65 protein-coding genes (2 of these 65 running past the window's edge) are annotated in these 55825 nt (G+C 59.4%); 15 read left to right on the top strand and 50 right to left on the bottom strand.

What is annotated here, in order from left to right; genetic code table 11:
• On the top strand, nt 1-1553 hold the 3' portion of the coding sequence (locus HDE76_RS06285; RefSeq protein WP_179480032.1) for a pitrilysin family protein. 1153 nt of this gene lie to the left of the window's left edge; the window shows 1553 of its 2706 coding nt (coding positions 1154-2706); its start codon lies off the left edge, out of view; it ends in the stop codon at nt 1551-1553.
• Nucleotides 1554-1607: 54 nt separating this feature from the next.
• Here HDE76_RS06285 and HDE76_RS06280 read toward each other — a convergent pair whose 3' ends face one another.
• Complete coding sequence (locus HDE76_RS06280) at nt 1608-2867, bottom strand: MFS transporter (protein ID WP_179480034.1); 1260 nt, start codon at nt 2865-2867, stop codon at nt 1608-1610.
• Nucleotides 2868-2966: 99 nt separating this feature from the next.
• Between HDE76_RS06280 and HDE76_RS06275 the strand changes: the two genes are divergently transcribed.
• The 6 genes from HDE76_RS06275 (at nt 2967) to HDE76_RS06250 (ending at nt 12926) form a co-directional block, all read left to right on the top strand.
• A complete protein-coding gene (locus HDE76_RS06275) occupies nt 2967-3806 on the top strand; it encodes a helix-turn-helix transcriptional regulator (RefSeq protein ID WP_255457786.1) in 840 nt (279 codons plus the stop codon).
• 186 nt (nt 3807-3992) lie between these two features.
• Nucleotides 3993-6161, top strand: coding sequence for a polyphosphate kinase 1 (gene ppk1 / locus HDE76_RS06270; RefSeq protein ID WP_179480036.1), 2169 nt, complete (start codon nt 3993-3995; stop codon nt 6159-6161).
• 375 nt (nt 6162-6536) lie between these two features.
• Complete coding sequence (locus tag HDE76_RS06265; protein ID WP_343205666.1) at nt 6537-11267, top strand: DUF6531 domain-containing protein; 4731 nt, start codon at nt 6537-6539, stop codon at nt 11265-11267.
• Nucleotides 11264-11548 (top strand): hypothetical protein, encoded by a 285-nt coding sequence (locus HDE76_RS06260; RefSeq protein WP_184506089.1) that lies wholly within the window; start codon nt 11264-11266, stop codon nt 11546-11548. Before HDE76_RS06265 ends, HDE76_RS06260 begins: the two co-directional genes overlap by 4 nt.
• A gap of 245 nt (nt 11549-11793) precedes the next feature.
• Entirely contained in the window at nt 11794-11988 is a 195-nt protein-coding gene (locus HDE76_RS06255; protein WP_184506087.1) for a transposase, read from the top strand.
• A gap of 530 nt (nt 11989-12518) precedes the next feature.
• Entirely contained in the window at nt 12519-12926 is a 408-nt protein-coding gene (locus HDE76_RS06250) for a hypothetical protein (protein WP_184506085.1), read from the top strand.
• 93 nt (nt 12927-13019) lie between these two features.
• Here the strand turns inward: HDE76_RS06250 and HDE76_RS06245 are convergent, their stop codons facing one another.
• Entirely contained in the window at nt 13020-13175 is a 156-nt protein-coding gene (locus HDE76_RS06245; RefSeq protein ID WP_184506083.1) for a hypothetical protein, read from the bottom strand.
• A 92-nt stretch (nt 13176-13267) separates the two neighbouring features.
• Between HDE76_RS06245 and HDE76_RS06240 the strand changes: the two genes are divergently transcribed.
• On the top strand, nt 13268-14395 hold the full coding sequence (locus HDE76_RS06240; protein WP_184506081.1) for a LacI family DNA-binding transcriptional regulator: 1128 nt from the start codon (nt 13268-13270) through the stop codon (nt 14393-14395).
• Here HDE76_RS06240 and HDE76_RS06235 read toward each other — a convergent pair.
• Nucleotides 14343-15458: a Gfo/Idh/MocA family oxidoreductase gene (locus HDE76_RS06235; RefSeq protein ID WP_184506079.1), complete on the bottom strand. Its 1116-nt coding sequence runs from the start codon at nt 15456-15458 to the stop codon at nt 14343-14345. The two genes, HDE76_RS06240 and HDE76_RS06235, sit on opposite strands and share 53 nt — an antisense overlap.
• A gap of 119 nt (nt 15459-15577) precedes the next feature.
• Between HDE76_RS06235 and HDE76_RS06230 the strand changes: the two genes are divergently transcribed.
• Complete coding sequence (locus HDE76_RS06230) at nt 15578-16462, top strand: phytanoyl-CoA dioxygenase family protein (protein WP_184506077.1); 885 nt, start codon at nt 15578-15580, stop codon at nt 16460-16462.
• 42 nt (nt 16463-16504) lie between these two features.
• Here the strand turns inward: HDE76_RS06230 and HDE76_RS06225 are convergent, their stop codons facing one another.
• Nucleotides 16505-18382 carry a sigma-54-dependent Fis family transcriptional regulator gene (locus HDE76_RS06225; protein ID WP_184506075.1) on the bottom strand — a complete coding sequence of 626 codons (1878 nt, stop codon included), beginning with the start codon at nt 18380-18382 and terminating at the stop codon, nt 16505-16507.
• A 247-nt stretch (nt 18383-18629) separates the two neighbouring features.
• Between HDE76_RS06225 and adh the strand changes: the two genes are divergently transcribed.
• The 6 genes from adh (at nt 18630) to HDE76_RS06195 (ending at nt 26719) form a co-directional block, all read left to right on the top strand.
• Nucleotides 18630-20150 carry an aldehyde dehydrogenase gene (adh, locus tag HDE76_RS06220; protein ID WP_179480055.1) on the top strand — a complete coding sequence of 507 codons (1521 nt, stop codon included), beginning with the start codon at nt 18630-18632 and terminating at the stop codon, nt 20148-20150.
• Nucleotides 20151-20647: 497 nt separating this feature from the next.
• Nucleotides 20648-22345 (top strand): methanol/ethanol family PQQ-dependent dehydrogenase, encoded by a 1698-nt coding sequence (locus HDE76_RS06215; protein WP_184506073.1) that lies wholly within the window; start codon nt 20648-20650, stop codon nt 22343-22345.
• A gap of 12 nt (nt 22346-22357) precedes the next feature.
• Nucleotides 22358-23590: a c-type cytochrome gene (locus tag HDE76_RS06210; RefSeq protein ID WP_184506071.1), complete on the top strand. Its 1233-nt coding sequence runs from the start codon at nt 22358-22360 to the stop codon at nt 23588-23590.
• Between the two features lie 81 nt (nt 23591-23671).
• Nucleotides 23672-25897 (top strand): TonB-dependent receptor, encoded by a 2226-nt coding sequence (locus HDE76_RS06205; protein WP_343205665.1) that lies wholly within the window; start codon nt 23672-23674, stop codon nt 25895-25897.
• Nucleotides 25898-25915: 18 nt separating this feature from the next.
• Complete coding sequence (locus tag HDE76_RS06200; protein ID WP_179480059.1) at nt 25916-26323, top strand: DUF779 domain-containing protein; 408 nt, start codon at nt 25916-25918, stop codon at nt 26321-26323.
• 72 nt (nt 26324-26395) lie between these two features.
• A complete protein-coding gene (locus tag HDE76_RS06195) occupies nt 26396-26719 on the top strand; it encodes an EthD family reductase (protein WP_179480060.1) in 324 nt (107 codons plus the stop codon).
• A 146-nt stretch (nt 26720-26865) separates the two neighbouring features.
• On the opposite strand, the gene HDE76_RS06190 is transcribed toward HDE76_RS06195, so the two are convergent.
• The 46 genes from HDE76_RS06190 to mfd form a co-directional block, all read right to left on the bottom strand.
• Nucleotides 26866-27207 (bottom strand): MmcQ/YjbR family DNA-binding protein, encoded by a 342-nt coding sequence (locus HDE76_RS06190; protein ID WP_184506069.1) that lies wholly within the window; start codon nt 27205-27207, stop codon nt 26866-26868.
• Nucleotides 27208-27293: 86 nt separating this feature from the next.
• Nucleotides 27294-27665, bottom strand: coding sequence for a VOC family protein (locus HDE76_RS06185; RefSeq protein ID WP_184506067.1), 372 nt, complete (start codon nt 27663-27665; stop codon nt 27294-27296).
• Nucleotides 27666-27731: 66 nt separating this feature from the next.
• A complete protein-coding gene (locus HDE76_RS06180) occupies nt 27732-28211 on the bottom strand; it encodes a DUF4188 domain-containing protein (protein ID WP_184506065.1) in 480 nt (159 codons plus the stop codon).
• 97 nt (nt 28212-28308) lie between these two features.
• A complete protein-coding gene (locus tag HDE76_RS06175) occupies nt 28309-28770 on the bottom strand; it encodes a VOC family protein (protein WP_221262317.1) in 462 nt (153 codons plus the stop codon).
• A gap of 114 nt (nt 28771-28884) precedes the next feature.
• On the bottom strand, nt 28885-29334 hold the full coding sequence (locus HDE76_RS06170; protein WP_184506063.1) for an aldehyde-activating protein: 450 nt from the start codon (nt 29332-29334) through the stop codon (nt 28885-28887).
• Nucleotides 29335-29401: 67 nt separating this feature from the next.
• Nucleotides 29402-29767: a hypothetical protein gene (locus tag HDE76_RS06165; protein ID WP_184506061.1), complete on the bottom strand. Its 366-nt coding sequence runs from the start codon at nt 29765-29767 to the stop codon at nt 29402-29404.
• 138 nt (nt 29768-29905) lie between these two features.
• Nucleotides 29906-30352, bottom strand: coding sequence for a hypothetical protein (locus HDE76_RS06160; RefSeq protein WP_184506059.1), 447 nt, complete (start codon nt 30350-30352; stop codon nt 29906-29908).
• A gap of 88 nt (nt 30353-30440) precedes the next feature.
• Nucleotides 30441-30827, bottom strand: a complete 387-nt coding sequence (locus HDE76_RS06155) for a VOC family protein (protein ID WP_184506057.1) — start codon at nt 30825-30827, stop codon at nt 30441-30443.
• 42 nt (nt 30828-30869) lie between these two features.
• A complete protein-coding gene (locus tag HDE76_RS06150; RefSeq protein WP_184506055.1) occupies nt 30870-31259 on the bottom strand; it encodes a nuclear transport factor 2 family protein in 390 nt (129 codons plus the stop codon).
• A gap of 185 nt (nt 31260-31444) precedes the next feature.
• Complete coding sequence (locus HDE76_RS06145; protein ID WP_184506053.1) at nt 31445-32050, bottom strand: hypothetical protein; 606 nt, start codon at nt 32048-32050, stop codon at nt 31445-31447.
• 591 nt (nt 32051-32641) lie between these two features.
• Nucleotides 32642-33268: a hypothetical protein gene (locus HDE76_RS06140; RefSeq protein ID WP_184506051.1), complete on the bottom strand. Its 627-nt coding sequence runs from the start codon at nt 33266-33268 to the stop codon at nt 32642-32644.
• 54 nt (nt 33269-33322) lie between these two features.
• Entirely contained in the window at nt 33323-33532 is a 210-nt protein-coding gene (locus HDE76_RS06135) for a hypothetical protein (RefSeq protein ID WP_184506049.1), read from the bottom strand.
• Between the two features lie 92 nt (nt 33533-33624).
• Nucleotides 33625-34050: a hypothetical protein gene (locus tag HDE76_RS06130; RefSeq protein WP_184506047.1), complete on the bottom strand. Its 426-nt coding sequence runs from the start codon at nt 34048-34050 to the stop codon at nt 33625-33627.
• A 555-nt stretch (nt 34051-34605) separates the two neighbouring features.
• Entirely contained in the window at nt 34606-35061 is a 456-nt protein-coding gene (locus HDE76_RS06125) for a hypothetical protein (RefSeq protein ID WP_184506045.1), read from the bottom strand.
• Between the two features lie 60 nt (nt 35062-35121).
• Complete coding sequence (locus HDE76_RS06120) at nt 35122-35343, bottom strand: hypothetical protein (protein ID WP_184506043.1); 222 nt, start codon at nt 35341-35343, stop codon at nt 35122-35124.
• A gap of 63 nt (nt 35344-35406) precedes the next feature.
• A complete protein-coding gene (locus HDE76_RS06115; protein ID WP_184506041.1) occupies nt 35407-35733 on the bottom strand; it encodes a MazG nucleotide pyrophosphohydrolase domain-containing protein in 327 nt (108 codons plus the stop codon).
• 60 nt (nt 35734-35793) lie between these two features.
• A complete protein-coding gene (locus tag HDE76_RS06110) occupies nt 35794-36189 on the bottom strand; it encodes a hypothetical protein (RefSeq protein WP_184506039.1) in 396 nt (131 codons plus the stop codon).
• A 510-nt stretch (nt 36190-36699) separates the two neighbouring features.
• Nucleotides 36700-37080 carry a hypothetical protein gene (locus tag HDE76_RS06105; RefSeq protein WP_184506037.1) on the bottom strand — a complete coding sequence of 127 codons (381 nt, stop codon included), beginning with the start codon at nt 37078-37080 and terminating at the stop codon, nt 36700-36702.
• Nucleotides 37081-37603: 523 nt separating this feature from the next.
• The gene (locus HDE76_RS06100) at nt 37604-37894 is read right to left on the bottom strand and encodes a hypothetical protein (RefSeq protein ID WP_184506035.1); all 291 of its coding nucleotides are present in this window, start codon (nt 37892-37894) and stop codon (nt 37604-37606) included.
• A 61-nt stretch (nt 37895-37955) separates the two neighbouring features.
• A complete protein-coding gene (locus HDE76_RS06095) occupies nt 37956-38339 on the bottom strand; it encodes a DUF6869 domain-containing protein (protein ID WP_184506033.1) in 384 nt (127 codons plus the stop codon).
• A gap of 57 nt (nt 38340-38396) precedes the next feature.
• Nucleotides 38397-38669 (bottom strand): hypothetical protein, encoded by a 273-nt coding sequence (locus HDE76_RS06090; protein ID WP_184506031.1) that lies wholly within the window; start codon nt 38667-38669, stop codon nt 38397-38399.
• 137 nt (nt 38670-38806) lie between these two features.
• On the bottom strand, nt 38807-39253 hold the full coding sequence (locus tag HDE76_RS06085) for an HIT family protein (RefSeq protein ID WP_184506029.1): 447 nt from the start codon (nt 39251-39253) through the stop codon (nt 38807-38809).
• Nucleotides 39254-39307: 54 nt separating this feature from the next.
• Entirely contained in the window at nt 39308-39523 is a 216-nt protein-coding gene (locus HDE76_RS06080; protein ID WP_184506027.1) for a DUF1737 domain-containing protein, read from the bottom strand.
• A gap of 411 nt (nt 39524-39934) precedes the next feature.
• Nucleotides 39935-40243, bottom strand: a complete 309-nt coding sequence (locus HDE76_RS06075) for a hypothetical protein (RefSeq protein ID WP_184506025.1) — start codon at nt 40241-40243, stop codon at nt 39935-39937.
• Nucleotides 40244-40763: 520 nt separating this feature from the next.
• Nucleotides 40764-41126, bottom strand: a complete 363-nt coding sequence (locus HDE76_RS06070) for a GFA family protein (protein WP_179480116.1) — start codon at nt 41124-41126, stop codon at nt 40764-40766.
• Nucleotides 41127-41160: 34 nt separating this feature from the next.
• On the bottom strand, nt 41161-41565 hold the full coding sequence (locus tag HDE76_RS06065) for a hypothetical protein (RefSeq protein ID WP_184506023.1): 405 nt from the start codon (nt 41563-41565) through the stop codon (nt 41161-41163).
• Between the two features lie 55 nt (nt 41566-41620).
• The gene (locus HDE76_RS06060) at nt 41621-41890 is read right to left on the bottom strand and encodes a hypothetical protein (protein ID WP_179480120.1); all 270 of its coding nucleotides are present in this window, start codon (nt 41888-41890) and stop codon (nt 41621-41623) included.
• A 429-nt stretch (nt 41891-42319) separates the two neighbouring features.
• The gene (locus tag HDE76_RS06055) at nt 42320-42586 is read right to left on the bottom strand and encodes a hypothetical protein (RefSeq protein WP_179480122.1); all 267 of its coding nucleotides are present in this window, start codon (nt 42584-42586) and stop codon (nt 42320-42322) included.
• A 64-nt stretch (nt 42587-42650) separates the two neighbouring features.
• Nucleotides 42651-42965: a hypothetical protein gene (locus tag HDE76_RS06050; RefSeq protein ID WP_179480124.1), complete on the bottom strand. Its 315-nt coding sequence runs from the start codon at nt 42963-42965 to the stop codon at nt 42651-42653.
• A 388-nt stretch (nt 42966-43353) separates the two neighbouring features.
• Nucleotides 43354-43764 carry a hypothetical protein gene (locus HDE76_RS06045; RefSeq protein ID WP_179480126.1) on the bottom strand — a complete coding sequence of 137 codons (411 nt, stop codon included), beginning with the start codon at nt 43762-43764 and terminating at the stop codon, nt 43354-43356.
• Nucleotides 43765-43807: 43 nt separating this feature from the next.
• The gene (locus HDE76_RS06040; RefSeq protein ID WP_179480128.1) at nt 43808-44275 is read right to left on the bottom strand and encodes a hypothetical protein; all 468 of its coding nucleotides are present in this window, start codon (nt 44273-44275) and stop codon (nt 43808-43810) included.
• Between the two features lie 63 nt (nt 44276-44338).
• On the bottom strand, nt 44339-44788 hold the full coding sequence (locus HDE76_RS06035) for a GNAT family N-acetyltransferase (protein ID WP_179480129.1): 450 nt from the start codon (nt 44786-44788) through the stop codon (nt 44339-44341).
• 74 nt (nt 44789-44862) lie between these two features.
• Entirely contained in the window at nt 44863-45123 is a 261-nt protein-coding gene (locus HDE76_RS06030) for a hypothetical protein (RefSeq protein WP_184506021.1), read from the bottom strand.
• Nucleotides 45124-45194: 71 nt separating this feature from the next.
• Nucleotides 45195-45569: a VOC family protein gene (locus tag HDE76_RS06025; protein ID WP_184506019.1), complete on the bottom strand. Its 375-nt coding sequence runs from the start codon at nt 45567-45569 to the stop codon at nt 45195-45197.
• A 67-nt stretch (nt 45570-45636) separates the two neighbouring features.
• Entirely contained in the window at nt 45637-45888 is a 252-nt protein-coding gene (locus HDE76_RS06020; protein ID WP_184506017.1) for a hypothetical protein, read from the bottom strand.
• 90 nt (nt 45889-45978) lie between these two features.
• Nucleotides 45979-46428 (bottom strand): GNAT family N-acetyltransferase, encoded by a 450-nt coding sequence (locus tag HDE76_RS06015; RefSeq protein ID WP_184506015.1) that lies wholly within the window; start codon nt 46426-46428, stop codon nt 45979-45981.
• 74 nt (nt 46429-46502) lie between these two features.
• Nucleotides 46503-46763, bottom strand: a complete 261-nt coding sequence (locus HDE76_RS06010) for a hypothetical protein (protein ID WP_184506013.1) — start codon at nt 46761-46763, stop codon at nt 46503-46505.
• Between the two features lie 71 nt (nt 46764-46834).
• Nucleotides 46835-47209, bottom strand: a complete 375-nt coding sequence (locus HDE76_RS06005) for a VOC family protein (RefSeq protein ID WP_179480133.1) — start codon at nt 47207-47209, stop codon at nt 46835-46837.
• 522 nt (nt 47210-47731) lie between these two features.
• Nucleotides 47732-48301, bottom strand: a complete 570-nt coding sequence (locus HDE76_RS06000) for a hypothetical protein (protein WP_184506011.1) — start codon at nt 48299-48301, stop codon at nt 47732-47734.
• A 482-nt stretch (nt 48302-48783) separates the two neighbouring features.
• Entirely contained in the window at nt 48784-49038 is a 255-nt protein-coding gene (locus HDE76_RS05995; RefSeq protein ID WP_184506009.1) for a hypothetical protein, read from the bottom strand.
• Between the two features lie 67 nt (nt 49039-49105).
• Complete coding sequence (locus HDE76_RS05990) at nt 49106-49708, bottom strand: hypothetical protein (RefSeq protein ID WP_184506007.1); 603 nt, start codon at nt 49706-49708, stop codon at nt 49106-49108.
• Nucleotides 49709-50673: 965 nt separating this feature from the next.
• Nucleotides 50674-51069 carry a hypothetical protein gene (locus HDE76_RS05985; protein ID WP_184506005.1) on the bottom strand — a complete coding sequence of 132 codons (396 nt, stop codon included), beginning with the start codon at nt 51067-51069 and terminating at the stop codon, nt 50674-50676.
• A 58-nt stretch (nt 51070-51127) separates the two neighbouring features.
• Nucleotides 51128-51502: a VOC family protein gene (locus HDE76_RS05980; RefSeq protein ID WP_184506003.1), complete on the bottom strand. Its 375-nt coding sequence runs from the start codon at nt 51500-51502 to the stop codon at nt 51128-51130.
• 88 nt (nt 51503-51590) lie between these two features.
• Complete coding sequence (locus HDE76_RS05975; protein WP_184506001.1) at nt 51591-51881, bottom strand: hypothetical protein; 291 nt, start codon at nt 51879-51881, stop codon at nt 51591-51593.
• Between the two features lie 376 nt (nt 51882-52257).
• Nucleotides 52258-52683, bottom strand: coding sequence for a hypothetical protein (locus HDE76_RS05970; protein WP_184505999.1), 426 nt, complete (start codon nt 52681-52683; stop codon nt 52258-52260).
• A 260-nt stretch (nt 52684-52943) separates the two neighbouring features.
• Nucleotides 52944-55825: the 3' portion of a transcription-repair coupling factor gene (gene mfd, locus HDE76_RS05965; protein ID WP_184505997.1), read on the bottom strand. The gene runs 580 nt beyond the window's last position; the window shows 2882 of its 3462 coding nt (coding positions 581-3462); its start codon lies beyond the right edge, outside the window — the gene reads right to left on this strand; the stop codon is at nt 52944-52946.

Genomic DNA, 55825 nt, shown 5'->3' with positions numbered 1-55825 from the left:
ACAAAAACAGCGCCGTGACCCTCGCCAGCGCGTGGTCGCAGGCGCTGGCCTGGCAGGGCGTGGATTCGCCTGAGGCCGCCGAAAAGCTGATTGCCGCCGTCACCGTCGACGACGTCAACCGGGTGGCGCGCGAGTATCTGAAATCGCACCAGCGCATCACCGTGGTGCTCACGCCCAGCAATGACGGCAAGCGTCCGCCTGACAGCAGCGGCTTCGGCGGCACCGAATCGTTCGGCGGCGACGACAAGCTCGACGCGCCGCTGCCGGCGTGGGCCGAGAAGGCGCTGGGCACGCTGCAGATGCCGCACTGGACGCTGGCACCCACCGATATGAAGCTGGCCAACGGCCTGCGTCTGATCGTGCAGCCGGAAAGCATCAGCAAGACGGTGACCGTCGTCGGTCATGTCGATCACGACGCCGGCCTGCAGGAGCCGAAGGGGCAGGAGGGCGTCGGTCGCCTGCTCGCCTCGCTGTTCGATTACGGTACCACCAGCCTGGACCGCAGCGCGTTCCACAAGGCGCTGGACGATATCTCCGCCTCCGCGTCCGGCGGCAGCGACTTCACTCTCGCCGTGCCCAGCGGCGCATTCGACAAGGGCATGCAGCTGCTGGCCGACAACGAGCTGCATCCGGCGCTGCCGGCGCAGGCGTTCCAGGTGCAGCAAAGCACGCTGGCACGCACGCTGGCCGGTGAAATCGAATCGCCCGAATACAAGATGTTCCACGCGCTGACCAAGGGCATGCTGCCGGCCGGCGACTCGGGCCTGCGCGAGGCCCTGCCGAGCACGGTGAATGCGGTGACCCTGGCGGATGTCAAAAGCTACTTCGATGCGACCTATCGTCCGGACCTCACCACCCTAGTCGTGGTCGGCGACGTGACGCCGGCGCAGGCCAAGGCCACCGTGGAGAAGTACTTCGGCGACTGGAAAGCCACCGGACCCAAGCCCAACGTGATCCCGAAGCCGGTACCGCTGCATCCGGCCGCTTACACCGTGGTCAACAATGCGTTTGCTTCGCAGGACCAGGTGCTGATGGGGCAGATGCTCGATCTGAACCTGACCGACCCGAATCGTTACGCGCTGAAGCTCGGCAACGACGTGCTCGGCGGCAACGGTTTCGCCTCGCGCCTGATGGTCGACGTGCGCGTGAAGCACGGCTTCGCCTACGGCGCCAGCTCGGGCATGCGCTTCGATCGTTCGCGCTCGATCTTCTTCGTGCAGTACGGTAGCGACCCGAGCAAGGTCGGTCCGGTCGATGGGCTGATCCGGCAGAACCTGGCCGACATGCAGAACACGCCGGTGAAGCCCGACGAGCTGACCAACGCGCGCCAGTTCGAAATCCGCTCGATTCCACTGGGTGTCTCCAGCGTCAACGACATCGCGCATTCGCTGGTCGCCTGGGGCTACAAGGGCCAGCCGCTGGACGAGCCGATGGTCGCCGCCAAGTATTACCTCACCCTCACCGCGCCGCAGGTGCAGGAAGCCTTCAAGAAATACCTGCAGCCGGCGCACCTGGTCCAGGTCGTGCAGGGGCCGCTGCCAGCGGCGCATTGACGTCGCCGCGCGCCGCGCGCCGGCCCCGGCTTTCGCCGTGGGCCGGCGCGCATCTCAGGCGGCGCGCGGCTGGTCGTGCCGTGGACTGTCCAGGTTCGGCAGAAATACGGTAATCAGGCCCATCAGCGGCAGGTATGCGCATATCTGGTAGACGTACTCGATGCCGTGGCTGTCCGCGACGTGGCCCAGTACCGCCGCACCGATGCCGCCCATGCCGAAGGCGAAGCCGAAAAACAGCCCGGAAACCATGCCGACGCGACCGGGAATAAGCTCCTGCGCGTAGACCAGAATGGCCGAGAACGCCGAGGACAGGATCAGTCCGATGATCACGGTCAGCACGCCGGTCCAGAACAGGTCGACGTGGGGCAGCAGCAGGGTGAATGGCGCCACGCCGAGGATCGAGGCCCAGATCACCCACTTGCGTCCGATGCGATCGCCGACCGGGCCGCCGATCAGCGACCCGGCCGCGACCGCGAACAGAAACACGAACAGATGGACCTGAGCGCTCTGCACCGACGCGCCGAACCGGTGGATCAGATAAAACGTGTAATAGCTGCTGAGGCTGGCCAGATAGAAATACTTCGAGAAGATCAGCAGGCCGAGGATGCCCATCGCCAGCGTTACCTTGCGCAGAGGGAGCGAGTGCGTCGTTGCCGGCGCCCGCCGCCCGACCTGCTGCAGATGCTGCTGCCGATACCAGCGGCTGACCTGCAGCAGCACTACGATCGCCAGCAAGGCCGCCAGCGAAAACCACGCCACGCTGCCGCGCCCGTGCGGCACGATGATCCAGGCCGCTAGCAGCGGCCCCAGCGATGCGCCCGTATTGCCGCCGACCTGAAACAGCGACTGGGCCAGGCCGTGACGTCCGCCCGAGGCCATCCGCGCTACCCGCGAGGATTCCGGGTGGAACACCGACGAGCCCGTACCGACCAGCGCGGCGGCCAGCAGCAGCACGGAAAAATGCGGTGCCAGGGCCAGCAAGATCAAGCCGCACAGGGTAAACCCCATGCCCAGCGGCAATGAATACGGCATCGGGCGGCGGTCGGTGAACAGGCCTACCAAGGGCTGCAGCAGCGACGCGGTGATCTGGTAGGTGAGGGTGATCAGCCCGATCTGGCCGAAATCGAGCGCGAAATCGTGCTTGAGAATCGGATAGATGGCCAGGATCAACGACTGGATCATGTCGTTGAGCAAGTGCGAAAAACTGATCGCGCCAAGAATGCCGAAATCGGTACGGTCGCGGGTTGCCGCCGCGGTCGGTGCCGCCGTCACGGGCAAGGGCGACAGGGGGAAAGGATCAACGCGTGTCTGCATGGTCAACTCGATCAATGGGAGCCGGAGAGCCGGCGGCGCCGGTCGTTGCGCCGGCGACTGCGTCACCATAGAGTGCCGCGTGGCGGCCCGCATTCATGCATGGGCCAACAATCATCGAATCCGGGCCAGACCATGCGCAATACCCGTATCGACGCCTACGAAGACACGCCGCGCGACGTGCTCGCTACCGCCAACGACTATCCTACACAGGCCTTGCTGCCGCCGCACGCGCACCGGCGCGGCCAGTTGCTGCATGCCGTCGCCGGCGTGGTCACCGTGCACACGGCGGCGGGCAGTTGGGTGATGCCGCCGCGGCGCGCGCTGTGGATTCCCCCCGGCGTCGTGCACGAGGTGCAGCTGCGCGGTTCGGTGTCGATCATGAGCGTTTACGTGCACCATGCGGCGGCCGCTGCGGCGGGCTTGTCCACGACATGCCGGGTTATCGAGGTATCGCCGTTGCTGCACGCGCTGCTGCTGGAGGCGGTCGACCTGCCCGCCGAATACGCCCTGGATGGGCGCGATGGGCGGCTGATGGCCTTGCTGCTGGACGAGATCGGCAACATGCCGGAGCTGCCGCTGAGCACGCCGCTGCCGCGCGAGCGCCGGCTGGCGGCGCTGTGCCGCGCGCTGATCGACGCGCCTTCGCTGGAGATCGGCATCGACCAGATAGCGGCACGCGCCGGTATGAGTCGACGCAGTTTCACCCGGGCGTTCCGCGCACAGACCGGCATGAGCTTCGCCGCCTGGCGCCAGCAGGCCTGCCTGCTGGCCGCGCTGACCCGGCTCGATCGCGGCGAATCGATCACGCAGGTAGCCATGGATCTGGGCTACGGTAGCGCCAGCGCGTTCACCGCGGCGTTCCATCGCGTGCTGGGCGCCGCCCCAAGCCGCTATCTGGCATCCCACGAACGCGCCGCTCGCAGCGGCGCGGGCAGCTGAACCGGGGATTCGCTCGTCGGCTAGCACGCCGCGGGTTCATCGGTTTGTCAAAGTCCTGCGGCAAGCTGGTGAAGCCATCACCCGCTGCGGTATACCGCACTTGCACGCGACCGCGGGTTACCATCCCCCCAGCTGCACCCACGGGCCGGACACACGACCTGCCCGACGGACTATTGGACTGTACCGATGAACACCCGCATTATCCGCGAGGCCTTGCCGACCGATGCCTCCGTGCCGGCGGCCAACGATGCCGAGCCGTCCGTACCGACGCCGGTCGATCTGGCCGACAAGCGGCTCTACATCCACCGCGAGCTGTCCCAGCTGCAGTTCAATATCCGCGTGCTCGACCAGGCGCTGGACGAGCGCACGCCGCTGCTCGAACGGCTGAAGTTTCTGCTGATCTTCTCCAGCAACATGGACGAGTTTTTCGAGATCCGCGTGGCCGGGCTGAAGGGTCAGATTGCGCTGGATCACGAGATGATCGGCCCGGACGGCATCGCGCCGCGCCAGGCGCTGGCCGAGATCAGCAAAATCGCCCATCAGCAGATCGAGCGGCAGTACGGCATCCTCAACGAACGCATTCTGCCGGCGCTGGTCGACAAGGGCATCCGCATCGTTCGGCGACTGCAGTGGTCGCACAAGCAGAAGCTGTGGGTGCGCCGCTATTTCCGCGATGAGGTCGCGCCGCTGATCACGCCGATCGGGCTCGATCCCACCCATCCGTTTCCGCTGCTGGTCAACAAGAGCCTCAACTTCATCGTGCGGCTGGAGGGCATCGATGCGTTCGGCCGAGACTCCGGCCTGGCCATCGTGCCGGCGCCGCGTGTGCTGCCGCGCCTGATCCGCGTGCCCGAGGCGATCTGCGAGGGCGGCGACAAATATGTGCTGCTGTCGTCGATCATCCACGCCCACGTCGATGAGCTGTTCCCCGGCATGAAGGTGCTGGGCTGCTACCAGTTCCGCCTGACCCGCAACGCCGACCTCAGCCTCGATTCCGAAGACATCGAAGATCTCGCGCTGGCCTTGCGTGGCGAGTTGTACTCACGCCGCTTCGGCGACGCGGTGCGGCTGGAAGTGGCCGACAACTGCCCGAAGGAGCTGATCGACTACCTGCTCAAGCAGTATGGCCTGGCCGAGTCGGAGCTGTATGAAGTCAACGGCCCGGTCAACCTGGCGCGGCTGTTCCGCATCGCCAGCGAGGCCGGCTACCCCGAACTGCAGTACCCGGCATTTACGCCGACGCTGCCCAAGACACTCAAGCACGCCGAAGATCTGTTTCAGGTAATCGGCAAGCAGGACGTGCTGCTGCTGCATCCGTACGAATCGTTTGCGCCGGTGGTCGACCTGCTGCGGCAGGCGGCCAAGGATCCGCAGGTGCTGGCGATCAAGCAGACGCTGTATCGCACCGGGGCCAAATCCGAAATCGTCGACGCCCTGGTCGACGCCGCGCGCGCCGGCAAGGAAGTCACCGCCGTGGTCGAGTTGCGCGCGCGCTTCGACGAGGAATCGAATCTCTCGCTGGCTTCGCGTCTGCAGCAGGCGGGCGCGATGGTGATCTACGGCGTCGTCGGCGTAAAGACACATGCCAAGCTGATGCTGATCCAGCGCCGCGAAGGCAGCGAGCTGGTGCGCTACGCGCATCTGGGCACCGGCAATTACCACACCGGCAACGCGCGGCTGTACACCGACTACAGCCTGCTCACCTCCGACCAGGTGCTGTGCGACGACGTGCACAAACTCTTCAGTCAGCTCACCGGCATGGGCAAGGTGCTGCGCATGAAAAAGCTGCTGCATGCGCCGTTCACGCTGAAAAAGACCCTGCTCGAACTGATCGCGCGTGAAACCGCGAACGCCGAGGCCGGCAAGCCTGCACACATCATCATCAAGGTCAACGCGCTGACCGAGCCCAAACTGATACGCGCTTTCTACAAGGCCAGCATCGCCGGCGTGCAGATCGACCTGATCGTGCGCGGCGTCTGCTGCCTGCGACCGGGCGTGGAAGGCGTGTCGCAGAATATCCGCGTGCGATCGGTCATCGGCCGCTTTCTCGAGCACAGCCGCGTCTACTGGTTCGCCAACGACGGCGAACCGCTGCTCTATCTGGCCAGCGCCGACCTGATGGAGCGCAACCTCGATCGCCGCGTCGAAACCGCGTTCCCGATCCAGGGCAAAAAACTCCAGCAGCGCGTACGCAGCGCGCTCGATCTCTACCTCGCCGACAACACCAGCGCGATGCTGTTGCAGCCCGACGGGCAGTACGTTCGGGCGCCGTTAGCCGAGGGCGATACGCCGCGCAATGTGCAGGTTCAGCTGCTGGAAAAACTCTGCAACGTGGGTGCGCCTGTTGTCCATTGACGCATGCGGTGCTGGACGTTTATGGCGTGGCTTTCATCATCATTTGACGATGAAAAGATCGCAGATGCTCTGCACCGAGCTAAACATTTTTGCAGCAGGCATTTGAACTAACGCGTTTGCATGCGTAGATGCAAACGCGCGAAAAGATTCGCTTGCAAGTTGGAATGGCCCATGCAGCACCGGATGTGTCGGCATAATCTTACGCGACGACGCGCAACATCCTTACGTTGAGCGTTTGCTATAAAGCACGACGAGTGGTTCGATAGCTTCCTTGCAGACAGCCGTCTTGCAACGCTGCTATAAATTTTTCGAAAGGGGCGCTCGCGGAATCAGTGAGCCAATAGCCAACCGCCGCAACGGCGATCAGGGAGCCACATGTCAGGGATGAACATCCATATCTGGAAAAATATCGGCGCACGCCGAGCACTGCTTTTATGGCTTGCTCTGGTCCTGCAGATCGGATGGACTTTGCCAGGTTATGCCAATGACTACTGGGGGCCGCCCTATGCTTCATATTCAGGAAACAATACCCCTTATCCGACTATACAGGCGGCCGTCAATGCGGCGGCGGGGCCTTTATATGCGGATATTGGACAAAATCCCCCGTTTGGCACGGATTGTGTCCACGTCACTTGCACTGTCGTCATCCAGTATCTCGATCCCACCGCATCTGGAACAAAGGGCCTGGTGGCAGAAGTAGGACTCTCCGTTGGCGGCGCCGCGCCGAATGGAGTTGCTATACATGCAACCGATAACTCTGACAGCCCGCGCAAAAATATGGGCGGATGCAACATCTGCACTGGCAGCATTGGTACTTCTGGAGGCGATGCCAACCCGCATGGAGGCGTCGGAGATGGCGCAAAAAAGAGCGCTGGCGTAAATGTCGGCACAACCCTGGAAGGCGACCCGATCAATGCCGCCAACGGCAATGAATTCCGACAGGACACGGACTTTCAAATTTCCCCATGGCTGACCTTTCGGCGCTTTTATAACAGCGCAACTTACGTGCCATCGGCGGAATTGGGCATGCAGTGGCGCCACTCGTTCGATCGCTCGTTGGAAGTACTTCAGTCCAGCGCTGGTAGCGGCGGCATCAATACGCTGGTTCTCGACCGACCCGACGGCAGCGGCGAGCAGTTCAAACAGAGCAATGGCCTTTGGGTGGCCGACGCCGATACGCCGGACACGCTCACCCAACAGAACGATGCGAGCGGTAATCCCCTCAGCTACTCCGTTTTCATCGCGGCACTGCGCCAGACCGAAACCTACAGTGCGGCTGGCCTGCTACAAAGCGTCACCGATGAAACCGGGCAAGGCATTACGCTGACCTACAGCAACGCCTCGACTCCCGCCAAGGTAGCACCGAGCGCTAACTTGTTGCTGACCGTTACGGACCCGAACGGTCGTACCATCGCCTTTACTTACGATAGTAGTGCGCGCGCCAGCACCGTCACCTTGCCTGACGGCGGCGTACTGACATATGGCTACGACACCAATAATCGCCTTGTGTCCGTGCAATATCCGGATGGCAAGACTCGTCAGTATGTCTACAACGAATCATCGCTGAACGGAAATTATAGCCAGCCGAGGTTGTTGACTGGCGTTATCGATGAAGCGGGAATTCGTTACGAAAGCACCGGCTATGACAATCAAGGTCACGCTATCTCTTCTAGCTTCGCCGGAGGCGTCGATAACACTGCCTTCAGTTACAACTACGGTTACAACGGTGCCGGCAATCTTGTGGTCAACTCAGCCACGTTGACCACACCTTTAGGGACGTCAACTACCATAAGCAAGCAGGACGATGGCTTTGGCGCCTTGAAAGGCAATGGCAGTTCATCGCCATGCGGTACGCAATGCAATCAGTTATGGAAGGCGCGGACTTACGACGCCAACGGTTATCCGGCGTCCTATACCGACTTCAACAACGTCCTCACCAAAACCACCTACGACGCCAACGGCCTACTCGATCAACAGATCGATGCGTCCGGTACGACCAGCCAGCGCACCACGACGACCACCTGGAATATCCCGCTGCGCGTGCCACTGACCCGCACTGTGGTCGACAACAACGGCAACACCGTGGCGCAGATGGCGTGGGTCTACAACGCGGCCGGCCAGCCCACGGCGCAGTGTCAGATGGACCCGATGATCGCCGCTGCCTCGTCCTACACCTGCGCCACCACCGGCACGCCGCCCAGCGGCGTACGCCGTTCGACGGCCACCTATTGCACCGCCGTCGACACGGTGCAGTGTCCGATTGTCGGCCTGCTGTTGACCACCACCGGCCCGCGCACGGATCTGACCGACGTCACCACCTACGCCTATTACCTGACCGACAGCGCCACGTCGAAACACGGCGACCTGCAGTCGATCACCAATGCGCTGGGTCACGTGACGACGTACGCCAGCTACGACGGCGCTGGCCGTGTCACCCGCACGATCGATCCCAACGGGGTGATCACCGATGTGACCTATACCCCCCGTGGCTGGCTGCAGACGAAAACTGTGCGCGCACTGGCCAGCGGCGCCGCCTCGTCGGCGGACGCCACGACGACGATCGCCTACACGGCTTACGGCGCCGTCTCGTCGGTCACCGACGCCGATGGCGTGATCACGACCTACGGCTACGACGCGGCCCATCGCCTCACCAGCATCACCGATGCCTTGGGCAACACCATCCAGTACACGCTGGATGCGTCGGGCAACCGCACCAAGGAACAGACCTTCACCGCCGCCGGCGTCGCCACGCGCACGCTCAGCCGCAAGTTCAACACCCTGGGCCAGCTCACCGCGATCACCGATGGCCTGAACCAGACCGTGTTCAATGCCGGCACCAGCGGCAACTACGACGCCAACGGCAATCTGGTGCAGTCCGCCGATGCGCTGGGCTATCAACGCAAGCGCGGCTACGACGCGTTGAACCGATTGATCAGCACCATCGATAACTACAACGGCACCGATACGGCGACCAAAAACACCACCAGCAGCATGACCTACGATGCGCTGGATCGACTCACCGGCGTCACCGATCCGAGCAGCCTCACGACGACTTACACCTACGACGGCCTGGGCAACGGCAAGACGCTGCAAAGCCCGGACACCGGCACCAGCACCGATACCTTCGATGCGGCCGGCAATCGTCTGACCCATACCGACGCCAAAGGCGTGGTCAGCACCTCGACCTACGATGCGCTCGATCGTCCGACCAGTACCGGCTATACCGACACCACGCTCAACGTCGCCTACCATTACGACGAGGCCAACAGCGTCACCGGCTGTACGGTGTCGAGCCCGGTGGGCCGCCTCACGCGTGTGATCGAGAACGCCGTCACCACCACCTACTGCTACGACATCCGCGGCAACGTCATTCAAAAGCGCCAGCAGCTGGGTACCACGCTGGACACCACCAGCTACAGCTACACCCTGGCGGATCGTCTGCAGACGACGGTTAATCCCGACAGCACGGCGACCACGTACAGTCGCGATGCGGATGGCCGCGTGACCAGCATCGCGGTATCGCCGCCGATGGGCGCGGCGGTCACGGCCGTCAACGCCATCGCCTATCGCCCGTTCGGGCCGGTCAGCAGCTACACGCTGGGCAATGGCCAGGTGATTACCCGCGCCTACGACGCGAACGACGCGTTGACCGACCTCACCAGTCCGGCGCTGAACCTGCACTTCGCGCGCGATGCGATGGGCGATATCACTGCCGAAGGTGCTGCTGCGGGCGCCAACCCTGCGACCGAAACCTACAGCTACGATCCGCTGTACCGACTCACCGCCATCGCCGATGGCACGACCGCCGTCGAAGGCTTGACCTACAACCCGACCGGCGATCGTCTGAGCAAGACCGGCAGCGGTCTTGCCGTCGGCAGTTACACGTACACCAGCGGCACCCACCAGCTCAGTGGCATCGGCACGGCGGCCCGCACATCCGACGCCAACGGCAACACCACGGCCAGCGCCAGCGCCGGCCAAACCTGGGGCTACGGCTACAACGGCCGCAACCGCCTCACCGTGGTGCAGGCCAACGGCTCGACCGTGGGTACCTACACCTACAACGCCATGGGCCAGCGCATCCAGAAAGTCGCCACGTCGCCCGTCGCGATCACCCAGCGCTACGCCTACGACGAGCAGGGCAACTTGATCGGCGAGTACATCAGCGCCAACAGCCGCGACACGATCTGGCTGGGGAACATCCCAGTCGCCACGGTGGATACGGCGGGAGCAACGAGTACGGTCAGCTACGTCATCGCCGATCACATGGGCACGCCGCGTGCGGTGAGTAACGGCAGTGGCACGACGATCTGGTCTTTGCCCTATGTAGGGAATGCGTTCGAGGAGCTGTCGCCCACCTCAACGAACGGGTACGTGCTCAATCTTCGATCCGCCGGCGAGTACTACGATGCCGAGTCGGGATTGAATAGCAACGGCTATCGCACTCGCGAGCAGGCCAGCTGGCGCTTCTTGCAGAGTGATCCAAAAGGACTGGTCGCTGGCATGAGCACGTATGCGGTGGTGGGCAACAATCCGCTCGGTTACGTCGATTCCCTGGGATTGGACCAGCAGAGCTCACCCTACCTGCTGGCGCTGGTGCCGGGACAAGGCGCATGGGATGCGGCAGTGACATCGTGGCAGCACGGCAGCTACGGCATGTCAGCGCTATACGCCGCCGATATGCTTGGGGAACAGGCGCTTTACGTTGCTACGCTTGGACGGTCGCAATCGATTCAAGCTAGTGCTAGGTGTTTATCAGCTGTGGCATCGAAGAGTGTCGCGCCAGCCAGAGTATTCTGGTCAGGAGGAAAAGCAGCACAAGATGCTGCAGAACAGTGGGCTGCGGCAAATGGAGGCAATACTCTTGAGATGACAGCTGAGGGGCAAGCTACGGAGGCAGCCACCACCGGGCTGGATTGGTTGACTCAAGCTCGGCCGATGTGGGTGAATGCATCGCAGAACTTCGCAAAATCAGCGTCTGGTGAAATTAACGTTTTCCAAGGTAGTTACATATCCACCCAAAGTGTTTGGGCTACCACTGAATATCCTGCACTGATGGCAAATCCCAACGTTACAGGAATCGTCTATCACGGAGTCGGCTGGTGACATTTTCTATTCCTCGAACCAACGTTATCCAATCTGATGAAGGCTATTCCGTGGAGGTGCTTGGTCCGGCTGGACTTCGTTACTCTGACGCGAATCGCGTACTTTTTATCGATTCCGAGATGCTGGCAGGTTCCGATGGAGTGATTGTTTACTCTAGGTCGGTGAAGGTCGAATCTTCAATCAACGCTTCGTCATCAGTGGATGCTGCGGACCTGAAACAAGTCATTGAAAACATTCGTGAGGCCTTCAGGTTCAGAGGATTTGAAATTCAAGTTGCCTAATCTAAAAGTGGTTTGAGGCGACCGTAGACGTTAAAGGTTCGCTACGCGCCGGCCAAGCGCCGGCCGAAGGTTCTTTGGCATCTAGTCACCAGCTATTGCCGCTGCAATCAATTGCAGAGCCAGCCTTTAGCCTTCAATGCGACGGATGATGGAAGTCTTTTCGGCAAACATCACAGCTATTGATGAAGCGTCCTCGATAATCCGAGCCAGTCAGAAGTAGAGTTTTCCCATCGAAGGAGCTCTGCATGAAGAAGTCGAAGTTCAGCGAGGAACAGATCGTCCGGATACTCAAGAAAGTGGAGGCCGGGGCAAAGGTCGGCGAGACATGCCGCAAACACGGCATCATCGAGCCGACGTATTACCTCTGGAAGAACACCGCAAAAAGGGACCACCAAAAGGGACCAAAAGGGACCACCGCAAAAAGGGACGGAGGGAATTAATTTGGGTTAATTCCCTCCGTCCCTTTTTAGGCCTTTTTATGCCGGCTTGACGATCTCAACTTGTTCCCTGATGGATCACCTCAAAGTAATTGGGCCAGCAGCGTGCAGTCACCACCGGTCGTATACGCCGTGGGCGCACATGGAAATCCTTTCGTAGTCGAAGATTAAAATGGAAATCCACTTACACCAATTCAACTGGCGTCCAGGATCCAAGCGGATCCGAACTGCCATAAGGGCGAATCTATAAGGTTGCATGCATGCAACACAGGTACAGATTCAGGGAATGGAAAATTATCTTTTGCTCAGCTCCTGGCATTTCAGTTGAACGCTGATGTTTCTGCACCCAATAATTTTGGGTGGACAAGCGGAGGCCAGACGATGACTATCGCCCTTTATGCAAATCAACCTGGCATTAATTGGCAAACTGTAACCCAGTTCACGCCGAACACGGGGCCTGACATGAGCAATCAGGGGAGCTACATCACATATTATCCGCCGACCATACCAACTGGGCCGAACGTAACCGAACCATGAAAGATAAACTTAAATTCGCTGCCACGGCCGCCATTTGCATGATTGCAGTTGTAAATACCGTTTTAGCGCAAGAAGTGCAGCTGCATATTGATTGGAGTCGGCAGCGCTGGAATGGCTATCCCGAGACCGTAGGCAAGATAACTTCTGAGTGGAAAGATCATCAACTGCACGTTCATACCGTAGTTGATTGGGATTCAAGTTTTCAAATAAGTGAAAAAAATCCTCGTTCTATTTTGCATGGAGATAAACTTTTACTTTGTTATGAAAAGGAATCTTTAGGCTCTGACATAAAGAAGCCATCTGCGCCTGCAGTTGTAGCGCCGGTAATTTTGGAATTCACAATCAAAGGAATTCCGGAGCATAACTATTTAGTTGATGTTTCTAACCAATGCCCATTATTGTAAGTATGAGTGAGGTGCTGATACGAATCAGGCATCACATTGATCGTGACTGACAGATATCTACTTGGGTTAGATAAACTGAATGGCATATCTGCGCTAGCTGGTTGCGGCCGTTCCATTGACAGCAGAGCCGGTAACTTCGTAGTCGTCGAACATCACCACTGCCTGACCCATCCATTCGTTGAGTTGCTGGAAGCGCGTCTGCAGCGGTTGCAGTTCGTTGACCGCAAACACCTGAGCCGCCGGAGTCACCGATCCGAATCCCGTCCTACCCGTCGGCACGAGGCCGAGCAGTTGCCGCGACCAGGATGACGACAAGATATGCAGACAGGCCGCGGCCTCTCATGCATGATTCACCGGTCGTTTTCACTCAGGGCCAGGCATTGAACAAGCGCGGTTCCCGTTCGGCTTTCCCGACGCGCGTGAGTGCGCAGGATGTCGCCGACAAGGCGGGCGTGTCGATCTCGGCGGTGTCGCGGACCTTTACCGAGGGCGCCAGCGTGTCGGCGAGCATGCGTGCGCGGGTCGAGGCGGCGGCGGAAGCGCTGGGCTTTCGGCCCAATCACGCCGCGCGCAGTCTGGTCACGGGCCGCACCGAGTTGATCGGGCTGGTGTCCAATCATTTTGCGAATCCGGCGTTTCTCGATGTGTTCGATCACTTTACCCGGCAATTGCAGGCGCGCGGCCTGCGGCCGCTGCTGGCCAATCTCGCCGAGCGCGGCGGCGCGGATGCGGCGCTGGAGATGATGCTGAAATACAACGTCGATGCGGTGCTGATCGCCACTTCGGCGCCGCCGGCCGGCTTTGCCGAACGCTGCGTGGAAGCAGGGCTGCCGGTGATGCATCTGTTCGGGCGCGGCGGCGGTCCGGTGTCGGTGCCGGTGGTGACGGTGGACAACGCGGCTGCCGGGGCCGCCGTGGGCGACCTGATGGTTTCGCGCGGGCTGCTAAGGCTGGCGTTTCTCGGCGCGTCGCGCACCGACGTGGCGTCGCGCGACCGCTGTCGCGGCTTCGACCGCGCGCTGAAAAAACGGGGTGTCACGCTGGTGGCCAAACACTTCACCGGCGACTACTCGCACGAACACGGCCGGCTCGGTCTGCATGCGCTGCTCGATGCGTCGCCGGATATCGACGGCGTATTTTGTGCCGACGACATCATCGCGCTCGGCGCGATGGATGCGTGTCGTGAGCGCGGCGTGGCGGTGCCGACGTCCGTCAGCATCGTCGGCTTCGACGATATGCCGCTCGCGGCGTGGGCGTCTTATCGACTCACCACGGTGCGCCAGCCGATCGCCGCGATGATCGAGCAGGCCATCGCACAGATGGCGGCGTGGCTGCTCGAACCGGATCGGGTGCCTGCGTCAAACATTTTCACCAGCGAGATCGTCGAGCGCGACAGCCTGCGCGCCGACACGCCCGTCAAAGGTCGATCCAGCGCCGCTCGGCCGCCGACTGCAGCGCGGCGGCGATAACGCAGTCCACTTCATGTCCCGCGCGGAAATCCGGCCACACGGATTGGCCGCTGCCGATCGCGCGGATGAAATCGCGCGCCTCGATCACGATCTGTTCGTTGTAACCGGTGCCGTGGCCGGGGCCTTGATTGAACGACGCATAGTCGGGATGGCCGGGCCGCATCAGAATCTTCTGAAAGCCCTGCCGTTCCAGCGGGCGACTCGCATCGAAAAGCCACAGCGCGTTCTGATCCTCCTGGTCGAAGGCGAGGGCGCCGCGCGTGCCGGTAATGCGATAGGTGTAGCCCATCTTGCGGCCGGCGGCGACGCGGCTGAAGCCGAGCGTGCCGCTGGCGCCGCTGGCAAAGCGCAGCAGCAGCTGGCCGAGGTCGTCGTTGCCCACGGCCTCGTCGCCGTGAGGCCCGGCGCGTCGCGCGTGGACGATATGCGTATCGGCGACTAGTGACTGGATCGGGCCGGCCATTCGCAGGCAGGCGTTGATCGCATGTGCGCCCACGTCGGCGAGCGCGCCGGCGGCCGTGGCCGTGCTCTCGCGCGTGCGCCAGCTGGCCGGCAGCTGCGCCGAATGCAGATAGTCCTCCACATGCTCGGCCGCGATATGGATGACGTCGCCGATTTCGCCGGAGGCGATGATCTCGCGCGCCAACTGGCTGGCCGGCGTGCGGATGTAGTTGAAGCCGACCATATGCGCGACACCGGCCCGCTCGGCGGCTTCGGCCATCTGCAGCGATTCTTGCGGCGTGCAGCCCAGGGGCTTTTCGCAGAACACTTGCTTGCCTTGCGCGATGGCCGCCAGCACCATCGGCAGATGCGTGCGCGGCGGGGTGGCGATCACCACGGCATCGATGTCGGGATCGTTCACCAGGGTCTGCCAGTCGCCGGTCGAACGCCGCCAGCCCCAGGCCTGCGCGTGCTCGCGCGCACCGGCCTCGGTAGAGGTGGCCAGCATCTCGCATACCGGTGACAGCGGGGTATCGAACACGGTTCGCACCGACTGCCATGCCAGCGTGTGCGCCTTGCCCATGTAGCCGGCACCGATCAGGCCGATTCGCAGCTGTGTCATCGCCATTCCTCGTAGGTGATTTGTCGACTCTACGCATGCTGCAGTGCACTTTGCAAGCGCTTGCAAAACGGCGTAGCGTTCGCGTCGACCCTCCACTTTTCCCGGCCTGAGGAATGCCCATGTCCGCACTCACTGCTCGCGCACCTGCTGTCGTTACCGGCTCGACCATCGTCGATGCCGCACATCTCGATGTCGACGCCATCGTGCGCGAGCTGTTCGACGGCTCCGGCGCGGTGACCGTGCGCGGCCTGTTTTCGGCGGCGGACATCGCGCAGGCGCGCGAGGTGGTGATGCGCGAGTCCGAATCGTCCGCGCCCAAGGTCACGCATTTTCAGGGCGCCGCGGGCAAGGCCGGCACCATCGATCTGCAGCGGCGCGTGTGGAATTTGTTGGCCAAGGGCGAGGTGTTCTCGCGCATGGCCGCGCACCCGCAGCTGATGCAGGTGATGCGCGCTTTTCTCGGCAGCGGTTTCACCATGGGGTCGATCGCTGCCAACCGCATTTTGCCCGGCGGGCCAGGGCAGGAGCCGCATATCGATTATCCGTATTGGGACTACCACTCGCCGCTGACGCATCCGGCCCGGCTCAACGCGAGCTTTCCGCTAAATGCGCAGGCCACGATCATGCTCGATCCCTTTACGGTGGAAACCGGGGCGACGGCTTACGTGCCGGGTTCGCAGCGCGAGCTGCATTATCCGGTGGAAAGCGACCGTTTCTACGATCGCTGCGAACGCATGCTGGGCGAGCCCGGCGACACGGTGATCTTCTTCGGCGCGGTATGGCATTGCGCCATGCCCAATCTGTCGTCGAAGGATCGCTCGGCGATCCTGATCCAGTACCTGCCGAAGTGGGTCAAGCCGATGGAAAACCTGCCGGCGGCGCTACCGGCCGAGTTCATCGCGCAGGCGAGCCCGGATATGCGCCAGCTATTGGGGCTGGAATTTCCTTATCCGGAAATACTCGACAGCGCCAGGGCCGGCAATGCCGAGGGCCGCATGCGCTAAACCTGTGCAGCTGGCGCGGCCGATGCGCTATCGAGCGCTGCCTCAATCCGCGCCGTGCTGGGCCAGCCGCCGGTAAATCGTGCTGCGGCTGACGCCGAGCTTGCGCGCCGCGGCCGCCACGTTGCCGTCGCAGGTCGCGATGGCCTCGTCGATCGCGTGCAGCTCGATCGATTCCAGGCTGCCGGACAAGTTGCCGTGCGGCAGCGTGCGCGCAGAAGTGCCGCTCTGCATCTGCAGGTCGTCCGGCAGATCGTGCCGGGTCAGCACCGATCCGACGTTGCCCAGCGCCATCAGGCTGCGCAGCAGTCCCACCAGCTGTCGCAAATTGCCCGGCCAGCGTCGGCCGGCCAGATCCTGGACCAGTTCCGGGTGCAGATGCATCGGAATCTGGTCGCCACCCAGCGCCCGCCACAGCTGCTCGATCACCGACGCAAGATCCACATGTTCGCGCAGCGCCGGCAGGCGCAAGGTCGACTGTGCGATGCGGTAATACAGATCGGAGCGAAATTCACCGCGCTCGGCCGCTGCGGCGAGGTCGCGATGCGTGGCCGCGATCACGGTCACATCGATGGGATGCGCGCGGCTGCCGCCGAGCGGCGTGACCTCGCGCTCCTGCAGCACGCGCAGCAGGCGGCTCTGCATCGCCAGCGGCATATCGCCGAGCTCGTCGAGAAACAGCGTGCCGCCATCGGCTTCGCGCAGCAGGCCGGGCGAACCATCGCGCCGGGCGCCGGTAAAGGCGCCGGGCAGATAGCCGAACAGCTCCGACTCGATCAGGCTTTCGGGCAGGGCGGCGCAATTCACCGCAATGAACGGCGCACCGGCGCGCGCGCTGCGCCGGTGCAGTTCGCGCGCCACCACTTCCTTGCCGGTGCCGGTTTCGCCTTGCAAAAGCAGCGGAATATCCGCGTCGAGCAGGCGTACGCTGCGATCGATCGCTTCGTTCATCGTCACCGAGAAAACCGGTGCCGGCGAACGCAGCGGCTTGACGTGCGTACTGCGCGTAGCGCGCGATGGAGCGCTGGTTTGCCGAGGCACGTCGCGACGCGCGTGCACCATTTCGCCGCTCTGGCAGCGCATGCCGGCCACGCTGCCGGGGCGCGGCAATGCCGAGGCGAACAGCTCGTCGTAGCGGCGCTTGCCCAGTTCGCTCCAGTCCATGCCGAGCAGTCGCAGAGCGTGCCGATTGGCCGCCACCAGCTTGTGCGCCTCGAACACCAGCATGCCTTCGCGCGCCGTGCCGAGCAGCGCCGCGTCCGGCTGAATGCGCACGATGTCGGCGCCGTCGAAATCGCTTTCGAACAATCGATGCTCGATCTGCTCCACCGCCAGCTGCACCATGCCCAGCGCATGCAGATGATGCGAGGACGACTCGCCGGACAGATCGAGTACGCCGACCACTTCGCCATGCGGATCGAAAATCGGCGAAGCCGAGCAGCTCAGCACCTTGTGCGGCGCGTAATAGTGTTCGCCGCCGCGCACTTCGATGGCGCGACGTTCGATCAGCGCGGTGCCGATCGCATTGGTGCCGGTGGCCGCTTCGCTCCACGGCGCACCCGGCCGCAGCGACACGCGCGCGGCCTTGTCCAGAAAGTCGGCGTTGCCCAGCGCGTCGAGAATGAAACCATCCGGTGCGGTAAGCACCACGATGCTGCCCGCGTGGTTGGCGCTGGCGTACAGCGCTTCCAGTTCGGGCCGGCACAGGCGTCGCAACACGTCGTACTGTTCCTGCATCTCGCCCAGCTGATGTCGCTCGACCAGCGCAAGGTTGGGTTGCGCATCCGCCACCAAGCCTTGCATGCGGCAGCGACGCCACGAGGCGAGGATGGTGTCGGACACCAGCCCTCGCGGTTCCGAGCCGCCGTCGAAGAAGCTGCGTCGCGCCGTGTTGATCGATTCGGTGGATGCCGGGTGCCGCATGGGTGATCTCGTGTGTCGCAAGATGCGACACCTCCATAAGTGGTGTTTCGATACAAAACATACGCCGCACGAAAGTGCAACAGGCGCGCCGCCAGGTTGGTTGTTGCGTTGCAGCGATCGGGAAATTTTTCCCGGACATGGGGCGAGCCCGTCGGTTGGCACAGTGCAGCATCCTAAATTTTTCTCGCCTGCTGGCACGGCTCCTGCTCTGGCGTCTGTACCTTTCCCAGACGCGGAGTGCCCATCCATGACCAAGCTCGAACAACAGCATCTCGCCGTGCAGGTTCCCTTCAAGCCGCGCTACGGCAACTTCATCGGTGGCCAGTGGGTGGCGCCGAAAGGCGGCAAGTATTTCGACAACATCACCCCGATCACCGGCCATCCGTTCTGCGAAATCCCCCGCTCCGACAAGGACGATGTGGAAGCCGCGCTCGACGCCGCGCACGCCGCCAAGGATGCCTGGGGCAAGACCTCGGTCACCGAGCGCGCGCGCATCCTCAACCTGATCGCCGATCGCATGGAGCAGAACCTCGAGGTCATCGCCTACGCGGAGACCTGGGACAACGGCAAACCGATTCGCGAAACGCTCAACGCCGACGTACCGCTGGCGATCGACCACTTCCGTTATTTCGCCAGCTGCATTCGTGCGCAGGAAGGCTCGATGGGCGAGATCGACAACGACACGGTGTCCTATCAGTTCCACGAGCCGCTCGGCGTCGTCGGTCAAATCATTCCGTGGAACTTCCCGCTGCTGATGGCGTGCTGGAAGCTGGCGCCGGCGCTGGCCGCCGGCAACTGCGTGGTATTGAAGCCCGCCGAACAGACGCCGGTGAGCATCCTGATATGGGCCGAGATCGTCGGCGACCTATTGCCGCCGGGCGTGCTGAACATCGTCAACGGCTTCGGCCTGGAAGCGGGCAAGCCGCTGGCCTCGAGCAGCCGTATCGCCAAGATCGCCTTCACCGGCGAAACGACCACCGGCCGTCTGATCAGCCAGTACGCCAGCCAGAACCTGATTCCGGTGACGCTGGAGCTGGGCGGCAAGTCGCCGAACATCTTCTTCGCCGACGTCATGGACGAGGACGACGATTTCCTCGACAAAGCGATCGAAGGTTTCGTGCTGTTCGCCTTCAACCAGGGCGAGGTCTGCACCTGTCCGAGCCGCGCGCTGATCCATGAGTCGATCTACGATAAATTCATGGAGCGCGCGCTTAAGCGCGTGGCCGCGATCAAACAGGGCAATCCGCTCGATCCGAACACCATGGTCGGCGCACAGGCATCGGGCGAGCAGCTGGAGAAGATTCTTTCCTACTTCGACATCGGCAGGCAGGAAGGCGCCAAGGTGCTGATCGGCGGCGAGCGCAACGTGATCGACGGCGAGTTCAAGGACGGCTACTACGTCAAGCCGACGGTGTTCTTCGGCCACAACAAGATGCGCGTGTTCCAGGAAGAAATCTTCGGGCCGGTGGTGTCGGTCACCACCTTCAAAGACGACGCCGAAGCGCTGGCAATCGCCAACGACACGCTGTACGGCCTCGGCGCGGGCGTGTGGACGCGCAACGGCACGCGGGCGTATCGCTTCGGCCGCGGCATCCAGGCCGGCCGCGTGTGGACCAACTGCTATCACGCCTATCCGGCACACGCCGCGTTCGGTGGCTACAAGCAGTCGGGTATCGGTCGCGAGAATCACAAGATGATGCTCGACCACTACCAGCAGACCAAGAATCTGCTGGTCAGCTACTCGCCGAAAAAGCTCGGCTTTTTCTGATCGCGCCAGGGCGCACGGCCGGCCGGGAGAAGCCGGCCGTGTGCTCACGGCCGAGACAGCCGCAGGCGAGGCGTCCTATCGGTGCTGGCCGACGTTCACGCCCGCCCACGCGCAAGGGTGCAAGGCACAAAGTCGTATTCGCTGCCGTTTTGTCGATGGCGGCCATGCCCATGCCCTTATCGGCGAGCTGTTCAAACGAAGCATGAGTAAGCGCAGCAACGACAGTAGTCGTGACGGCGCTTACTTCAAAAATCGCGGGTCGACGAGGGGATGATCATGTAAACAGCCAAGTCACGCGACCGATACGCCGCAGCTGACAGCGGCGCGTCAGCGCGAACCGCAGCCATCAGATCATCGATGCGATGCCACCACGTCCGCGTTACCGCCGGCGCATGCCGAGCGCTCACCGGCCGGCCGATCGCCGTCGTTGTCCTCTTCCGATCGCCATGCACTCATCAGCTTTCTATACCTAACGAATCACCACGAGGAAGATGCACATGAAACGTCTGACTATCTTGCGCAAGACCGCCTTGATCGTTGCGCTGCTGGCGGTTGTCGGCGGTGCGCTGGCCGCCGACTACGCGCCGGTCACCGATGCGCGTTTGAAGGCGGCGGCCAGTGACGACGGCTGGCTGATGTATCGCCACGACTACACCAGCTCCGGCTACTCGCCGTTCGACACCATCAACGCCGGTAACGTCGGCGGTTTGAAGCAGGTGTGGGATTACAAGACCGCCTTCGAGCAGGGCCACGAATCGCCGGCCATCGTCAACGGCGACTATCTCTACATCACCACGCCCAAGGATGAGCTGGTCGCTTTTCAGGCCAGCACCGGCAAGCAGCTGTGGCGCTACCAACACGATCTGTCGCAGGTCGGCCTGAAGACGGTGTGCTGCGACGTGGTCAATCGCGGCGTCGCTCTGTACGGCAACGACGTCTATATGGCCACGTTGGACAACTACGTCGTCGCGCTCGACGCCGTCACCGGCAAGCTGCAGTGGAAGAAGCAGTTGCTCGCCGCCGACGAGGGCGCGGCCATGACGCTGGCGCCGCTGATCGTCAAGGGCAAGGTCATCGTCGGCCTGTCCGGTGGCGAATACGGCGCGCGCGGTTTCATCACCGCCTTGGATGCCAAAACCGGCAAGCAGCTATGGAAGCAATACACCATTCCGGCACCCACCGAGCCGGGTGGCAAGACCTGGCCCAAGGGTGCCTACAAGACCGGTGGCGGTGGCGCCTGGCTCACCGGCACCTACGATGCCGAAAGCGACACGCTGTTCTGGGGCGTGGGCAACCCGGGCCCGTGGCTGGCCACGCTGCGTCCGGGCGACAACCTCTACACCGACTCGGTCATCGCGATGAACCAGGCCACCGGCAAGATCAAGTGGAACTACCAGTACACGCCCAACGACACCTGGGATTACGACGGCACCAACGAAACCGTGCTGACCGACATCGACTATCAGGGCGTGCAGCACAAGGCCATCGTCAGCGCGAGCCGCAACGGTTGGTTCTATGCGATCGACCGCACCGACGGCAAGCTGATCTACGCCCAGAAGTTCGTGACGGCCACGTCGGTCAGCGGTTTCAAGGACGGCAAGCCGGTCACCGATCCGGCCATGCGTCCGACCATCGACAAGGAAGTGTTTACCTGCCCCAGCTTCCTCGGCGGCAAGAACTGGTGGCCGATCTCGGTCGATCCGAAAACCCACATGGCCTACATCCCCGCCATGCATACCTGCATGACGATCAAGGGCGCCACGGTGAGCTACAAGGCCGGCCTGCCGTTCCTCGGCGAGTCGTTCAAGGTGATGGCCGATCCGGCGTTCAAGGGGCAGTGGGGCGATGTGATCGCAATGGATCTCAACACCGGCAAAAAGGTCTGGAACCATCCGTCCGAACTGCCGTGGAACGACGGTATGCTCAGCACCGCCGGCGGCCTGGTGTTCTCCGGTGGCGCCGATGGGTTTCTCTACGCCTTCGATGCGACGACCGGTGCCGTGAAATGGAAAAGCCCGCAGCTGAGCTCGGGCATCATCGGCGTGCCCAGTACGTGGAAGGTCGACGGCAAGCAGTTCATCGGCATCTACGCCGGCTGGGGTGGCGCGACGCCGATCTGGGGTGGCGACATGGCCAAGGATCCGAAAGTGCAGAACATCCCGCTGGGCGGGCACTTCTACGTATTTTCGATCTAACGGAGTCCATGCATGAAGCGACAGATGGGTAAAAAAAGTCGGTTGGCATGGCTGGTCGGAACGGCCGCCGTACTTCTGTACGGCGGCACCGCCAGCGCATCCGAGCTGTCGATCTGCGTCGACAAGAGCAGCCCGACCGCGACGGTGGATAGAAGCATCGCCCAGGCCATCGCCACGCAGGAGGGCAGCACGCTGTCGCTGCACGAGTTCGACGGCAGCGGCGGCAACGACGACGACGGCTTCAGCCTCAAGGAGTTCGACAAGCTGGCCAAGGCCAGCTGTTCGCTGGTGCTCGGTTTTCCGTTGGATGCCGATGCGAAAGCGGCGCTGCCCGGTCTGCTGGCCACTGCGCCTTACGGCCACACCGGCTTCGTGCTGGTCACGCCGAAAGCCAGCAAGGTGACAGCGCTGGATCAGCTGGCGAAGAACACCGACGTGGCCGTGACCTACCAGACCACGCCGAACCTGTATTTCGTGACGCATCGCAACGTCAACGCCGATATCCACCTCACCGACGATGCCTCGCTCAGTGCGCTGGAAAAACACCAGGTGCATGCCGCGATGCTGTGGCAGCCTACCGTAGTGGCCTATCTGGCCAGCAGGCACGAGTCGGCGCGTTTCACGTATCACGAGCTGGACGAGCCGCATGCGAAGTTCAACCTCGTCGCGCTGTATGACGAGGCGCACGCACCGGCGGCGCGCGATTTCGAAAAAGCCGTTGCCGCGCTCACCGACTCGGGCGAGCTGGCGAAGCTGCTGGCGCCGTATGCCGAAATCGGTGCGGCGACACCGAGCCAGCGCGGCAAGAGCGCCATGTTGAAGCGGTCGTCCGTCCACGGCGGCATCGATCGGCGCTGTGGTTCGAAAAAAGCGGCCAAGCCCGACGGTTCGCCGCCGGCGCTGTTTACCTCGGCGCAGGCGGACAGCGGCAAGATCAAGTTCCTCACCTATTGTGCGATGTGCCATGGGCCGACGCTGCTCGGTCGGTCGGGCCCCGCATTGAGGGGGCCGAACTTTGCCTCGCCCAAGGCGGACTTTCATGTCAGCGATGTGTTCGGCATCGTGGCCAACAACATGCCGGCGACGGCACCGGGCACGCTGGCGCACGACGACTATGTGGAAATCATGGCCTTTCTGCTGCAGCAGAACGGTTATCCGGCTGGCGACAAGGCGCTGACGTTCGATGACGCCACAAAATCCAAGGTAAAGCTGCTATACCGTGGCGGTCCCATCGACAACCAGTGATCGCAGTGTCCTGTTATGCGAAACCACGGGCGCGTTGGGTGCATCGGTGGTTTCGTATTTATTGGCTGGGGAGAGATCGTCGTGACACAGGGTATCGAAAACCTTCATCCGGGCGTGCCAAAGAAAGGGGCCACCATTCGTTTGGATCGGGCTATCGCACTCGCGTTGTTGGTCGCCGCGCTGTCGTCGCGGCAAGTGCTGGCGCAGGACACCACGCCGCCACCGACAGACAGCGCCGCAGCCCCCAAGGCCACGACCTTGCCCGCGGTAAAGGTCAACGCCAGCCGCATGGCGATATCGCCGTTCGATCTTCCTGCGGCGCTGACCATCGTCAATGTCGAGCCGACCTCGGCGGCCAACCCCGGCATCAATCTTTCCGAGACGCTGACCGGCGTACCCGGCATCATCGCGCGCGATCGGCAGAATTACGCGCAGGACGAGCAGATCTCGATCCGCGGCTTCGGCGGCCGCGCCACCTTCGGCGTGCGCAGCATCCGCCTGTATATCGACGGCATTCCCGCCACGCTGCCGGACGGGCAGGGCCAGGTCTCGCCGTTCAATATCGACAGCGCCGATCGCGTCGAAGTGCTGCGCGGCCCTTTCTCCGTGCTGTATGGCAATGCGGCCGGCGGCGTGGTGCAGATGTGGAGCGCCGACGGCACGGTCGTGCCGCAGACCACGCTCGGCTTCTCCGGTGGCAGCAACGACACGTTTCGCTACAGCGCCGACACGCGCGGCATCGTGGGGCCGGTCGATTACAACATCGCCGCGTCGGAATTTCTCTCCGGCGGCTATCGCCAGCACAGCCGCGTACACCGCGAATCGGACAACGCCAAGTTCGGTATCGATCTGGGTAAGCAGCGCAAACTGACGGTGGTATTGAACCGCTTCTACCAGCCCGTGGCGCAGGACGAACTCGGCCTCACCCGCGCACAGGTCGACGCCGATCCACGCCAGGCCACTTCGGTCGCCAGCCAGTTCAATACCCGCAAGAGCAGCAAGCAGACCCAGCTCGGCCTGATCTACGAGCAGCAGATCGACGAGGACGACCAGATCCGCGCGATGGTCTATCACGGCCAGCGCAGCATTCTGCAATTTCAGTCGATACCGGTGGCCACCCAGAAAAATCCGCTGCAGTCCGGCGGCGTGGTGCAGCCCGATACCGACTACGGCGGTACCGACGTGCGCTGGACGCATAGCGGCGATCTGCTCGATCGCGACTACGAATTCGTGCTGGGCGTCAGCGCCGACTATCAGCATCAGCGCCGGTTCGGTTTCAACAACTACATCACCAACAGTCAAGGCGTGACCGAACTGGGTGTTGTCGGCGCACTGCGTCGCAACGAGAACGACGACGTCGACAACGTGGACGAATACGCGCAGTGGTACTGGCACTTCGCCGATCGTTGGTCGCTGCTGCTGGGCCTGCGCCGCGACGATGTGCATTTTCACGAGCAGGATTTCTACATCACCGCCACCAATCCCGACGACAGCGGCCACGTCACGTACTCGGCCACCACGCCGGTGGTCGGCGTACAGTTTCGTCCGGCGGACAACGTTCGGCTGTACGCCAGCTACAGCAAGGGCTTCGAAACGCCGAGCTACAACGAGCTGGGCTACCGCAGCGACGGCCAGCCGGGTCTCGCCTTCAACCTACAGCCACAGCACAGCAAGAATCTGGAAGTGGGCGCCAAGTGGCAGATCGTGCCCGCGCTGGAGTTCGACGCGGCCGCGTTCCGCGCCGACACGCGCAACGAGCTGACCGTCGACACCAATGAAAACGGGCGCTCCACCTATCAGAACGTCGGCAGCGCGCGGCGTCAGGGCCTGGAATTTTCGCTGACCGGGCAGCTGGGCAACGACTTTCAGCTGTCGGCCGGCTTTACACATCTGCTGGCGAGCTTCCGCAGCCCCTTCCTCACCTGCACCACCACGCCGTGTGCCGTGCCCACCACGCCGGTCGCCGCCGGCACGCCGATACCGGGCGTACCGGACAACTACGGCTCGCTGCGCCTCGAGCACGGCACCGACCTGGGCTGGCGTCAGGGTGCCACGCTGCAAGGCGTAGGCTCGGTCACCGTCAACGATACCGACACGCAGCGTGCGGCAGGCTATGCCTTGGTCGATATCGATACGAGTTACACCTTCGCGCTGGGCGCGACCACGCGGCTGCAGCTCAGCGCCAGCATCGACAATTTGGCCGATCGTCGCTACATCGGCACGGTCATCGTCAACGACAGCAACGGCCGCTATTTCGAGCCCGGCCCCGACCGCACTTACATGCTGGGCGCGCGGCTTACGTTCTAGCCAGCCACGGAGAGAATCATGTCTGAGGTTTCCGTCACCGATGCCGCCGTCGACCCGCGGGTCGACAAGGTCATCGCCACCGCCGCCGCCAATGCGCTGATCGAACGGCTGCGGCAAAAGCATGGCCCGGTGCTGTTTCATCAGTCCGGCGGCTGCTGCGACGGTTCCTCGCCGATGTGCTATCCCAAAGACGATTTCATCGTCGGCGACAACGACGTGCAGCTCGGCGTGATTGCCGATGCGCCGTTCTACATGAGCCCATCGCAGTACGAATACTGGAAGCACACCCAGCTGATCATCGATGTGGTCGAAGGCCGTGGCGGCATGTTCTCGCTGGACAACGGCGAGGGCGTGCGCTTTCTCACGCGCTCGCGCCTGTTCACCGACGACGAAATCGCCCAGCTGCAGAAAGACGGTCGCTTCTGAGCCAGTCGACCGCGATGAAAGCCAACCAACTCTGATTCAACACGCAAGCAAGTTCTCGACCGGAGACAGCTCATGATCAAGGTCAGTGTGATGTACCCCAACGTGCCCGGCGCGCGCTTCGACCACGCGTACTACAAAGACAAGCATATGCCGCTGGTCAAGCGCCTGATGGGCGACAGCTGCAAGTACTACACCGTCGACAAGGGCCTCAACGGCGGCGCGCCGGATGCGCCGGCTACCTATGTCGGCATGTGCCATATCTTCAGCGAATCGGCCGAGGCCTTTCAGGCCGGCTTCGGTCCGCACGCCAAGGAAATTCTCGCGGACATCGCCAACTACACCGACCTCGCGCCGGTGATGCAGATGAGCGAAGTGATCGTGGGCTTTCCGGGCTGAGCATTCGGTCGATCAGGCCGTCGATCGATGCGGTGACGGCCTGATCGATTCGCGCCGGGCGATGTCACGCGTGCCGGCGATAGCTGGGCGCGCGAAGGGGTAGGCGAAGCCGGATGTCGTTCGAATAATGGGACGGCGCGTCGGCATCACCAATCGCCACCAGCATCCGACGCGAGCAGGGCTTTCGGTGCTTTGTTCCCCCAGGCTTGCCGAACCAGCTGCTTGGCCACAGCCGCCGGTGCGCTGGCGAGCGCCAGGCGCAGTCCGACCACCTTGCCGCCCCACAGCAGCTTCTCGGTAAACTCGGGATACATGGCCAGCGCCTGCTCGCGCTGTTCCTCGGAAACGAACAGGTGGATATGTGTCTGCCCCGGCGGAATCGTCACGAAGATCTTGCCGCGAACGCGAAACGAGCCCGAGTGATGATGCGGCTGCTCGGTCACCTCGGGCAGGGACAGGGCATAGGTTCGTAGTGTGGCGGATTTCACCGTGCGTTCCCTCGTTTGAAAACGTCCGTGCGGGTTGTATGCCGTGTCGCGCGTCGCGGTCAAATGCCCACTCGCGCAGATATACCTCAGTTCGACTCGATATTCTGCCCGATACGCCAAAGCACGCCGGTGGGATCGACGAGGACGAAATCGCGCACGCCCCACGGCCGGTCCTCCGGCGCTTGCGCTTTCACGCCATAGCGTTCCGCCAGTTGCCGATCGACCACCTGTTTCCACCATGCTTCCACATCCGCCACCAGCAGATGCATCATGAAATTCGCCGCGTGTTCCTGCTGGTAAAACCGCTGCAGCAGAAAGCTAGATGGGCCCGCATGCAGATACGCCAGATCGTCGGATGACCACGCCACGGTAAAGCCCAGGTCTTCGTAAAAGCGCTTGGACAGCTCGAAGTCGCGGGCGGGAACAAAAGCTTTTATCTCGACGGTATCCAGATTCATCGAATGCTCCATGGTGTTGCATCGGGCTCAGGCGAGCGGTAAGTGGCGCTTTGTTCGATGCGCGGCTCAGTCTACGGGCCTGACTTTGCCGAGGCGCCCAGCGGCAGACTGTCTGCCTCCGGTCGCCGACTGTAGCGTGCCGGCCTTGCCGAGACCGAAGTCGGGCATGTTGATATAAACATTCTCATAGGTTCCCGGCGAAGCCGCATACGTCTCGTGCCATATGCCAACCGTGCCATCGGTGCCGACTGTCTTGTTGAACGCCTGCCATGCCGGCAGGTGTTCGGCATTCTTGTTCTTCGCGTAGGCGAGCAGTTGCTCCATCGAGCGCCAGTACTGCACCATGATGGTGGTGCGCGAAAACCACATCTCGGCATGCATGAAGCCGAGCTCGGGCTGGCGATAAAGCTCCTCGATCATGCGCGGCATCGCACGAATCACCGGCAGCCACTTATGCGCCTTCAGCGGCCGGTTGATCCGCATGCCGATCAAAAAAACCACAAAGTCGCCCTCGATAGCGGCGGTAAGACGCTCGGATCGAATCATGCGGATGCCTGCTCCAACGTCCGGCACCCTTTGCCTGCCGCCGCTGTATCAACGCCTTCCGTTGGAGCAATCGCGAGTGCTGTTTGCAAAGAAGTTCTCACTTTGAAGGTTTGGGTTGCCACAGCTCGATGGGGTTGCCCTCGGGATCGTGCAGCCGTGCAAAGTCCCCATTGGGATAGCTCTGCGGCGCCTCGACTTCAATGCCGGCGGCGCGGAGCTGCGCAATCATGGCCTTGAGATCGGCCACCCGAAAGTCGACCATCCAGTTGGGCCCCGGCTTGCCGAAATACGTGGTGTCTTTCGGAAATGGAGCGAACGCGGTGGGGCCGGCCTCTTGCTGCCACGGCTTCTGTCCATAGCTTGTCGGCACGACCGAAATGCCGAGATAGGTTTCATACCACCGCGCAAGACGCTCGGGATGCTCGGAGCGGAAGAACAGGCCGCCAATGCCTAAAACTTTCTGCCTATGGCTCTGCGTGGGCGGGTCGGCCGCCAAGGCGGAGCAGGGGGCAATGACGAAGAGCATCCAAAGGACGGTGCGCAGCGATAGATGCTTCATAGCGTCTCCCGAGTCGGCGGTTGGCCAGCGTTGACTGTGTTGGAATTGTAGGCGCGTTTGGTGACGTCCAGCGCTAGCGTTGAACGGCGCGCCTCCGAACCCCTCAGATCAATGTCAGGTTCCCGACGTGACCAACGACACATCCGGAATCCAAAGTTGCGACCACCGCGCCACCTTTTCGCCTGGACCCAGCCATTGCGGCGAAGCCGGGGTGGTCATTCCAAAGCCGGTGGGCTGCGCCAGGCATCGAGCGTTGACAGCCGCGTAAAGGCGAGCGTCCTGTTCAAAGACAACCGCCACCAGCACGCCGCATCGAGAGCAGAGCAAAAAGTCGGCGGTATTGGATCCCTGTCGATACCGACGCAGCGCATCCGAACTCGGCATCGTGATCGATAGTTGCCCAGCGGGATCGGAAACATAGGCGGCGCCGTGCTTTTGGCAAAACGAACAGTCGCAGGCACGCGGAACGATGCTTGCCGGATCGAGCGCGGTGGAAAAGCTCAGGTGCAGCTGGCCGCAATGACAGCCGCCTGACAATGAAAACCTGCTGGCTAGTGGCGACATCGTTGTACCTGGGGCGGCCTGGTGTCCAAACGGAGCAGCGGCCCAACCCTCTGCGCTGCCATGGAAGTCAAAGCACATGCTCGCGAAACTGCACCACATTGCCTTCGGGGTCGTGCCCGTCGCAAATGCGCGAACCCTGAAACTGCCACTCTTGTTCTTGCGGGTTGAGCTCTCCACCGAGTGACTGCGCCAGCACACGCGCGGCAGCGATGCTAACGACAGGCAGAGCAAGTTTGATGGCGGTCGCCTCGCGTCGCTTCGGCGGCACACCGATGTGCATAGAGGCCGCGCGTTCGGCAGGAGTGGCAACAACCACGAGCTGAAAAGTCGGCGACTCGAGCACGACGTAGTCCTGCTCCGCGTGCGTGATCCGCAGATCGGCGACGTCTGCATAGAAGCCACTGACCTTGGCGACGCTCTTGGCATAGACCACGGCACCTGCTGCGAACTAGACCGGCACGTCGATCTCCCTGTGCGTTGTGTTTTAACGCGGCATTTCAATTATCGGAAAGCCATCCGCTCTGCATGAGCAGTTGGCCCGCAGGCTACTCACGGTGGTCAACATTCGCCATCAGCTAGGACTCAGGCCGAAGTACGCATAGGCCGAGGCGACCGACAGCCCAAGCCACGCCTGGCCTACGCTGGTAAGCGCAGGCAACGTCGCGGGATGATTCAAGCCGGTCCAGAACGCCCACGCGCCGGTAACCAGCCAGGCAGCAATGTACAGCCATGTCGTCCAACGGAGAACGTTCTTGGCCCTGTCCGAGGCGGCCACCAGCAGGCGTGCCGCAGGTGCTTCACCCGGCTTGGCAATGGCCAGCTCCGAAATGATCAGCGCAGATACCAGGCCCCCCAGCACGGACATGGCTTGGGATTTGACGTCGTTGAACGAGGCGGCCGTCAGCTCCGTGCAGCCGGCGGTGCTGACGCAATCGACGACAGCAATGGCTGCGTGCACGAGCAAAACGTAAAACACGAGCAGAACGATAGCGATGACGCCTCCAGCCACTGCCTTCATAAATCCTCCTGAGCCGACGTTGAGCCAAGTGCCGGCGTGTCACGGTTGATCCTGCATCAATGGACGGCCGCGGTCTCGAGTGCGGCGACTACAGCAATGGCTTCTCTTCCATCAGCCCCACCAGATTGCCATCCGGATCGCGCAGAAAGCCTGTCCACAATGCATGGTCCGGCATCTTCGCAGCAAGCTGCGGCGCGCGCTCGTCCTTGGCGCCGCGTTCCACCAGCGCGGCATGGACGGCAACGATGTCCGACACCTTGAAATAGAGGATGGAATTCTGACCGACGGCACCCGAGCCTTGCGGCGTACTCAGCATCACGCGAATACCCGCCGCGTCCAGGAAGGCTAAATTCGGCCCGGCGCTGAACAGAAAGGTCAAGCCGAGCACGTCGCAATAAAACGTCAGCGCTGCATCGACATCGCTGACAGTAATGGCTATCTGCCGGATGGTGGAAAGTGTGGGATTGACGCCCATCGGTCGGACCTCGCTGTTTGTGCGCCCGCGCGGCAATGCACTCTATCGATCCGATTGCAGCAGGGCCGCCATGCGCTGGTGAACCATCGTGATCGCCTTGAGTGGCCGGATCATTACCTTGAATTCGACGATCTGGCCCGCCTCGTTCCACTTTATCAGGTCGACGCCATTGACCTGGATGCCGTCCAGCTCGGTCTCGAACTCCAGCATGGCGTCCGACGCGCCAACGATGTCGCGTACGTACTGAAACGTCGGGTTGAAGAACACGTGGAAGGCCGCGCCCAGATAAGTGGCAACCTGTTTTCTGCCGTGCTGCGGTGTGTGAACCACCGGCGAGTAGAAGACGGCGTCCTCCGCGAGCAGACTCATCAATGCCGACGGGTCGCGCTGCCGGACAATGCGATGCCAGATTTCAATGGGATGATCCGTCATGGTTCACCTTTGCGGGTCGGTCGGATGCCTGACGCCGGAATCAAAGGATCGCCGACCTCGAAGCGAATGGATGGGCCGCGCAATGTCGCGATGGCGATGACTGCCGTAGGGTCGCAAGCGAAAACCCGTACGCCAGCTCACCGCCTCGCATCGTCGAGCGCGGCCTTGCGCGACGCCATGGTGATTCAGTGAATCCAGTCGCGTTCTTGCACGACCCGGTAGACGCCACGCTCTTCGCCGACGCCGGGGTGCGAACCGCGTGCCGCCCCAAGCCTCTGCGATTCCACCACGCGGATGATGTCGCGCACGGCCCGCGCGTCGTTGAAGATGGCATGCCCCAGCAGCGACAGCGTGTGATCGGCCAGCTCGGCGTCATGGCTGGCGGTCACCACATCGCCATGCGCCACAATCATGTCGATCAGCCGGTTGAGCGCATCGACCTGGTCCAGGCTCATGCCGAAGCGGTAGCGGCCGTCGGCGTCGTCGGGCATCGTCTCCGTGGCATAAGGCGTTTCGTCGGCGGCAGGCGCCGCGTCGCGTTCGGCGCGGTAGGCTGGAAACGAGAGGCCATCCAGCACCATGCCCATCTGTTCCACCAGAAATTCCAGGCAGATCGCGACCTGCTCCGCGTTGATCTCGGGGATACCTTCCTGCGCTACGTCCGGCGTGCGCGGTTGTGCGATATGCGAGAGAAACTCCGCGTAGTCGCGCAGCTTCTGCAGCCGGAGCTGGCCGTTCTCCGGCAGAAAATACCCCATCGTGTCCCGATCATCCGCATCGAACGTTGCCATGGCCGCCTCCTCATTCCGTCGAAGTACCCGTCCACGGCATGACGCCGGACGGGAAGTCGGGAGGTTAGAAACCGCTCATAGCCGGCGGGCTTATTTCCCTTGCGGGTGTTGTATTCGCCGCCCTCCCGACGCAGGCATCGCGTCGGTTGTACCTACAAAAGCATAGGCACAAAAAACCCACCGGTTTGACGGAGGTGGGCACCGCTATGAGAGGAGTTTCTACGCTCCTTGGCATCGAGTCTGCTATCGCGAGTGCGCGGTGTCAACCGCCTGAGCGAACGACGCAATGGCACGGATTTGATCGATGAGTAAGCCGCACGCGCGTGATCGATTCCCTCACGACGAAACATGCGCCAGCGTCGCTAATGAGCTACCGATCGGGCGAGAAGCCGATGCCGCAAAGATCGCGACGGACCTCTCAGGCCAGCGATCGGAAGGTTGATGAAAACGTGCGCTTACTAATCTCTCTTTGTGTCGCAGCTAAACCGGCTTCGATTGCAGCCACCAAGGCGACTTGTGTATGTGTGGGCATGCTCTTGGGGCACATGACGCCTGAATTAAGCCTCGCCGCAGAGCAGCTTGAATGATTTGTTAGCAGCCAGCCGGATCATAGATGACTAATGGCGTAGCGATCCACTCACCGAAGGAGGTATTGGCGGAGAACACGCGAAGAAGTGCCCTGCATGGCAACGAAAGGCGATCAATGACCAGATGAGAAAGTCCCTTGAACGACGCAACCCCGGGAACGAAATATTCATCTGTTGGGGATAATGCAAACTTTGTGTCTCCGCTCTTCAGTGCGAAGAAAGCCTCTTCACCGACGAACTCTTCAGCATTTCGCGGCTTGGTTGGATCAGGCTCGCCGATCAGTGTGATTGTGTGGGATGTACGAGTGACTTTAACTTTGCTAATGCCCAAGGTGCCATCTACCCACACGTATTTGGATGGGGTGTCCATCTCTTGGTCATGCTCGAAATCAGGGTATTTGGCTAGCCGTTTGGTCAATTGATCGAGCATCTCCAAAGTCGACAGTGAATAGGACTTACTTTCACTGGAGCTGCCGCCACCGGAAAACAATGCAATAGATGCACTAGCCTGGATAGCTTGGGTCCGAGTTATCAGAGTCTTGGGTGAGACGTCGAACTCTGCCTCATACAGACGGGTGACAAAGTCGGTATCGAGGTAGATGAGTCGCTCAGCAAGCGATTTATCTTTCATAGTCGCTAACGCTTGAGTTAAGCGGCGGCGAAGCCGTCCGCCTTGAACGAACTGTTAGATGCGCCGCCAGTTCGAAAAATCGGTTGCTCTGTAACCACAAAAAAGGCATTCCGCGTAGCCTTTTGTGTCGATGACCGTGCCACCTTCACTGTCCTTTGTTTCGGCAATCTTGGCAATGCGACCACAATTGCAATTGCCGCGGCAAGTGATTTCAACTAGCCGGTTATGCGGAATGCCTGATGCGTACTGCGGAAGTTTTGGCATGACTTTTCCTGTCGAGTTATGCGGTAACAATGCGATTTCGCTCCCGGATCTTTGGGGTCGCCTCGAAGCTACTTGCGCATCTAACGCTAGAGTTAAGCGGCGGCGGAGCCGTCCGCCTTGAACGACTGGTTAGGGCAACCGCCCAGAAATAACACGCTAGTTTTTGCACTAAGGAGCGCCCACGTGTTGATAGCAATTCCCAAGGTATTGCGTATGACATTGGCCCAAAGCTTGGGTGCCGCCTCGGCCGGCAATGATGCACCGGATGAAACGAGAAGAGTCAAGCTTTGGAAGCCAAGGATGCCAAAAAATATCAAAGCGGCAGCCAACATGAGCCAATGAGCGAATTGAACGCGGAACAATGCAAGTACAGAAGCGAGGATGAGGAGACCGGCTGTGCCAAGGGCAAGCAACGTTGTTGAGAGTCCTGGCCTGATGCTCTCGGGAATATTTGGATTTGAGCTGAGCAGAAGAAACGCTACAGCTGCAACGCTGATGGCCGCAACGAGAATATTCATGATTGCCGCGACCCAAAGTCTTTTAGGACGCGGAAGTTCTGTGACAGTCATTGTCTGATGAGCCCTAACGCTGGAGTTAAGCGGCGGCGAAGCCGTCCGCCTTGAACGAGTAGTTAGGCCACCCACCCGCACCACTTGTTCAATAGATCGGCAAACCCCCAGATAACTGTGCCAGCAGCTCCGATTGATGGCCCAAGAACGCCCACCGCGTAGCGGGATTTGAGCTCAATGACCAACCAAGGAGGAATGGGCCGGTTGCTCTGAATGTAGCCTTGCGGATCCAGCTGGTTAAAACCATTTGCCAAAATGATATTTGGCTTTGGATCTTGCCCCATGAGGCTCTATCGAGACAGAAACGCGATACTTATGCCGACGAGGATGGCCCCTGAACGCGCAAGCCAAGTGAAGTCGTGTACCAAGATGCTGCAACCTAAGCCGAACGCAATGGCGGCTACGGCTAAAGTGAGTAGAAAACCATTGCTTGTAAGAACTTTTCGCATAGGAGCCTAAAGCTGGAGTTAAGCGGCGGCGTAGCCGTCCGCCTTGAACGAAATGTTAGACGTCCTTGGCAGACTGATCTTTGCGAGGACGTGCAAACGCAGAGTAGACGTAAAAGAAGCCGACCGCGACAAACAACACAGCGACAATAACCCAAACAGCAAGCAGGAGGCGATGGAAGCCGGCGGGACTTACAAGCCATGCAGGAATATTTAGATACAAGTTAAATGCTGCAGCCGCCATACATACAGCCCCAAACACCGCCTGAAGCTGAGTAAGCACCCATGTTGCCTTGGTCGCGCGAAAGTTACCGCCGCTTTCGCTTCTGAGCGCTTTGCCCAGGTCGATGAGCGAGAGCAGGAGAAAGGGGACGCCAAGGATTACGGCAACGGCAACGCTAAGCGCTTGGGCTGAACGGTCATCCGATATGGTGGCAATCGCAGCCGTACCTAGCAAGAGAGCTAGTGACCACATGACGTGCTTTTTAGCTTTGGCCTTGGGCGACGATGTCATAGCTCTAATGTCTAACGCTGGAGTTAAGCGGCGGGGAAGCCGTCCGCCTTGAACGAGATGTTAGACGCCATTGGCGCCTAGATGATTGTAGATGCCGACTGCGAGGAGCACGATGGCCAAAATAACAACGCCGATGACCCCCAAGTCCCAGTTGGAACGCAAGAAGCGCGCTCGAAAAGACTTGGATAGCAAAAGCGGCACCATGATGATTAAACCTGCAGTAAGGCACAGCAGACCGAACCAAAAATTGAACCGCATCCAATCCCAGACTGTGTGAATCATGTTTTGTGGCGCCTGATGCCTGAATTAAGCCGCACTATGAAGCGGTGGCGGTTTGAATGGATTTTACGTCTCCAGCTCGTTGGATAAATGCTCGATTAATTCTCTAGTGTTCTTGGAATACTCTGCCTCTAAATCGATGCCGCACTTATTCGCAAGAACGATGATCGACCAGAGGCAGTCTGACAACTCGTGCCTAAGTTTCGCTTGGCAGTCGTCAATTCTTCGGACACCTGCATTCGCTTGAATCAGTTTTGCTAGGTCGCCGACATCGCCTACGAAACCGAGCGTAAGCTCCTCCGTGGTCCATACACGTCCATACCTCTTGATCTCAAGCTGTTCGTAAAGCTCGTTGAGCCGGAGAGCGGATTTTTCTAGATCAGTAAAGTTCATATTGATTACATGTAATGCTGGAACTAAGCCGCGGCGTAGCCGTCCGCCTTGAACGAGATGTTAGGCCTCTCGCGCGGGAAGAATTGACTCTACCGCAATACCCGCGGCAATGATCTCCCATTCGAACCAAGGCTCGTTGCGCAGCATGCCTTGTAAGTTAAGAGTGCCTTGCGAATATGTACATGCCAGGATGAAATCAAGTGGCAGCCTCGGGTTCGGATGCGTAGCGGTGACACCAGCGCCAACATAGTAGTGCGCGCTTTCAGAGATGACCTCGGTAAGAAGCAGCGTCGCATGGCATGCCTCGGGCGTAGCGCCCCCAGAACGAATGAGGTGTGCCTGATTAAGTGAAATTCGTATGTCGTTCGCTGAACGCACAACGGATGAAATTTCGGAATCCTCGATGACGAGCGACCCCTGCGAAGTATTAAGGCGGTGGCAACTTTGATCGCTCATAAAGAGGCCTAACGTTTGAGTTAAGCGGCGGCGTAGCCGTCCGCCTCGAACGAGTTGTTAGCGATCATTGACCACTAGCCCGAGGATTGATATCGGCACGGGAAGGCTGAGATGGATCGTAGAACGTATAGTCAACGAATTGGCTCGGACCTTTGTACGGGCGCTTAGAAAGGAAAGCGCGTGCGGCCGTCACATAGCTTGCCGGAACTGTTACTTGCACCGGGCCGGAGCTGGGACCCTTGACGTCTCTGACCTGAACGACTTTGAGAGAGCTTATTTTACCAGTGGCGTCGACCGTCACCAGAAAAAAACCGAATAATACTTAGTTGACGTGGCGCACTGTGTAAGCGTAGGAGCCGCCAGGAAAACCGTAAGCAAAACTGCAAATATTCGCCGCATAACGAACCCCTGCTGGCTACTGCATAAATTTAGTGGCACGAAACCGTATGGCGGTTAATCATGCGCGGTAATGGGCAGCTAGCGCGTTCTGGTGATAAAGCGAATAAAAACCTACTCCTGTACACCAGCCTCCGTGCAAGCAGCTCTTGCCAGAGCGCCTGAATCGGTCTTTACACCTTTAGCAAAAGCCGATACCGCCTTGTCGTTGCCGTACATATCAAAAACGTCCAACATCCCGTGACCCGCTTTGCAATCAGCATATGTAACATGCAATTTGAACATTTCAGTTTCTTGAGGCATCTTGACATGCCTCCTCACAACAACAACTACAGTTTTTTCACCTTTTGGATTGTTTACGTACGAAATTGAGTTTTTCTGAATCTCGTAAGTCGCATATCCATCCGGCGTTGGCAGCTGCGTCCAATCATTGTTGCGACTACACGCGACGACCGTAACCAGTGTAACGATTAAACATCCAAGTACTTTGAACATGCTTTTGATCCATGACGGCTAACGCTGGAGTTAAGCGGCGGCGAAACCGTCCGCCTTGAACGAGTAGTTAGGGTGCACCCGACACTCGTGAAACACATTGTTCGCGAACGGCTGGAACCATGTCGTAAGCCTTCCTTACGTCGTCGGAGAGCTCGTCGTAGCCATTTTGCTCCTTAGATTGGGTGACTATGCTTATGTAGTCTGCGAATGAAATTCTCATGGGCAAGTTGCTAGAGAGACATTTGCAGAAAGCCTCATTGCCGAAGGCCTTAAGACAACTGAACTCCGTAGCATGGGCTTGCTCGTCCGAAATGGCCTGAAGCTGGTTTAGCAAATCAAGAGCTTTGTGCGCGTGCGCGAGTTGATCGACTTGGTCTAAGGATTGCGCGCGTGAAGTTGACGACGCGCACAGCAACAACATTACGAATGCCGCAACCAGTTTCATTGAGCCTCCCCTGTGCACCCTAACGCTAGAGTTAAGCGACGGCGAAGCCGTCCGCCTTGAACGAGTAGTTAGGCTGTATCACACACCGCCCGTGTAGAAGAAAAGATAGCCCGGAAAAAATAAAAGTGCGAGCAAGATAATTGCTAACGCCAAAATCTTGAACCGTTGCCAACGAGCAGCCAATGCCCAGGTGAAAATAACCAGAGCGAGCAAAGTTGCCGGAACGTAAACGTAGTAGTGAATTTGCCCGACGGACGGATAACCCGGCACATGCTGTGATCGAACAGTGTCAATGCCTCCGAAACCCATGAGTAGGATAAGTGCCCAAAGGGTCGCTGTTACGAACGCGAGAATGCTTGTTCCTTTCATACGGCCTAACCCTGGAGTTAAGCGGCGGCAAAGCCGACCGCCTTGAACGAGTTGTTAGGCTTCACCACCGTTGGTTACGGTACTTGGCCAGCTTTGAAAGTACATCGGGTTTGATAGTGCGATCCCAAACACCATTGAGCAAGAGGCGAAGCTCTAGGCTGCGTCTAGCGAGGACCTCGACTTGCTCTACAACGACATACCCATTCACTGCCAGAAGATCTTCGAGTGAACCGGCTGCTAACACTGAAAGGAGTCGGTTTAGAGATGAGCCATCAATACGGGCCAGCACGTTGATGATTGATTCGAGGCACAACTCCTGATTTTCTCGGGGAAGCTCCCAATCCAATCGAGATGCGCCAACGCCTGCGCCCACTGCCGGCGGCTCTGTGCCAGACCAAGCTTGAATCCATTTTTCGGCTATCTCGGAGGGTGACAGACTTTCCATGAGGCCTAACACCGGAGTTAAGTGGCGGGCGGCACGCGCCTCCGCTTGGACGCATTGTCAGGTGGCTGCGCCACCATTACGTGCACCTGCACCGGGTGGCCCAACCAGCAACTCGATGCCTTCCTCACGAATGGTTCGTAGCCCCTCGTCCAGAGCAGCCTGGTCGGTGGCGAACAAATCATCCCACACGGTCGAGTTGTTGAAGGCGTCAACAATCTCCAGTGTCCAGGCCGTATCAGGTCCTCGATAGATATCGATGCGGACGGTGTGATCTTTTTCGGTGATCGACTGGCAGAGCGGCGAGATAGTGAGTGGGTAGTCCTGGTCCATAAGCGTCTCAGTTTGTCATGGTGTTTTACAGCCGCCTAACGCCTGAATTAAGTCCACTCGTGAGGCGGATTCGGCTCGAATGAATTGTTGGGTCCCATGGTGCATCCAGGCAGCCCGACCCGCAAGCAAGGTGCGCGCTACCGCAAAGCCGTCCGGAGACTGGCGGCCAACTCAATGCGCTCCTCGGTGGTGTAGGGCACTTTCTGCCCCGCATGCAGCCCGTCGTTTGTGTAGCGAGGAAATACATGGAGATGGTAGTGCCACACATCTTGATTGCCGGCTGGCCCGTTGTGCTGGCGAGTGGAGATTCCTTCACACCCAAAGGCATTCAACATAGCGTGCGCCAGGCGACGCGTGGCACGAAAAAAGTCATTGCCAAGGTGGTCCGGGATGTCCAGCACGTTCTCATAGTGACCACGAGGTATCACCAAGCAGTTGCCTTTAATTCCCGCGTAGTGGTGCGTCGGAACCAAAGCGAACACGTTGGTATCTACGAGGACAACGGCCGATTCTGGCGCAGGCGATGGGAGCGTCTCGGCAATAGCGCAAAACGGACACGCGTATCCGGGTGGAGCATTCTTCATAAAACCTAACGCCTGAGGTAAGCGGCGGCGCAGCCATCCGCCTTGAACGAGTTGTTAGGCGCCGCGCTTTGTGCGAGGCCAGATAATGGCTTGTGCCAAGATGACGCTTTGGCCATCAAAAGTTACAGCAACCGAACCATAAAGCTCATAACCAAGTGCTAGAGCTTCACTAACACGGTGACAGAACGCCGCATCATCTGGACCGGTGAGTACACGATAGATAGGCAGATCGTTTGGTGGTTGCTTCGTGAACTGGCCTCGATGACGCACGTGGCGCCTAACGCTTGAGGTAAGTGGCCGCTGCCACACAAAGTGTCAGATTACCGCGGACTCGCCGCAACGGTCCACTTGACCGAGTAGTTAGGTAGCACCACGCCATAACTTTGCAAGCCCCACGCATAAGACGACACAAGCGCACACAGCAAAAGGTTGATATGCCAACAACAATGGCCACTGTGCTTCAATGGCCCTCGCCACGCCGATACCGATTGCTAGGCCAAAGATAAGAGAAATGTCCGGTTTTCGGCGGGTTGCGAGATACAAAATGAGTGCAGGGATGAGGGCACCAATTAGCCCGACGAAGAATGCTTGGACGCCAACGGCGAAAACTTCCACGGTGATACCTAACGCTGGAGTTAAACGGCGGCGTAGCCGTCCGCCTTGAACGAATGGTTAGATATTTTAACCGAAAATCTTCTCGACTGACGTTGGCTTTCCATCTGACCAATAGAGTGCCAATCCGCCATCAACGAACGATTGCAATGTGGTTCTGGCAAATAAAATGGCTAGAGTCAGGGCCTGCAGAGAGTCGATGCCGCGTATGTCTGGTCCTCGCCGATCAAGCCCGTCAAGAAAAACAGGACAGGCCCAACGCTCTCCGTTGAGCTCTGAATATGGCCTGCCGATCTTGACATGAATCGGAAATTTTCCTTTCTTTGGATGCTCCGCAACCAGTTTGCGTTCGGCGATAAATTCATCAGTGCGATTCATGGGCATCTAACGCTGGAGTTAAGCGGCGGCGAAGCCGTCCGTCTTGAACGAGTGGCTAGGTGAGCTACTTGCGAGCGCCAGTGTCGTAGAGATGCTCGGCACAGTAGGCAACACCTTTGACTGCGTGATGGTTACAGTTTGCCCAAGCACAGCACTCATTTGTTAGGCCCCCACGAGCATTGACAAGAAGTTTCAGTTGGATTGGCTTGAAGTCGAATGAGTCCCACCCCTCAACGGCTGAGACTTTGATAGCGACTTGCACTTGATACTTGTCCCATTCGTCGATGCGCCACAGCTGGCCACAACTTGAGCAGCGACAGAGCTCGACCCAGTTGCCTACAGCCAACTGCACCATAGAACCGACGAACGCTGACGGCTGATAATCGATGTAGACGGCATCTGGCAGGGTGGCGCACAAGCACATGGAGCACCTAACGCTGAAGTTAAGCGGCGGCGAAGCCATCCGCTTTGAACAAGATGTTAGCCCTCTCCCACGAGCGAGCCAATGTAGCCGGCTTGGTCATTTCATTGCCGCTCCAATTGCTTGGCGCACAGGAATGCCAGATGGCTCAAAATCTTGAAGGCAAAGAACATTTATACCGAGGTAGTCAGGCGTGACGCGCTTGCGATGAAACGGGTAGATGCCGCAGACCTTACAGAAGAAGTGACGGGCAGTCTTGGTGTGGAACTGGTACTCGGTGAGCGACTCTTCGCCGGCCAGCAATTTGAACTTGCTCTCGTGAACCTTGACCATCAGGGCATTTTTACGACGGCAGATCGAGCAGTCGCACATGGTGAGTTCCGGGAAGTCGGTTTCGATCTCAAATCGGACGGCGCCACAGTGGCAACTTCCTTCGTATTTCTGAGGTGGGCGACTACCCATCGACTGAATCTCCATGAGAGGGCTAACGCTGGAGTTAAACGGCGCGCGGTACGCGCGTACGCTTGGAAGAGATGTTAGGTCGCCGAATGTAACGCCAGGCAGCTGCTAAAGCGATACTGAAGGTAAGCATGAGTGAAGAGATGATCCAGAACAACAGGCCTGCGAACGGTTCAGGGCCTTTAAAGATATTGGAGTAATAGCTGCTGTCGAAGACAGCCAGAACGTGTGGGAGGAACACAGTCATAATTGGTGTCGGGACAGGAGCCGCCAAAACTGAAAAGGATGAGGCAAGACCCGCAATGGCCCACCCAGAACGCACACCTTTACGACGCATCGAACGAGCTGCGAAGAAAAATGCCAACAAGAACGGGGAGGCAAGAACGGCCCACAGCAGCAATAAAGCCACCGATATTGTCAACGCTTGCAGAAAATAGCCCATGGCGGTCTAGCACCTGAGTTGAGCGGCGGCGGAGCCGTTCGCCTTGAACGAAATGTTAGGCGTTGCCTTTTGCCTTCTGTAATAGATATTCGAGTCCACAGCCACAAACAGCTCCTGCGATGCCCCAAAAATAAGAAACTGGAATGGTGATCATTGCCCACATTTTTGACTCGGGATCAGCCGGGTAAATCCAGGTCATGAACGCGATCACTATTGGAACGAAAATCCCACCCAACGCCATGCTGACAACGGCTCCATTCCCGCGCTTTCGGAGGTAGATGGCCGCCAGCAAGGAGCCAAGAATGCATACAATCAAAACCATCATGTGCTGACACCTTTCCTATGCAGCCTAACTCTGAACTTAAGCGGCGGCGAAGCCGTCCGCCTTGAACGAATGGTTAGGCCTCAGGCGAAACGCCCATTGCCAACTAGAATAAGAGTGACAGCTGCAGCGGCACCAATCGCCAACAAAGTGTCAATGGCCGAAACGGCGTAACCAAGAAATTGGCGCACCTTACTATCTGAGCCTCTTGCGCCCCGAAAAAGTAATACAGCTGCCGGCAAACAGACAAGACAGATTACTTGGGACACGAGCAATGTGGTGATTCCGTCCAAGCGGGGCAGCGCGCCACGAGCAACGACGATAGAGGTCCCGATAGATCCAACCGTGAGTGCATAACCGAAAGCTAAGAGACGGTTCATGTGAGGCCTAACGCTGGAATTAAGCGGCGGCCGAGCCGCCCGCCTTGAACGATTAGTTAGGCGGCTGCCACATACGTACAACAAAGCTTGCCAAAGTTACGACGAGCAGCGGAAGCAGCAACCAGTGAAGTTGAAGATCTTGAAATGGTGTTATGAAAACAACGGTTCCGTGGCAGTTGTAGTCGACGGTATTTTTGGTTGCCTCGTTTATCGTGCGAGGCGAGGCACAAAGCGTGCTGAGCAAGTAACACCATGCCGCAACAATGCCGACACCCATAACATTGATGATTACAAGTAGAGCGACACGTACTTTTTTCATGGTGCGTCTCGAAACCTAACGCTGGAGTTAAGCGGCGGCGAAGCCGTCCGCCTTGGACGAAATGTTAGGTGTGCAGCATGGAGCCAATGCAAATTATAAGTAGCACAAGGCCAGCAAGGGTAAGACAAAGGATATAAAAAACTTTGTTGCCTTTCTGATCATTTTTTACGTAAGACTCAGGGTTACGCCACTTGTGTACGACAGCCTCCCATTCACGTTGAAGCTCCATCGCGGCCGCGATAAAAAGTGGTAAAAAGCCAAGGAAATATAAAAACTTTGATACGGGAAGATCTGGTTTTTTTGGAGAGAGCCAAATAGTCATTGGCAACGTCACCAGGGTCAAAGCCGCAATTTTCCATTTTGATGCTGTCGACTTCATTCTCTACCTAACGCTTGAGTTAAGCGGTGGCGAAGCCATACGCCTTGAATGATTTGTTAGGCGCTAGGGCGCCCGAATTCTTGTAGCAGCACTTCATCAGCCTGCGTACCTGCGAGCTTTGTAAGCTGTGCCGCTTGGGCCGTCCGCTTTTTGTACTCGGGTGAGTAGTCTGCTTTCCAAGTGGCCAGATCAATGCACCTGCTGCGTATGGAATATGCCAGATTTGCTGCTGATGACTGAAGTACTTGATCATTAGGACTAGTAGCGAGCGCAGCTACGAGCGCATCGAATCTTTGATCTAGTTCGGGTGATGCTTCCTGATAACGCATATTTCGCAGCCTAATGCTGGAGTTAAGCGGCGGCGAAGCCGTCCGTCTTGAACGAGTTGTTAGCGACCAACTGGGGGAGCCCAACCTTCTTGTCTTAATTGTGCATGCATATTGTCCAAATCGTAGATGTGAACCATGAGCTTGCCATTTGTCGTTGTGCCGTTGAGCCCCATATAGGACACGCCGCCGGTATCTTTGAACTCGACAACCTGCATGCCGTCGTGAAGCATAGGCACTAAGTCGATCGTTCTTTTGGTCCCATCCGAGAGTGTTACGTTCTTGGAATAATGGCCATTGAACTCGTCAGCGAACACGAAATTCTTCTTGACCTCGTCTATGGACACGACAAAGTTTTTATGTGTGAGGTCGTTACTTGAGGTAATAACGGCAGTCGCGTTGGCGCGTGGAAGATTTGCTATAAGAACGCCGGCGGCGAAGCTTGCAACTACGAGTGTCAAGCTCTTCAGCATATTTGATTCCACGACATAGCTCCTCTGGTTGCTAACGCTGGAGTTAAGCGGCGGCGCAGCCGTCCGCCTTGAACGATTTGTTAGCGGGGTTGCTTTGGATCTTACCTGGGGCAAAGCAACCGATGATGCAACCCGAGTAAGGGTCCTGACCATCTTCAGTGATTGCCCAATGCCAATCAACAACAGTGGTATCCGTTGGAAACTGGAGCTTCACTCCGTTAGCAAACCGAAGAGTTATGGATGCGTCTGGAGACAGCTGCACGTCAGAAATTGCAGCGCCGAGGCAGGCGGCCAATATCGCGCTCTTGCCAATCAATTCAGGGTTGGCCGTATTGGCCGCCGGGCCGTAAGAGTTAACAAAGGAACTCTCTATGAGTTTCTCGTCGGGGCTACGCACATCCTGGGTCGAGAGTTCAAATCCGTCGAAGTCGAGTCCAAAAGCAGAGGCGACACTGAAGCTCCCATAGAAATTTCCGAGGAGGAGCGCTTGCAGTTGTTCGATTGCTTGCATGGTCGTGGGCACCGCTAACGCTGGAGTTAAGCGGCGGCGAAGCCGTCCGCCTTGAATGATTTGTTAGCTTGCCTTTGCAGCATGCTTGATGAACCGACGCTCGTCCAGCGAGTACCCGACTGCTTGGTAAAACCCGTGTGCAGCAGGACGGTGATCACCGCTTGTAACCTCCATGCGTTTCGCGCCCTTGCCCCATGCCCACTGCTCCGCGGCTGAAACAAGAGCCTTGCCCACACCTTTGCCGTGCGTTGATGGATTGACAGCGAGCGACGTGATGCGGCCGAGCAGCCCAGTTGTGTGAAAGAGCGGAAGCAAGCGCACGCTGACGACGCCCAACATGGAAGTAAGGTCGCTAGCCGAAGCAACGAAGACCGCATCCGTTGAACTGTCGGCGAAGGAGGCAAGACGCTCGGAAACAAGGTTGCACTCTGTGCCGTAACCAAGAGCGGAAAGGCATACAGCGATTTCGGGAGCGTCGACAATCTTGGCATGACGTACTGTCAGATTGCTCATGGTTACGTCACCGATGCTCTGAGAGCTAACGCTTGAGTTAAGCGGCGGCGGAGCCGTCCGCCTTGAACGAGATGTTAGGCCCCACGACCAACGAACCAACGCCCAATGATTGTACCCAGCCCAATGCCGATGATGGCAGCAGGGAGAACCCTGAGGAAGATCAAGTAGCCCGTCAGCGCACCAGCGGCGAAGCCCACGAGACCGTAGGCGGCGGCACGACGACGGACCGAGAGGATGCGAACACGGCTAGCGCTGTTTTTTGCCATGGCAGCCTGTTGAGCTTGCGGCTCCAGTAAAAGAGCGTCAGCGACTGAATTAGCTTGTTCGGAATTCATAGATGTCCCATTAGAGGGCCTAACGCCTGAGTTAAGCCGAGCTGCGAAGCGGCTTCGGCTTGAATGAATTGTTAGGCCGTAACCCGCCAAGGAGGATTCTTGCGATTGTCACCGGCCCAGAATAGGCAGAGTACATTGCCAGACGGGTCATTGAGGCGCGCCTCCCGCCAAAGCCAGCGCTCATCAGTGGGGAGCTGGGTAAAAGTGAACCCAGCAGCGACCAAGCTTTGAACGCGAGCATCTAGATCAGCGCACTCAAAGTACACAACTAAGCCACTTGCGGGATGATCAGCCGCGTGTAACGAAAAAGTGGCGTCTCCATCCGGGCACTCGAAGCGTGCATAGCGGGGCGGCGAGTAGACGATGAGCGTAAAGCCCATGTCTCGGTAGAAATCCACCGAGCGATCGAAGTCAATGACCGGGAGTGTTATCTGGTTGAGGTTCACAAGAGTGCCTGCTTACGGCCTAACGCTGGAGTTAAGCGGCGGCGTAGCCGTCGGCCTTAACGAGTTGTTAGGGCTCACTCGGATCAACTTTTTTGAGTGAGGTCGCAGTTGCTGGCGAAGCGCTGGTTGGCGATTTCGGTGCAGAGTGTCCAAAGCAAGAAGGTGCAACATCAGTCGGACCTTCAGTGCAATAGAAACCGTTTTTGTTGACGCCCAGCTGCAAGCAACCTTCAAGCGCGAAGCCAAACAACAATATGCAAATGGCTTTTGCAACAAAGGTCGAAACTTTTTTCATGGTGTCTGGAGTGAAAGTGGCCAAGGGTTTCGCCGATTGTGTGCAGGGCATACGCTGCGGGGGGCCTAACGCTTGAGTTAAGCGGCGGCGAAGCCGTCCGCCTTGACCGATTTGTTAGCTTGCCTTTGCAGCATGCTTGATGAACCGACGCTCGTCCAGCGAGTACCCGACTGCTTGGTAAAACCCGTGTGCAGCAGGACGGTGATCACCGCTTGTAACCTCCATGCGTTTCGCGCCCTTGCCCCATGCCCACTGCTCCGCGGCTGAAACAAGAGCCTTGCCCACACCTTTGCCGTGCGTTGATGGATTGACAGCGAGCGACGTGATGCGGCCGAGCAGCCCAGTTGTGTGAAAGAGCGGAAGCAAGTGCACGCTGACGACGCCCAACATGGAAGTAAGGTCGCTAGCCGAAGCAACGAAGACCGCATCCGTTGAACTGTCGGCGAAGGAGGCAAGACGCTCGGAAACAAGGCTGCACTCTGTGCCGTAACCAAGAGCGGAAAGGCATACAGCGATTTCGGGAGCGTCGACAATCTTGGCGTGACGTACTGTCAGATTGCTCATGGTTACGTCACCGATGCTCTGAGAGCTAACGCTTGAGTTAAACGGCGGCGGAGCCGTCCGCCTTGAACGAGATGTTAGGCCCCACGACCAACGAACCAACGCCCAATGATTGTACCCAGCCCCATGCCGATGATGGCAGCAGGGAGAACCCTGAGGAAGATCAAGTAGCCCGTCAGCGCACCAGCGGCGAAGCCCACGAGAGCGTAGGCGGCGGTACGACGACGGACCGAGAGGATGCGAACACGGCTAGCGCTGTTTTTTGCCACGGCAGCCTGTTGAGCTTGCGGCTCCAGTAAAAGAGCGTCAGCGACTGAATTAGCTTGTTCGGAATTCATAGATGTCCCATTAGAGGGCCTAACGCCTGAGTTAAGCCGAGCTGCGAAGCGGCTTCGGCTTGAATGAATTGTTAGGCCGTAACCCGCCAAGGAGGATTCTTGCGATTGTCACCGGCCCAGAATAGGCAGAGTACATTGCCAGACGGGTCATTGAGGCGCGCCTCCCGCCAAAGCCAGCGCTCATCAGTGGGGAGCTGGGTAAAAGTGAACCCAGCAGCGACCAAGCTTTGAACGCGAGCATCTAGATCAGCGCACTCAAAGTACACAACTAAGCCACTTGCGGGATGATCAGCCGCGTGTAACGAAAAAGTGGCGTCTCCATCCGGGCACTCAAAGCGTGCATAGCGGGGCGGCGAGTGGACGATGAGCGTAAAGCCCATGTCTCGGTAGAAATCCACCGAGCGATCGAAGTCAATGACCGGGAGTGTTATCTGGTTGAGGTTCACAAGAGTGCCTGCTTACGGCCTAACGCTGGAGTTAAGCGGCGGCGAAGCCGTCCGCCTTGAACGAGTTGTTAGATGTTACGTCTGTGCCTACCGAAACCACCATACGAACCAGCGAATGAACAGGCCGCTCCACCACGCACCGCAAGCTAGGGTTGCTGCCAGAAACGACCAAAGAGGCACAAGACCGCCTTTGTAACTGGGTGCAGCGGAGTGTAAGAGCCAAGCGTAAGAGACTGCCAGGATGACGACGAGTGCAACGCCGACTAGCCATTGCCAAGGCTTGACGGAGAAAGTGGGCTTACCTCGGAGCGGCGTGCCAAACCGTACCTGGCGTGTGGTCCGAACGAGGGCGAGGCCTGCAAATATCGCGAGGATGCCGGTGCTCGTAATTATGAAATTGTGCTGACCGTAAAACATGCAGAAGGCTGCGAAACATAGCAATAGCGCCTGAATGGCAAACAATAGTGCGACCTTGAGCTTCTTGGGCGGGACCATAGTTGCGATGCTCCGTGCATCAAACATCTAACGCTGGAGTTGAGCGGCGGCGAAGCCGTCCGCCTCGAATGAATTGTTAGGCGGCACAGTCGGGGTGGCGCCACCTGCACTAGGCATTACGTGGTTAAAAGGTTCGACTGTAATCCCAGCAGCCTGCAGACGATCATGCGCGATTTTGGAGCGATTGATCTTGTTGAGTCGATCTGTTTCAGCACGCGTGAGGAGCGCAAGCTTAAAGTGTGCCTGTACAAAGGTTGCAAAATCTTCGTCGCTCACGCCGGCCACAACTTGCTCGATTGCAAGCCAAGTCAGTGCTCGATGTGGGCTGATGTGCTCAATGAAGACCTGCTCCCCAGCTTGATGAGCAGCCAGAGCTTTGGCAGAGAACAAGGCGTTCGGATGGTTACGCAAGTTGTTTATGTGGTTCAGACCCGGAAAGCACAGCCGAAGACCTAGAAGGTTGAGAATGCGTTCCGCGCTGTGGATTGCACCGCCATTGTCGGTAAAGCCACCCTCCAGCATTTTGTTACGAAGCGCAGCAGCCAACCGAAACATTTCGATCAGCTTTTGCGGTTGATATTTTCCCGGGCTTGCCATTGTCCTGATCCGATTGCGTAGATGTCTTCGTGCCGCCTAACGCTTGAGTTAAGCGGCGGCGTAACCGTCCGCCTTGAACGAAATGTTAGGCGCTTAAACGCCTCGGCACAGCATAAGCGCTGTAAAGGCGAATATGCCGAACTCCAAAACGCCCCAGAAGGCAACAGCGACCGCAAGCCCAACTGACTCCGCCGTGCGGACTGTAAATACCCTCACCAATAACGCGAAGGCTGACAACGCTGTTAGAGCGATAGCCGAAATGAGGATGTAGGCGCCGACGTTGCTACAAGGAGCTGCCCCGATGATCCAGCAAAAACCTATAACAAAGATAGCTGCAGAAGCGAAAAGCATCCACTTTGCCAATGTCTTTAGGAGATTCGACATGCGTCCATTCATGCGAGTTAATGCCTAACGCTTGAGTTAAGCGGCGGCGTAGCCGTCCGCCTTGAACGAATTGTTAGACCGAACTGGACCAAATGGAATCATGTTGTGAGCTCCCGAATTGCCTGACGTACTTTTTTGTCCGGCACCGAGGCCGCGAGTCGCCGCTCGAATGTGACTGTGAACTCCGGTGATGCTTGGCCGGATGAAACAAGAATGATGCCATGACGCAGCTCTTCGATGAGCCGCCAATCCTGATCGGTGATACCTGACCTGTCACTGGATCTTTCACGAGACCATCCATCGGCGTCACCGCCGAACAATTGATACGTCGCGATTTTTGCCAATGTGAGCATGCTATGGAGCGCGGTCTAACGCCTGAGTTAAGCCGAACCACGAAGTGGCTTCGGCTTGAACGAACTGTTAGGCGTCAACTTTGGCAAATGTGTACATGTGCACAGAGTCGTTGCCGTGGACCGACATGTGGACAAGATGGAAATGATCTTCTCCAAGTAGACGGATCTCATGCGCATTGAGCAGCCTTATGACCTTATGGGTCCAAGCCACGACGTTAGTTAACGCCGCCGAGTAATCGAGTGTAGGGCGGAAAGGGTTTCGCGTGTGGAGAAGGTCGCCGCACCGGCCATGTGCTTCGAGGAGTTCGTCTTTTGTAAGGAAGCCGTCGAGTAGCGGCTCGTGAGTGCGTACACCGCCTGCGTCGGGTTCGCCTTCGCGAATTGGCGTTGGATAGAAGCGCGGGTTGAGGCGCTCAAGGTCTCTAATGATCTCGCTGGGCTTCCAGTGCTTCTCAAAGCGGAGCGACTGCTGTTGAAACAGCTCCTTGTTCGCCGCGAGCGAGGCGAGCGCGATCGTTTCCAAGGTCATGCGGAGCTGTAAGGCCGCAGTCTCGACACGCGGAGGTCCGTTCAACGCTAGGCGGCCGTCATTGCAGGCAAGAATAACGTCTACACGACGCTTGACCTGCTCCATCGCCGTTATGTAAGGCCGGGTATCTGTGATCTCCATTTGACGCCTAACGCCTGAGTTAAGCGGCGCCGGAGGCGTCCGCCTTGAACGAAATGTTAGCTGGCACGAGTATAGCCTGCGGAAAGAGCAGACCACCGAAGCCAAGATGGGAATGGCCTGCCAGCAAGGAATGCCCAGAAAACCGCGTTGACCTGTGCAGCAAGAAACCACTCGTTGCTCGCAAGCGCCACGTTGCCTGCGCTGAAGGAGAGAGTTGTGCCGTCTGGGAACGGAACGACTGGAGTTGCTTGAGCACCACGATGATGACGCCCAGCGGCATCGCGCCACTCGATGAAGAATAAGCCAGGGCCACCAGCAGCTTGGACGTATGCCCCGTCTGCGGAGGTGAGCGCAGAAAACGACGACCTCGTGAGCGAGATTGAGCGCGCTACTTGAGCCTCCGTAGGAGCCTCAATGGGCTTGCAGTTCTCTCGGGTAAAGATCATGGCTGCCCTGCCGGCTAACGCTGGAGTTAAGCGGCGGCGAAGCCGTCCGCCTTGAACGAGTTGTTAGGCCACCCACCCGCACCACTTGTTCAATAGATCGGCAAACCCCCAGATAACTGTGCCAGCAGCTCCGATTGATGGCCCAAGAACCCCCACCGCGTAGCGGGATTTGAGCTCAATGACTAACCAAGGAGGAATGGGCCGGTTGCTCTGAATGTAGCCTTGCGGATCCAGCTGGTTAAAACCATTTGCCAAAATGATATTTGGCTTTGGATCTTGCCCCATGAGGCTGGATCGAGACAGAAACGCGATACTTATGCCGACGAGGATGGCCCCTGAACGCGCAAGCCAAGTGAAGTCGTGTACCAAGATGCTGCAACCTAAGCCGAACGCAATGGCGGCTACGGCTAAAGTGAGTAGAAAACCATTGCTTGTAAGAACTTTTCGCATAGGAGCCTAACGCTGGAGTTAAGCGGCGGCGTAGCCGTCCGCCTTGAACGAATTGTTAGAGCGCATGCGTTATTGCTTAACCGTCATGTCAATTTCGATCGGCATGATGCGGTTACCAAAGCTTTCTGGCAACGCCGGAAATGCAGCGCGCTCGAAGCCACTCGCAAAACATGCAGACATTTTTGTTTTTGGCCGTACTTCCACGCGCGAAAGAGCACGGCTTGGCAAAATGTCGGCGACTAATGTAAATGTCGTGACGTCAGGTCTGGTGCCATCGGGGAAGCATCGCCGCATGACGGTAGCCGTATAACTTCCTACCTGTTGCCATAGCAAGGGCTGATAGGCCTTTCCGGAGGATGACGCCTCTACGACCTTGGCTTCATGCACTCTTGTAGCGAATGAATCTGCTGCGACTGCATTACTTGCTAAAAAGATGAAAGCTACAAGTACGAGAGTTATTTTCATTGCGCTCTAACGCCTGAGTTAAGCCGAGCTGCGAAGCGGCTTCGGCTTGAATGAATTGTTAGGCCGTAACCCGCCAAGGAGGATTCTTGCGATTGTCACCGGCCCAGAATAGGCAGAGTACATTGCCAGACGGGTCATTGAGGCGCGCCTCCCGCCAAAGCCAGCGCTCATCAGTGGGGAGCTGGGTAAAAGTGAACCCAGCAGCGACCAAGCTTTGAACGCGAGCATCTAGATCAGCGCACTCAAAGTACACAACTAAGCCACTTGCGGGATGATCAGCCGCGTGTAACGAAAAAGTGGCGTCTCCATCCGGGCACTCAAAGCGTGCATAGCGGTGCGGCGAGTGGACAATGAGCGTAAAGCCCATGTCTCGGTAGAAATCCACCGCGCGATCGAAGTCAATGACCGGGAGTGTTATCTGGTTGAGGTTCACAAGAGTGCCTGCTTACGGCCTAACGCTGGAGTTAAGCGGCGGCGGCGCCGTCCGCCTTGAACGAATTGTTAGGCTTCGACCGCCACAATTATTTTCTCCTCGGAATATCTACGCCATAAGCGCGCTCGCTGCCTTCGACCACAACAAGGTAGCTCAGAAATGTGCCAGGAAAGCCGAATAGGAACGACAAAATTCGCCAGCCGGCGCTATGGCTGTTTTGAGCACGCATGCCGGCATAGCTGAGGTTCGCAAGAATCCAAATCGCTGATGCGCCTGTTTGACTTGCTGCATCCTGAGCCTGCGCCCCAACCTCCGCCGCCTTGACGCTGAAGGATGCAACCAAAAGGACGGTAGACGTAATGCTTTTCTTGATGATCATGGATATCCCCATACCGACGGGCCTAACGCTGGGGTTAAGCGGTGGCGAAGCCGTCCGCCTCGAGCAAATTGTTAGACATCGGCGGCGTCCGAACTCTGTGTTGGTGTCGAAGACGAAGGATTTGGATACCCGAATACAGCCAAGAAGGGCGAAAAGCGTATTAGTACCAATCCCACAGCGATGTGTAGACAGCCTTGTAGGAAAAAGCCGAATGGCTGGGTATACGCGGGTGTGTAGTAGCCGTGCATGACATTGAAGGCTGCAAGGAAGTGCTCAAGACCCAGAACGAAGTTCCAAGCGCCGATAACTCTCAATGCAAGGCAAAACCACTGGAACGATGTCATAGAACTCTCCCTGTCGATGTCTAACGCTGGAGTTAAGCGGCGGCGGAGCCGTCCGCCTTGAACGACTGGTTAGGGCGACCGCCCAGAAAGAACACGCCAGTTTTTGCACTAAGGAGCGCCCACGCGTTGATAGCAATTCCCAAAGTATTGCGTATGACATTGGCCCAAAGCTTGGGTGCCGCCTCGGCCGGCAATGATGCACCAGATGAAACGAGAAGAGTCAAGCTTTGGAAGCCAAGGATGCCAAAAAATATCAAAGCGGCAGCCAACATGAGCCAGCGAGCGAATTGAACCCGGAACAATGCAAGTACAGAAGCGAGGATGAGGAGACCGGCTGTGCCAAGGGCAAGCAACGTTGTTGAGAGCCCTGGCCTGATGCTCTCGGGTATATTTGGATTTGAGCTGAGCAGAAGAAACGCTACAGCTGCAACGCTGATAGCCGCAACGAGAATATTCATGATCGCCGCGACCCAAAGTCTTTTAGGACGCGTAAGTTCTGTGACAGTCATTGTCTGATGAGCCCTAACGCCGGAGTTAAGCGACGGCGAAGCCGCCCGCCTTGGACGAATGGTTAGGATTGCACACGGCAAGACTCTGGTGAAGAGATAGCGGCCACCCATGCGCCCGCGGCATTGGCACATCCGTGTGCGGCACAGATCTTACGCATGTGCTCAATCGCGGCGGCCACGGCGTGCTCAGTCCGCTCGATCGTTGAGGCCTAGCGCGGCGGGCGGGCGCCGAGCACCACCAGCACTTCCTGCGCGCTGCGGATGCGTTCGGTGGCGCCGGGTAGATCCAGCGTAATTTTCAATTTGTCCTGGCCGTCGAGTTTGTACACGCGGGGCAGGCGCTGGATCAGCTTGATGATGGTCAGCGGGTCGACCTCGGGGTTTTCGCGGAACACGATGCGGCCGCCGTTGGCGCCGAAGTCGAGCTTGCGGATGCCGAGTGGGGTGGCCATCAGTTTGATCGTGGCGACGGCGAACAGCTGCTTGGTCGGGTCGGGCAGCAGGCCGAAGCGATCGATCATTTCCACCTGCAGGTCGCGCAGTTCCTCCTCGCTGCGCGCGCTGGCGATGCGCTTGTACAGGGTCAGCCGCGCGTGCACGTCGGGCAGGTAATCGTCGGGGATCAGCGCGGGCAGGTGCAGTTCGACTTCGGTTTCGTGTTCGCTGCTGAGATCGAAGTCGGGCACCTTGCCGGACTTCAGCGCGCGCACGGCGCGATCGAGCAGCTCGGTGTACAGGCCGAAACCGATTTCCTGGATCTGGCCGGACTGCTCGTCGCCCAGCAGTTCGCCCGCGCCACGGATTTCCAGATCGTGCGTGGCCAGGGTGAAGCCGGCGCCGAGTTCTTCCAGCGAGGCCAGCGCTTCGAGTCGCTTCTGCGCATCGGCGGTGATCGACTTGCGGTCGGGCACCACGAGATAGGCGTAGGCGCGATGGTGCGAACGGCCGACGCGACCGCGCAGCTGATGCAGCTGCGCTAGGCCGAAGCGATCGGCGCGATTGATGATGATGGTGTTGGCGGTGGGAATGTCGATGCCGGTTTCGATGATGGTGGTGCACACCAGCACGTTGAAACGCTGGCGGTGAAAGTCCGCCATCACGCCTTCCAGCTCGCGCTCCGGCATCTGGCCGTGGGCGATACGGATACGCGCCTCGGGCACCAGCTCTTCGAGTTCGCGCACGGTGCGCTCGATGCTTTCGACCTCGTTGTGCAGAAAGTACACCTGGCCGCCGCGCGACAGCTCGCGCTGCAGCGCTTCGCGGATGGTGGCCGGATCCCACGCCGCGATGAAGGTGCGCACGGCGGTGCGGTGGGCCGGCGGCGTGGCGATCAACGACAGATCGCGCAGCCCGGCCATCGCCATGTTCAGGGTGCGCGGAATCGGCGTGGCGGTCATGGTGAGCAGGTCGACTTCGGCGCGCAGTTTTTTCAACTGCTCCTTCTGGCGCACGCCGAAGCGCTGTTCCTCGTCGACGATCACCAAGCCGAGATTTTTGAACTTGATGTCCGGCTGCAGCAGCTTGTGCGTGCCGACGATCACGTCGATCTGGCCATCGGCCAGACGCTTCAGCGCCTCGTTCACTTCCTTGCTCGAGCGGAAGCGCGACAGCACGTCGACGCGCACCGGCCAGTCGGCGAAGCGGTCGGCGAAGTTGCGGTAGTGCTGCTGCGCCAGCAGCGTGGTCGGTACCAGCACGGCGACCTGCTTGCCGGCGGTGGCGGTGGCGAAGGCGGCGCGCAGGGCGACCTCGGTCTTGCCGAAACCGACGTCGCCGCAGATCACGCGATCCATCGCGCGCGGCGCGGCCAGATCGTTGAGCACGGATTCGATCGCGGTTTCCTGATCGGGCGTTTCCTCGAACGGAAAGCTGGCGCCGAATTCCTCGACCAACTGCCGATCGATCGGCAGCGATTCGCCGCCGCGCGCCTGCCGCTGCGCGTAGATCGCCAATAGTTCGGCGGCCACGTCGCGAACCTTTTCCGCGGCCTTCTTGCGCGCGCGCTCCCACGCGTCGCCGCCGAGCGAATGCAGCGGTGCCAGCTCGGGCGCAGTGCCCGAGTAGCGGCTGACCAAGCCGAGCTGCGCCACCGGCACATACAGCTTGTCGCCCTTGGCGTATTCGATGGTGAGGAACTCGCCGTCCATGCCGCCGACGTCCATCGACACCAGGCCCTGATAGCGGCCGACGCCGTGATCGACGTGCACGATCGGCGCACCGAGGGTGAGCTCGGTGAGATCGCGGATGATGCTTTCCGGATCGCGCGCGGTGCCGCGTCGTCGTTTGCGGTCGCGCTCGCTGCGCACGCGCTCGCCGTAGAGCTCGCGCTCGGTGAGCACGGTGAGCGCCGGCTTGTTGAGCGCGAAGCCTTGTTCCATGCCGGCGATGACGATGCCGAAGCGCGCCTCGCTGGCGTCGTTGAGAAAGCTCGACCAGCTGTCGGTGTTCGACGGCTTCATGCCCGCAGTAGCGAGCGTTTCGATCAGCGCCTCGCGCCGGCCGGCCGAGTCGGCGGCGATCAGCACGCGGCCCTTGTAGCTCTGCATGAAGTGCTGCAGCGAGGTGCCGGGCTCTTCGCCCTTGCGGTTGAGCGGTACGTCCGGCGCCGGCTGCGTGCCGGTGTTCACGGCGTGCTCGTGATCGGCCGCGACCACTTCCACGCGCAGGCGCTTGTTGAGCTGCTCGCGCAGCGCGTCGGGCGGCAGGTAGATTTCCGCCGGCGGCAGCACCGGCCGTTCGATGTCGTGCGCGCGCTGGTCGTAGCGCTCGCCGGTCTGCGCCCAGAACTGATCGGCCGCCTCGCCGACGCCTTCGCCCAGCACGAACAGCGCATCGTCGGCGAGATAGTCGAACAGGGTGGCGGTTTGTTTGAAGAACAGCGGCAGGTAGTACTCGATGCCGCCGGGCGTCACGCCTTCCTTCATGTCCTGGTACAGCGGGCAGCGGCGCACGTCGATCGGGAAGCGTTCGCGCAGGTTGTTGCGGAAATCCTTGGCGGCCGCGTCGGTGAGCGGAAACTCGCGCGCCGGCAACAGCTCGATCTTTTCCACCTGCTGCTGCGAGCGCTGGGTTTCCGGATCGAAGCTGCGGA

The organism is Rhodanobacter sp. ANJX3 (assembly GCF_014200755.1).
Taxonomy (GTDB): Bacteria; Pseudomonadota; Gammaproteobacteria; order Xanthomonadales; family Rhodanobacteraceae; genus Rhodanobacter.
This window is presented reverse-complemented; position numbering and strand designations above follow the sequence as displayed.

Coding starts and splice junctions, on each gene's coding strand:
- HDE76_RS06280 (WP_179480034.1), bottom strand. CDS start 2,867: ATGCAGACACGCGTTGATCCTTTCCCCCTGTCGCCCTTGCCCGTGACG.
- HDE76_RS06275 (WP_255457786.1), top strand. CDS start 2,967: ATGGGCCAACAATCATCGAATCCGGGCCAGACCATGCGCAATACCCGT.
- ppk1 (WP_179480036.1), top strand. CDS start 3,993: ATGAACACCCGCATTATCCGCGAGGCCTTGCCGACCGATGCCTCCGTG.
- HDE76_RS06265 (WP_343205666.1), top strand. CDS start 6,537: ATGTCAGGGATGAACATCCATATCTGGAAAAATATCGGCGCACGCCGA.
- HDE76_RS06255 (WP_184506087.1), top strand. CDS start 11,794: ATGAAGAAGTCGAAGTTCAGCGAGGAACAGATCGTCCGGATACTCAAG.
- HDE76_RS06250 (WP_184506085.1), top strand. CDS start 12,519: ATGAAAGATAAACTTAAATTCGCTGCCACGGCCGCCATTTGCATGATT.
- HDE76_RS06240 (WP_184506081.1), top strand. CDS start 13,268: ATGCATGATTCACCGGTCGTTTTCACTCAGGGCCAGGCATTGAACAAG.
- HDE76_RS06235 (WP_184506079.1), bottom strand. CDS start 15,458: ATGACACAGCTGCGAATCGGCCTGATCGGTGCCGGCTACATGGGCAAG.
- HDE76_RS06230 (WP_184506077.1), top strand. CDS start 15,578: ATGTCCGCACTCACTGCTCGCGCACCTGCTGTCGTTACCGGCTCGACC.
- HDE76_RS06225 (WP_184506075.1), bottom strand. CDS start 18,382: ATGCGGCACCCGGCATCCACCGAATCGATCAACACGGCGCGACGCAGC.
- adh (WP_179480055.1), top strand. CDS start 18,630: ATGACCAAGCTCGAACAACAGCATCTCGCCGTGCAGGTTCCCTTCAAG.
- HDE76_RS06215 (WP_184506073.1), top strand. CDS start 20,648: ATGAAACGTCTGACTATCTTGCGCAAGACCGCCTTGATCGTTGCGCTG.
- HDE76_RS06210 (WP_184506071.1), top strand. CDS start 22,358: ATGAAGCGACAGATGGGTAAAAAAAGTCGGTTGGCATGGCTGGTCGGA.
- HDE76_RS06200 (WP_179480059.1), top strand. CDS start 25,916: ATGTCTGAGGTTTCCGTCACCGATGCCGCCGTCGACCCGCGGGTCGAC.
- HDE76_RS06195 (WP_179480060.1), top strand. CDS start 26,396: ATGATCAAGGTCAGTGTGATGTACCCCAACGTGCCCGGCGCGCGCTTC.
- HDE76_RS06185 (WP_184506067.1), bottom strand. CDS start 27,665: ATGAATCTGGATACCGTCGAGATAAAAGCTTTTGTTCCCGCCCGCGAC.
- HDE76_RS06180 (WP_184506065.1), bottom strand. CDS start 28,211: ATGATTCGATCCGAGCGTCTTACCGCCGCTATCGAGGGCGACTTTGTG.
- HDE76_RS06175 (WP_221262317.1), bottom strand. CDS start 28,770: ATGAAGCATCTATCGCTGCGCACCGTCCTTTGGATGCTCTTCGTCATT.
- HDE76_RS06170 (WP_184506063.1), bottom strand. CDS start 29,334: ATGTCGCCACTAGCCAGCAGGTTTTCATTGTCAGGCGGCTGTCATTGC.
- HDE76_RS06160 (WP_184506059.1), bottom strand. CDS start 30,352: ATGAAGGCAGTGGCTGGAGGCGTCATCGCTATCGTTCTGCTCGTGTTT.
- HDE76_RS06155 (WP_184506057.1), bottom strand. CDS start 30,827: ATGGGCGTCAATCCCACACTTTCCACCATCCGGCAGATAGCCATTACT.
- HDE76_RS06150 (WP_184506055.1), bottom strand. CDS start 31,259: ATGACGGATCATCCCATTGAAATCTGGCATCGCATTGTCCGGCAGCGC.
- HDE76_RS06145 (WP_184506053.1), bottom strand. CDS start 32,050: ATGGCAACGTTCGATGCGGATGATCGGGACACGATGGGGTATTTTCTG.
- HDE76_RS06140 (WP_184506051.1), bottom strand. CDS start 33,268: ATGAAAGATAAATCGCTTGCTGAGCGACTCATCTACCTCGATACCGAC.
- HDE76_RS06135 (WP_184506049.1), bottom strand. CDS start 33,532: ATGCCAAAACTTCCGCAGTACGCATCAGGCATTCCGCATAACCGGCTA.
- HDE76_RS06130 (WP_184506047.1), bottom strand. CDS start 34,050: ATGAATATTCTCGTTGCGGCCATCAGCGTTGCAGCTGTAGCGTTTCTT.
- HDE76_RS06125 (WP_184506045.1), bottom strand. CDS start 35,061: ATGACATCGTCGCCCAAGGCCAAAGCTAAAAAGCACGTCATGTGGTCA.
- HDE76_RS06120 (WP_184506043.1), bottom strand. CDS start 35,343: ATGATTCACACAGTCTGGGATTGGATGCGGTTCAATTTTTGGTTCGGT.
- HDE76_RS06115 (WP_184506041.1), bottom strand. CDS start 35,733: ATGAACTTTACTGATCTAGAAAAATCCGCTCTCCGGCTCAACGAGCTT.
- HDE76_RS06110 (WP_184506039.1), bottom strand. CDS start 36,189: ATGAGCGATCAAAGTTGCCACCGCCTTAATACTTCGCAGGGGTCGCTC.
- HDE76_RS06105 (WP_184506037.1), bottom strand. CDS start 37,080: ATGTTCAAAGTACTTGGATGTTTAATCGTTACACTGGTTACGGTCGTC.
- HDE76_RS06100 (WP_184506035.1), bottom strand. CDS start 37,894: ATGAAAGGAACAAGCATTCTCGCGTTCGTAACAGCGACCCTTTGGGCA.
- HDE76_RS06095 (WP_184506033.1), bottom strand. CDS start 38,339: ATGGAAAGTCTGTCACCCTCCGAGATAGCCGAAAAATGGATTCAAGCT.
- HDE76_RS06090 (WP_184506031.1), bottom strand. CDS start 38,669: ATGGACCAGGACTACCCACTCACTATCTCGCCGCTCTGCCAGTCGATC.
- HDE76_RS06085 (WP_184506029.1), bottom strand. CDS start 39,253: ATGAAGAATGCTCCACCCGGATACGCGTGTCCGTTTTGCGCTATTGCC.
- HDE76_RS06075 (WP_184506025.1), bottom strand. CDS start 40,243: ATGAATCGCACTGATGAATTTATCGCCGAACGCAAACTGGTTGCGGAG.
- HDE76_RS06070 (WP_179480116.1), bottom strand. CDS start 41,126: ATGGGTAGTCGCCCACCTCAGAAATACGAAGGAAGTTGCCACTGTGGC.
- HDE76_RS06065 (WP_184506023.1), bottom strand. CDS start 41,565: ATGGGCTATTTTCTGCAAGCGTTGACAATATCGGTGGCTTTATTGCTG.
- HDE76_RS06060 (WP_179480120.1), bottom strand. CDS start 41,890: ATGATGGTTTTGATTGTATGCATTCTTGGCTCCTTGCTGGCGGCCATC.
- HDE76_RS06055 (WP_179480122.1), bottom strand. CDS start 42,586: ATGAAAAAAGTACGTGTCGCTCTACTTGTAATCATCAATGTTATGGGT.
- HDE76_RS06050 (WP_179480124.1), bottom strand. CDS start 42,965: ATGAAGTCGACAGCATCAAAATGGAAAATTGCGGCTTTGACCCTGGTG.
- HDE76_RS06045 (WP_179480126.1), bottom strand. CDS start 43,764: ATGCTGAAGAGCTTGACACTCGTAGTTGCAAGCTTCGCCGCCGGCGTT.
- HDE76_RS06040 (WP_179480128.1), bottom strand. CDS start 44,275: ATGCAAGCAATCGAACAACTGCAAGCGCTCCTCCTCGGAAATTTCTAT.
- HDE76_RS06035 (WP_179480129.1), bottom strand. CDS start 44,788: ATGAGCAATCTGACAGTACGTCATGCCAAGATTGTCGACGCTCCCGAA.
- HDE76_RS06030 (WP_184506021.1), bottom strand. CDS start 45,123: ATGAATTCCGAACAAGCTAATTCAGTCGCTGACGCTCTTTTACTGGAG.
- HDE76_RS06015 (WP_184506015.1), bottom strand. CDS start 46,428: ATGAGCAATCTGACAGTACGTCACGCCAAGATTGTCGACGCTCCCGAA.
- HDE76_RS06010 (WP_184506013.1), bottom strand. CDS start 46,763: ATGAATTCCGAACAAGCTAATTCAGTCGCTGACGCTCTTTTACTGGAG.
- HDE76_RS06000 (WP_184506011.1), bottom strand. CDS start 48,301: ATGGCAAGCCCGGGAAAATATCAACCGCAAAAGCTGATCGAAATGTTT.
- HDE76_RS05995 (WP_184506009.1), bottom strand. CDS start 49,038: ATGCTCACATTGGCAAAAATCGCGACGTATCAATTGTTCGGCGGTGAC.
- HDE76_RS05990 (WP_184506007.1), bottom strand. CDS start 49,708: ATGGAGATCACAGATACCCGGCCTTACATAACGGCGATGGAGCAGGTC.
- HDE76_RS05985 (WP_184506005.1), bottom strand. CDS start 51,069: ATGAAAATAACTCTCGTACTTGTAGCTTTCATCTTTTTAGCAAGTAAT.
- HDE76_RS05975 (WP_184506001.1), bottom strand. CDS start 51,881: ATGATCATCAAGAAAAGCATTACGTCTACCGTCCTTTTGGTTGCATCC.
- HDE76_RS05970 (WP_184505999.1), bottom strand. CDS start 52,683: ATGAATATTCTCGTTGCGGCTATCAGCGTTGCAGCTGTAGCGTTTCTT.